Annotated in this window: 49 protein-coding genes, 1 rRNA gene and 3 riboswitches (1 of these 53 only partly in view); of the genes, 44 read left to right on the top strand and 6 right to left on the bottom strand. The window is 37.2% G+C overall.

Going from position 1 to position 57,404, the window contains the following annotated elements:
- The 28 genes from BM260_RS15755 to metH form a co-directional block, all read left to right on the top strand.
- On the top strand, nucleotides 1-346 hold the 3' end of the coding sequence (locus BM260_RS15755) for a sensor histidine kinase (RefSeq protein ID WP_093538304.1). 1,118 nt of this gene lie to the left of the window's left edge; 346 of the gene's 1,464 nt are visible here — the last part of the coding sequence; its start codon lies off the left edge, out of view; the stop codon is at nucleotides 344-346.
- Complete coding sequence (locus tag BM260_RS15760; protein WP_093538305.1) at nucleotides 321-1,868, top strand: response regulator; 1,548 nt, start codon at nucleotides 321-323, stop codon at nucleotides 1,866-1,868. Before BM260_RS15755 ends, BM260_RS15760 begins: the two co-directional genes overlap by 26 nt.
- A 12-nt stretch (nucleotides 1,869-1,880) precedes the next feature.
- Nucleotides 1,881-2,942, top strand: a complete 1,062-nt coding sequence (xylF, locus tag BM260_RS15765; protein ID WP_093538306.1) for a D-xylose ABC transporter substrate-binding protein — start codon at nucleotides 1,881-1,883, stop codon at nucleotides 2,940-2,942.
- Nucleotides 2,943-3,397: 455 nt separating this feature from the next.
- Entirely contained in the window at nucleotides 3,398-5,302 is a 1,905-nt protein-coding gene (locus tag BM260_RS15770; protein WP_093538307.1) for an endonuclease MutS2, read from the top strand.
- An 89-nt stretch (nucleotides 5,303-5,391) separates the two neighbouring features.
- Nucleotides 5,392-5,568, top strand: a complete 177-nt coding sequence (locus tag BM260_RS18515; RefSeq protein WP_175496323.1) for a hypothetical protein — start codon at nucleotides 5,392-5,394, stop codon at nucleotides 5,566-5,568.
- Between the two features lie 378 nt (nucleotides 5,569-5,946).
- Nucleotides 5,947-6,654, top strand: a complete 708-nt coding sequence (locus BM260_RS15775) for a nucleotidyltransferase domain-containing protein (protein ID WP_093538308.1) — start codon at nucleotides 5,947-5,949, stop codon at nucleotides 6,652-6,654.
- A 17-nt stretch (nucleotides 6,655-6,671) separates the two neighbouring features.
- Entirely contained in the window at nucleotides 6,672-6,989 is a 318-nt protein-coding gene (locus tag BM260_RS15780) for a hypothetical protein (protein WP_093538309.1), read from the top strand.
- Between the two features lie 148 nt (nucleotides 6,990-7,137).
- Nucleotides 7,138-7,764: a lysozyme inhibitor LprI family protein gene (locus BM260_RS15785; RefSeq protein ID WP_245762760.1), complete on the top strand. Its 627-nt coding sequence runs from the start codon at nucleotides 7,138-7,140 to the stop codon at nucleotides 7,762-7,764.
- A 123-nt stretch (nucleotides 7,765-7,887) separates the two neighbouring features.
- Nucleotides 7,888-8,391 carry a GNAT family N-acetyltransferase gene (locus BM260_RS15790; protein ID WP_093538310.1) on the top strand — a complete coding sequence of 168 codons (504 nt, stop codon included), beginning with the start codon at nucleotides 7,888-7,890 and terminating at the stop codon, nucleotides 8,389-8,391.
- A gap of 62 nt (nucleotides 8,392-8,453) precedes the next feature.
- Nucleotides 8,454-8,984 (top strand): D-glycero-alpha-D-manno-heptose-1,7-bisphosphate 7-phosphatase, encoded by a 531-nt coding sequence (locus BM260_RS15795; RefSeq protein WP_093538311.1) that lies wholly within the window; start codon nucleotides 8,454-8,456, stop codon nucleotides 8,982-8,984.
- Between the two features lie 234 nt (nucleotides 8,985-9,218).
- A complete protein-coding gene (locus BM260_RS15800) occupies nucleotides 9,219-9,497 on the top strand; it encodes a DUF1292 domain-containing protein (RefSeq protein WP_093538360.1) in 279 nt (92 codons plus the stop codon).
- Between the two features lie 76 nt (nucleotides 9,498-9,573).
- Nucleotides 9,574-9,873 (top strand): DUF1292 domain-containing protein, encoded by a 300-nt coding sequence (locus BM260_RS15805; RefSeq protein ID WP_093538312.1) that lies wholly within the window; start codon nucleotides 9,574-9,576, stop codon nucleotides 9,871-9,873.
- Between the two features lie 158 nt (nucleotides 9,874-10,031).
- A complete protein-coding gene (locus BM260_RS15810) occupies nucleotides 10,032-10,781 on the top strand; it encodes an EcsC family protein (RefSeq protein WP_093538313.1) in 750 nt (249 codons plus the stop codon).
- A gap of 80 nt (nucleotides 10,782-10,861) precedes the next feature.
- Entirely contained in the window at nucleotides 10,862-13,090 is a 2,229-nt protein-coding gene (locus BM260_RS15815; protein WP_093538314.1) for a YcdB/YcdC domain-containing protein, read from the top strand.
- A 257-nt stretch (nucleotides 13,091-13,347) separates the two neighbouring features.
- Nucleotides 13,348-13,830: a PTS sugar transporter subunit IIA gene (locus BM260_RS15820; RefSeq protein WP_093538315.1), complete on the top strand. Its 483-nt coding sequence runs from the start codon at nucleotides 13,348-13,350 to the stop codon at nucleotides 13,828-13,830.
- 37 nt (nucleotides 13,831-13,867) lie between these two features.
- Nucleotides 13,868-14,692 carry a PRD domain-containing protein gene (locus tag BM260_RS15825; protein WP_093538316.1) on the top strand — a complete coding sequence of 275 codons (825 nt, stop codon included), beginning with the start codon at nucleotides 13,868-13,870 and terminating at the stop codon, nucleotides 14,690-14,692.
- A 63-nt stretch (nucleotides 14,693-14,755) separates the two neighbouring features.
- The gene (gene nagE / locus BM260_RS15830; protein ID WP_093538317.1) at nucleotides 14,756-16,198 is read left to right on the top strand and encodes an N-acetylglucosamine-specific PTS transporter subunit IIBC; all 1,443 of its coding nucleotides are present in this window, start codon (nucleotides 14,756-14,758) and stop codon (nucleotides 16,196-16,198) included.
- A 132-nt stretch (nucleotides 16,199-16,330) separates the two neighbouring features.
- The gene (nagA, locus tag BM260_RS15835; protein WP_093538318.1) at nucleotides 16,331-17,485 is read left to right on the top strand and encodes an N-acetylglucosamine-6-phosphate deacetylase; all 1,155 of its coding nucleotides are present in this window, start codon (nucleotides 16,331-16,333) and stop codon (nucleotides 17,483-17,485) included.
- Nucleotides 17,475-18,224 (top strand): SIS domain-containing protein, encoded by a 750-nt coding sequence (locus tag BM260_RS15840; protein WP_322788100.1) that lies wholly within the window; start codon nucleotides 17,475-17,477, stop codon nucleotides 18,222-18,224. Before nagA ends, BM260_RS15840 begins: the two co-directional genes overlap by 11 nt.
- A gap of 128 nt (nucleotides 18,225-18,352) precedes the next feature.
- Entirely contained in the window at nucleotides 18,353-19,057 is a 705-nt protein-coding gene (locus tag BM260_RS15845; RefSeq protein WP_093538319.1) for a glucosamine-6-phosphate deaminase, read from the top strand.
- Between the two features lie 169 nt (nucleotides 19,058-19,226).
- Nucleotides 19,227-20,504, top strand: a complete 1,278-nt coding sequence (gene kynU / locus BM260_RS15850) for a kynureninase (protein ID WP_093538320.1) — start codon at nucleotides 19,227-19,229, stop codon at nucleotides 20,502-20,504.
- Between the two features lie 14 nt (nucleotides 20,505-20,518).
- Nucleotides 20,519-21,349: a tryptophan 2,3-dioxygenase gene (kynA, locus tag BM260_RS15855; RefSeq protein WP_093538321.1), complete on the top strand. Its 831-nt coding sequence runs from the start codon at nucleotides 20,519-20,521 to the stop codon at nucleotides 21,347-21,349.
- A 12-nt stretch (nucleotides 21,350-21,361) separates the two neighbouring features.
- A complete protein-coding gene (kynB, locus tag BM260_RS15860) occupies nucleotides 21,362-21,988 on the top strand; it encodes an arylformamidase (protein ID WP_093538322.1) in 627 nt (208 codons plus the stop codon).
- Nucleotides 21,989-22,064: 76 nt separating this feature from the next.
- On the top strand, nucleotides 22,065-22,502 hold the full coding sequence (locus BM260_RS15865) for a hypothetical protein (protein WP_093538323.1): 438 nt from the start codon (nucleotides 22,065-22,067) through the stop codon (nucleotides 22,500-22,502).
- Between the two features lie 185 nt (nucleotides 22,503-22,687).
- Complete coding sequence (locus tag BM260_RS15870; RefSeq protein WP_093538324.1) at nucleotides 22,688-24,079, top strand: protoporphyrinogen oxidase; 1,392 nt, start codon at nucleotides 22,688-22,690, stop codon at nucleotides 24,077-24,079.
- Between the two features lie 116 nt (nucleotides 24,080-24,195).
- Nucleotides 24,196-25,146 carry a nuclease-related domain-containing protein gene (locus BM260_RS15875; protein WP_093538325.1) on the top strand — a complete coding sequence of 317 codons (951 nt, stop codon included), beginning with the start codon at nucleotides 24,196-24,198 and terminating at the stop codon, nucleotides 25,144-25,146.
- A gap of 240 nt (nucleotides 25,147-25,386) precedes the next feature.
- Nucleotides 25,387-25,496, top strand: a riboswitch (SAM riboswitch).
- Between the two features lie 71 nt (nucleotides 25,497-25,567).
- Nucleotides 25,568-27,427, top strand: coding sequence for a bifunctional homocysteine S-methyltransferase/methylenetetrahydrofolate reductase (locus BM260_RS15880; protein WP_093538326.1), 1,860 nt, complete (start codon nucleotides 25,568-25,570; stop codon nucleotides 27,425-27,427).
- Nucleotides 27,408-30,845 (top strand): methionine synthase, encoded by a 3,438-nt coding sequence (metH, locus tag BM260_RS15885; RefSeq protein ID WP_093538327.1) that lies wholly within the window; start codon nucleotides 27,408-27,410, stop codon nucleotides 30,843-30,845. The genes BM260_RS15880 and metH overlap by 20 nt, the downstream gene beginning before the upstream one ends.
- Before the next feature lie 210 nt (nucleotides 30,846-31,055).
- On the opposite strand, the gene BM260_RS15890 is transcribed toward metH, so the two are convergent.
- On the bottom strand, nucleotides 31,056-31,811 hold the full coding sequence (locus tag BM260_RS15890; protein ID WP_245762761.1) for a DUF817 domain-containing protein: 756 nt from the start codon (nucleotides 31,809-31,811) through the stop codon (nucleotides 31,056-31,058).
- A gap of 117 nt (nucleotides 31,812-31,928) precedes the next feature.
- On the opposite strand from BM260_RS15890, the gene BM260_RS15895 reads away from it, so the two are divergent.
- Nucleotides 31,929-32,534 (top strand): TetR/AcrR family transcriptional regulator, encoded by a 606-nt coding sequence (locus BM260_RS15895; protein ID WP_093538329.1) that lies wholly within the window; start codon nucleotides 31,929-31,931, stop codon nucleotides 32,532-32,534.
- A 46-nt stretch (nucleotides 32,535-32,580) separates the two neighbouring features.
- Here BM260_RS15895 and tatA read toward each other — a convergent pair whose 3' ends face one another.
- The 4 genes from tatA to BM260_RS15915 all read right to left on the bottom strand — a co-directional run bounded on the left by tatA (nucleotide 32,581) and on the right by BM260_RS15915 (nucleotide 35,659).
- Nucleotides 32,581-32,787, bottom strand: coding sequence for a twin-arginine translocase TatA/TatE family subunit (gene tatA, locus BM260_RS15900; protein WP_093538330.1), 207 nt, complete (start codon nucleotides 32,785-32,787; stop codon nucleotides 32,581-32,583).
- A gap of 81 nt (nucleotides 32,788-32,868) precedes the next feature.
- The gene (locus tag BM260_RS15905) at nucleotides 32,869-34,593 is read right to left on the bottom strand and encodes a GMC family oxidoreductase (protein ID WP_093538331.1); all 1,725 of its coding nucleotides are present in this window, start codon (nucleotides 34,591-34,593) and stop codon (nucleotides 32,869-32,871) included.
- 26 nt (nucleotides 34,594-34,619) lie between these two features.
- A complete protein-coding gene (locus BM260_RS15910) occupies nucleotides 34,620-35,372 on the bottom strand; it encodes a gluconate 2-dehydrogenase subunit 3 family protein (protein WP_175496324.1) in 753 nt (250 codons plus the stop codon).
- Nucleotides 35,373-35,401: 29 nt separating this feature from the next.
- Nucleotides 35,402-35,659 (bottom strand): hypothetical protein, encoded by a 258-nt coding sequence (locus BM260_RS15915; protein WP_093538333.1) that lies wholly within the window; start codon nucleotides 35,657-35,659, stop codon nucleotides 35,402-35,404.
- Between the two features lie 383 nt (nucleotides 35,660-36,042).
- Between BM260_RS15915 and BM260_RS15920 the strand changes: the two genes are divergently transcribed.
- From BM260_RS15920 to BM260_RS15930, 3 genes are all read left to right on the top strand, one after another.
- Entirely contained in the window at nucleotides 36,043-36,639 is a 597-nt protein-coding gene (locus BM260_RS15920; RefSeq protein ID WP_093538334.1) for a hypothetical protein, read from the top strand.
- 77 nt (nucleotides 36,640-36,716) lie between these two features.
- Nucleotides 36,717-38,312: a catalase gene (locus tag BM260_RS15925; RefSeq protein WP_093538335.1), complete on the top strand. Its 1,596-nt coding sequence runs from the start codon at nucleotides 36,717-36,719 to the stop codon at nucleotides 38,310-38,312.
- Between the two features lie 420 nt (nucleotides 38,313-38,732).
- Nucleotides 38,733-39,674 carry an ATP-grasp domain-containing protein gene (locus BM260_RS15930; protein WP_093538336.1) on the top strand — a complete coding sequence of 314 codons (942 nt, stop codon included), beginning with the start codon at nucleotides 38,733-38,735 and terminating at the stop codon, nucleotides 39,672-39,674.
- 243 nt (nucleotides 39,675-39,917) lie between these two features.
- Here BM260_RS15930 and BM260_RS15935 read toward each other — a convergent pair whose 3' ends face one another.
- Nucleotides 39,918-40,784: a DUF1206 domain-containing protein gene (locus BM260_RS15935; protein ID WP_093538337.1), complete on the bottom strand. Its 867-nt coding sequence runs from the start codon at nucleotides 40,782-40,784 to the stop codon at nucleotides 39,918-39,920.
- Nucleotides 40,785-41,047: 263 nt separating this feature from the next.
- Here BM260_RS15935 and BM260_RS15940 point away from each other — a divergent pair, with 263 nt between their 5' ends.
- The 12 genes from BM260_RS15940 to BM260_RS15995 form a co-directional block, all read left to right on the top strand.
- Entirely contained in the window at nucleotides 41,048-41,803 is a 756-nt protein-coding gene (locus BM260_RS15940) for an exodeoxyribonuclease III (protein WP_093538338.1), read from the top strand.
- A 94-nt stretch (nucleotides 41,804-41,897) separates the two neighbouring features.
- Complete coding sequence (locus tag BM260_RS15945) at nucleotides 41,898-43,178, top strand: aminotransferase class I/II-fold pyridoxal phosphate-dependent enzyme (protein WP_093538339.1); 1,281 nt, start codon at nucleotides 41,898-41,900, stop codon at nucleotides 43,176-43,178.
- A gap of 170 nt (nucleotides 43,179-43,348) precedes the next feature.
- A complete protein-coding gene (locus BM260_RS15950) occupies nucleotides 43,349-45,544 on the top strand; it encodes an outer membrane protein assembly factor BamB family protein (RefSeq protein ID WP_093538340.1) in 2,196 nt (731 codons plus the stop codon).
- 239 nt (nucleotides 45,545-45,783) lie between these two features.
- Nucleotides 45,784-47,268, top strand: a complete 1,485-nt coding sequence (locus tag BM260_RS15955) for a nicotinate phosphoribosyltransferase (RefSeq protein ID WP_093538341.1) — start codon at nucleotides 45,784-45,786, stop codon at nucleotides 47,266-47,268.
- Entirely contained in the window at nucleotides 47,268-48,095 is an 828-nt protein-coding gene (gene nadE, locus BM260_RS15960; RefSeq protein ID WP_093538342.1) for an ammonia-dependent NAD(+) synthetase, read from the top strand. The genes BM260_RS15955 and nadE overlap by 1 nt, the downstream gene beginning before the upstream one ends.
- A 163-nt stretch (nucleotides 48,096-48,258) precedes the next feature.
- Nucleotides 48,259-49,209, top strand: coding sequence for an AAA family ATPase (locus BM260_RS15965; RefSeq protein ID WP_093538343.1), 951 nt, complete (start codon nucleotides 48,259-48,261; stop codon nucleotides 49,207-49,209).
- The gene (locus BM260_RS15970; protein WP_093538344.1) at nucleotides 49,206-50,411 is read left to right on the top strand and encodes a DUF58 domain-containing protein; all 1,206 of its coding nucleotides are present in this window, start codon (nucleotides 49,206-49,208) and stop codon (nucleotides 50,409-50,411) included. Before BM260_RS15965 ends, BM260_RS15970 begins: the two co-directional genes overlap by 4 nt.
- On the top strand, nucleotides 50,408-52,609 hold the full coding sequence (locus BM260_RS15975; protein WP_093538345.1) for a transglutaminase domain-containing protein: 2,202 nt from the start codon (nucleotides 50,408-50,410) through the stop codon (nucleotides 52,607-52,609). The genes BM260_RS15970 and BM260_RS15975 overlap by 4 nt, the downstream gene beginning before the upstream one ends.
- 34 nt (nucleotides 52,610-52,643) lie before the next feature.
- Nucleotides 52,644-52,745, top strand: a riboswitch (purine riboswitch).
- Between the two features lie 142 nt (nucleotides 52,746-52,887).
- The gene (gene guaA, locus BM260_RS15980; protein ID WP_093538346.1) at nucleotides 52,888-54,441 is read left to right on the top strand and encodes a glutamine-hydrolyzing GMP synthase; all 1,554 of its coding nucleotides are present in this window, start codon (nucleotides 52,888-52,890) and stop codon (nucleotides 54,439-54,441) included.
- A 339-nt stretch (nucleotides 54,442-54,780) separates the two neighbouring features.
- Complete coding sequence (locus tag BM260_RS18520; RefSeq protein WP_093538347.1) at nucleotides 54,781-54,930, top strand: hypothetical protein; 150 nt, start codon at nucleotides 54,781-54,783, stop codon at nucleotides 54,928-54,930.
- Nucleotides 54,931-55,226: 296 nt separating this feature from the next.
- Nucleotides 55,227-55,328, top strand: a riboswitch (purine riboswitch).
- A gap of 91 nt (nucleotides 55,329-55,419) precedes the next feature.
- Entirely contained in the window at nucleotides 55,420-56,751 is a 1,332-nt protein-coding gene (locus tag BM260_RS15990; RefSeq protein ID WP_093538348.1) for an NCS2 family permease, read from the top strand.
- A 560-nt stretch (nucleotides 56,752-57,311) separates the two neighbouring features.
- Nucleotides 57,312-57,404: ribosomal RNA gene (locus tag BM260_RS15995) — 16S ribosomal RNA — on the top strand; the annotation flags it as partial.

Below are 57,404 nucleotides of genomic sequence, written 5' to 3' on the forward strand. Positions count from 1 at the left end.
TATTATCGAAAATGCTGTTATACATGCAATCGAACCAGAAGAGGATGGAGGTACTATCTCGGTTAGAATTTCAAGAGATGGGTTCTGGATTATTATGGAGATAGAGGATAGTGGGAAAGGTATTTCTCAGGATAATATAGAATTGCTACTAAGTGGGCATCTGGATACAAATGTAGGACATTCCACTGGAATTGGGTTTCAGAATGTAGTGAAAAGGCTCCAACTATTTTACGGTGTAGAAAATTTAGTATCTATTGAAAGTGAAGAGGGTATTGGAACGAAAGTAATCATACAAATCCCAGAAACTAGGGAGGAGGTAAATGATGAGACTACTAATAGTGGATGATGAACCAATTGAGCGAGAGGGAATGGAGGCCATCATCCAAAAGGCATTTCCTGACCTTTTAATTGAACAGGCGAAAAACGGTAAAATGGCAATCGAATTAGCAAATACTTTTCAGCCTGACTTAGTCTTAATGGACATAATGATGCCGGGTATTAATGGATTAGAGGCCATTGAAGCAATGAAGGTTTCTCATCCGACTACAAAATTTGTTATGGTAACTGCTTTTGATATGTTCGATTATGCAAGACAGGCTATCAAACTTGGAGTAAAAGATTATTTATTAAAACCTAGTAAAGCTAGTGAAATTGTTATAACAGTAGGAAGAGTATTAGATGAGTGTCAGAAAGAGCTAGAGGCAGAGAATAATAGTAAAATGCAAATCGAGAAGTGGGAACAGGCACTGACTTTGGCGGAAACGGATATTGTCACCCAGTTATTATTTGACCATGTTCATGAGGTCCATATTGATATGCTTGTAGATATGCTTGAAACTCGTTCCACACTAGAAAAATTTGTTGTTGTACTTGTATTGCCAGAAGGTGCACATCATTATTATTTATCGATTAAAGAAAAGGTAAGAGCAACTGGAGATGCTTGGATAGGTGCTCTAAACGGGAGGCAGTTACCTCTAATTATTTTTCGAGATTCTAAGAGTAGCTTTCGATCGCAGGCGATAGCTTTAGCTAAATCCATTCTATCCTTGGGCAATGAGCAGCAAGGGACAGAGTGGTTCATGGGGATAGGTCAGGTATGTGAAAATCTAGATGAAATTCGCCTGTCTTACCAGGAGGCAGTTATTGCGACAATGGATACAACCTTAGCAGTTAAGTATAGATTTTATATGGACGTTCCAGCCCTTACTTTAGAAACCGATAATCATATTATTAAGCAGCAACAAAAAGAATTTTTTGATCATATCCGGCTTGGGGATTGGGCTGCTATTCGTACCCGTTTGTTGGAAGTAATTCAGCAATATGAAAATGTGGGCAATTCATTGATCTATACTCAGCAACGCATACTCGAGTTACTTTGGGTGGCAAACCGTGTAATGGATGAAATGGGAATGGAAACGAATGCATTGTTTTTCTCGTTCCAGGCAAATGATTATAGACAGTTACGAACAGAAACACTATTACTGTTGGAACAGATGAATGCTGTTTATAACGCCCATTACGATCAAAGAGAAGCTGATAAGATACATCAAATTCAACAGTATATTCGTGAACATTCACATGAGGATATTTCTTTGGATGCACTAGCATATCGAGTGAATTTGAGCCCAATTTATATTAGTAAAATGTTTAAGGAAAAGCTAGGCGTCAACTATATAGACTATTTAACAGAGTGCCGCATTGAAAAAGCAAAAAAATTATTGAATGACCCAGAGAAAAGTTTAAAAGAGATTACTTTTGAAATTGGTTATCATGAACCCAATTACTTTAGTAAAGTATTCAAGAAAATGTGTGGCGTGTCGCCGAAAGAATATAGAAAAACATTATGGACTAAAAAAGCGGAAGTCTAGAGGAGGAGACAGATGAAAAGTAAGTTTATGACCGTTTGTCTTTTCGGAATGACCATGTTTCTTTTTTCCTGCACGGATAATTCTGTACCTAAAACTCAAGAGCCGGAACATAGTCCAGTTGTTAATGAGGAAGGGCCTGTTAGAATTGGTTTTTCCATGGATACATTGTTAGAGGAGCGTTGGCTAAAAGACCGTGAATTGTTTAAAGAGGCTGTAGAAAATCTAGGAGCAGAAGTAGAGATTGTTGCTGCAAATGGTGACGATGCGTTACAGATTTCACAAGCAGAGACACTTATTCAAAGTGGTATCGATCTATTGGTAATCGTACCTCATAATGCGGCAGCTACAGCAGCAATCGTCCATAAAGCACATCTTGCGGGAATTCAAGTAATTGCTTATGATCGTCTAGTTAAAAATGCAGAGGTCGATATGTACATTTCGTTTGATAATGAACAAGTTGGTAAAATGCAAGCGGAGGCTATGACGGCACTTGTTCCAAAGGGGAATTATGTCTTTATAGGAGGAGCCATCACGGATAATAATGCACATCTTTTAAAAAAAGGTGTATTTAAGGTGTTGCAACCATTTATAGAAAGTGGAGATATTCACGTTGTCTATGACCAATGGACGAAAGATTGGACTCCCGCAAATGCCCAGGCCAATATGGAACAAGCTATTCGTAATTCGAATGGTCAAATTGATGCAGTGATTGCTGCAAACGATGCTACAGCTGGCGGTGCCATTCAAGCACTCCAGAATCATGGGCTAATTAGTCAAATACCAGTAGCGGGACAAGATGCAGATCTCGCTGGTGTTCAAAGAATTGTAGTTGGAACACAAACAATGACTGTTTATAAGCCTATTAAGATACTTACTCAAAAAGTAGCGGAAATAGCGGTAGCCATGGCAAAGGGAGAAAAAGTAACCGCCAACCAACAAGTCAATAATGGGAAGAAGGAAGTGCCATCCATATTACTATCCCCAATTGCAGTGAATATAGATAATATTGAAAGTACTGTAATTGAGGACGGTTTTCATGCCGCAGAAGAAGTATATGCAAGAGAATTAGAGTAAAATATTAGGATGTGAACTTATAATTCCAAGCATAATTCCCGATTGACTCTCTTTTTGAATGATGCTATAGTGTAAATATTCTAATAAAAGGTGTGGTGAAGTATGTCTGAAGTAGGTATGAGCTAATTTTCATTAGTTTAATAAGGTGTGTAAAAATCTGGTGATTAACCAGCTTGTTTAGTACGCCTTGTTCTACATTGTTTTTCAATGTGGATACCTACCTTAAGACTGCTTCCTTTCCATAGTTCGTTTAACATGATGTATGTTAGGACGAAGAGTGTGGTGGGATTTGTCCTGCTGCGCTCTTTTTGTTCTTCACTTTTTATGAACGATTTATATGCCTTGTCTAATATACTTGGCAGATGCCCGCAGAAGCTTTCTATCCATTTTTAAAAATGGAGTGGTAGGAAACTTTTTTGCGGGCATTTTTTATTATTCTTAATGGAGGTAAGTAAATGAATACGATGGCATATGAAAAATTACAATATAACGAACTAAAAGAGCTGGTGAAATCTTACTGTGTTAGCAGCTTGGGGAAGGAATTAATGGATAATCTTCTTCCGAGTCCAAACAGTAAAGTAGTACAAAATAGACTAAATGAGACAACTGAAGCGAGAAGACTGTTAGATGCAGAAAATCATCTTCCATTAAAGGGTATCTCCAATATTAATCACCTAATGGAGAAACTTGAAAAAGGGATTATTTTGGGTCCCTCTGAGTTAGTAGCAATATCTGACTTCTTAAGAGGATGTAGGATGATTAAGAAATTCATGTTAGGGAAGGAATTTTTTGCGCCTATTCTCCATTCTTATGCTTATTCCATGATGGAATTTACGATGATTGAAGAAATGATTAATGCTTCTATTAGAGGGAATATCGTAGATTCTGAAGCGAGCAGAGAGTTAAAACGTATACGAAATCAAATAGTAAAAACCGAAGAAAAGATTGAGGAGCGGCTTAATAAATTTCTCAAAAGTAGTGCCAACAAAGAATATATACAGGAATTTTTTATCAGTAAAAAAGATGATAGATTTACTATCCCGATTAAAGCGTCCTATAAAAACCAAGTACAGGGTACGATTATTGACTCGTCCTCTAAAGGATCTACGGTATTTATTGAACCAGCAACAATCACTAAATTTAACGGAGATCTTGCAATTCTTAAATCGGAAGAATCAATAGAAGAGTATCAAATTTTAGCTACTATTTCTGGAATGATTCAAGAGGAAAATAGACAAATTCTTATTAATATTGATTTGATTGCTCAGTATGACATGATTTTTGCAAAAGCGAAATTCAGTAAAAGCATTGATGGTATTGAACCTAAATTAAACAATTATGGTTATATCCATTTAAAAAATTGCAAGCATCCACTTTTATCAGGTAATATCGTACCTCTAGATTTTGAAATTGGGAAGAACTATCGTAGTTTGATAATTACTGGACCAAATGCGGGTGGAAAAACGGTAGTGCTGAAGACGATTGGTATTTTAACTCTTGCTGTCATGTCCGGATTTCATATAGCCGCTGATGTGGGGACGGAAATAGCGGTGGTCGATAACTTATTTGTTGATATCGGAGACAATCAGAGTATTGAAAATTCTCTCAGCACTTTTTCTTCTCATATGAAAAATATTTCGGAAATTATGAGCGTATCAACAAATAATACATTACTTCTCTTCGATGAAATAGGTAGTGGAACTGAACCAAATGAAGGAGCAGCACTAGCTATTGCAATCTTGGAGGAATTTTATCAAATGGGTTGTATAACAGTAGCAACAACCCACTATGGTGAGATAAAGCGCTATTCTGAAATCCATAGTGATTTTATGAATGCAGCGATGCAGTTTGATAGTGAAGTATTAGAGCCGATGTATAAGCTTCTCATTGGTAAGTCGGGAGAAAGTAATGCGCTATGGATTTCTAAAAAAATGAATATTCGGGAGAAAGTTTTACAAAAAGCGCAAAATTATATTGAAAGTAAAACATATGATTTAGGCCGTGTAAGAGAAAATAAGATTAAAAAACCAACTACTCTCATGGCTACACAAGTAGAAACGTACTGCTTCGAAAGAGGAGACAGGGTAAAATTACTTGAACATGACGATTTTGGTATCGTGTATGAGAAAAAGGATCACCAGAATAATGTGTCTGTTTTCTATAACAATGAAGTAATTAAGCAGAATATAAAAAGAATAGTGTTGGAGGGAAAAGCGGCGGACTTATACCCAGAAGGATATGATTTATCTACATTATTTGTAAGCTATACGGAAAGGAAATTCAACCATGACATAGAAAGAGGTTCCAAAAAAGCTTTAAGAAAAATAGCTAAGGAAATAAAAAACAAATCCAATAAGTAGGAAATGGCTAAGTAAGCATACTCTCTATTTACTCAATAAGAATAAAACTCTCCAGCTAGAGCAAATTAGACTCTAGGAGGTGAATAGTCATGAGTAAAAACAACAAAAAAACAATCAATGTCAGAACTCATAATAGTTACGAGCTGTATAAAAACCCAACGAATAATCCTGATGAGGAGTTTTCAGAAGAGTTTGTTGAGATATCCAAAAATAAGATAACGAATGAAATTAATAAAAACCCCTCTAACAAAAGAAAAAATAATTAATATATAAAAGGTGAGATTAATTGGAGCTCACCTTTTTCTTGTATTTATTTACCCTAGCAAGCATGTTGTGTTTCCCGCTATTAGTTATATAAACTTTATCTTAAATTATACAAGATGGTGTCATACTACCAAATTCTATGTGGATTTTCTCTACTATTGTTTCAAACTTTTCTAAAGCAACTAATGCATTATTAGCACTTCTTTTATTTTTTGCTTATAGTCCATAAATATACTAATGAGTAAACTAATTGGATGTCTATATCGCCTGAGATTTAGAGCAGCTATTAATAGCCTGAACATTCTCCAATATAAGGCAATTCTATGCAGGGATATATTTCTTTCTATCGAATTTAAATTAGAAAGGAAAGGGTGAAGGATATGAAAAAAAATAATCCATACGAGGCGGCGCAGAAATTTCTAGAAAAATATTTTCCGAATTGTAATGGGGCCTTGTTAGCAGGGAGTGTCGTTCGGGGAGAGGCGACAGAAACGTCTGATTTAGACATTGTAATTTTTGATGAAACGTTTCCTTCTTCTTATCGAGAGACATTTTTAGAATTCGAGTGGCCAATTGAAGTGTTTGTACATAATGGAAGCTCCTATAAGTCGTTTTTTGAGATTGATCGAGAGCGTGCACGACCTTCGCTGCCTAGAATGGTGTCAGAGGGAATAATTTTAAGAAACGACGGGATTATAGAGGCTATAAAAAAAGAAGCGGAGGAACTTTTAAAGGAAGGACCAGAAAAATGGACCGAGAAAACTATTCAAATCAAACGGTATTTTCTTACAGATACATTAGATGATTTTATAGGAAGCTCTAATAGGGCGGAAGGAATATTCATCGCAAACACATTAGCAGAACTTACAAGCGAATTTGTTCTTAGAAATAACCGACGTTGGATAGGAACTTCTAAATGGATTGTTCGCTCTTTAAAAGCATTTGATGAAGACTTCGCCAATCAATTTGTTGAAGCGTTTGATACATATTACACAACTGGTGATAAAAGCAGAGTAATTTGTTTAGTAGAGGCAGCGATGGAGCCTCATGGGGGACGGTTGCTAGGAGGTTTTTCATTAGGGAAATAGTGGAATAAGGAGGTCATATGAGAACTATAATTGGAATATTATCCATATTATTTGGAGCATTATTTATAAATATCACAATTAATCAATTCGAGAAAATAGGAAATATTATGCTGACCTTTTACGGGATAACGTTATGTGTACTCGGTGCTAATGTACTTAGCAATCGAAAAATAACAAATGGTAAAATTTACACAAGAGTTATAGGAATAGGTATTGCGATGATATTATTTGGAGTTGCGTTCGTATTGAAACCAGGTGAAGCAGGTAGCAGTTTTGGAATGACCATAATTATCCTTGGTTTGTTATTTTCATTAGTAGATTATTTAGAACTATAGGCTAATGAGCTGGAATGAAGTCGATGTCCAAAATAAATATAATGCCGACTAATAAAAGAATTTTGCAAACTTTTTACTCTTGTTCGACGTCTAATAAATACAAACTATAAAAAGTCCGGTTTAATAGGCATATAACAGGAGGAATAGCGTGAAGAATTTACTAGTTCTTTTAATGCCAATGATGCTATTGGTAGGATGCAATAATGAGGAGACAGAACCGGCTACAGAAACCGATAAGCTAGGAAGCGAGACGGTAATAGACGAGCCAAAAGAAGAGGTTGAAGAAAGTGATGTAGAAGAGACTACTATTGTTGAAGAAGATAAAGATAATAATGTAGTGGAGGAAAATAAGAATAAGCCAGTAGTCCAGGAAAAACCTGTAACTAAAGAAAAAACAGAAACTGTAAATCTCTCCGGAACAAAAGATAAATATTTAAAGCAGCTAAATGACATTGAAAATAGTCTAGGTGATTTAAACAATCAATATAATAATGGTACACAAACCGAGATGAACGAAGCAAAGTCAAAAATTTTAAATAAATGGGATGCAGCTTTAAACGAGATCTATGGTGTATTGAAAAAACAGCTGTCTGCAGATGAAATGAGTAGTCTAAAAGTGGAACAGCGAAATTGGATTAAACAAAGAGATCAAAAAGCTAAAGATGAGTCCTCTGTTTTTACAGGTGGAACAATGGAAGCTACTATATACGTATCTACACAGGCACAGCTGACGAAAGAACGCTGTTATGAATTAGTACAAAAATATATGAAATGAAAATAGAGTTGAAAGTCAGCGAATGTTGATTTTCAACTATTTTTGTACTTACTCAATATACCTGAAGGAATAATTACTCAATTGTTGAATTAAACAATAGGCTTAAATATGAGGTGAAAAACCATGTGGATCATTAAAAATATGGAGAATAAGGAACTGGAATTCTTGAAGGATATGCTATATGAATCGATTTATATGCCGGAGGATGTAAAAGATAAAGCAAAGCTATTAAACTCCCCTTCAATAAAAAAGTATTATGAAGATTGGGGAAGAAAAGGAGATATAGCATTAATAGCAACTGATGCCAATAATAGAGCAGTAGGAGCAGTTTGGTATAGACTTTTTGATGAATCTAACATGGGATATGGCTATGTAGACAATCAAACTCCGGAATTAGGAATCGCAGTTATGAAAGAAGCAAGAGGATTAGGAGTAGGCACTTTACTTATGAAAAAGATAATTGAACAGGCTGCAGTGGATGGATTTAAAACGCTCTCCTTAAGTGTTGACCCTGATAACAGAAGCGCAGTTCATATTTATCGGCAGCTAGGTTTTGTAGACTACGGCATATCAGGGACATCGATAACGATGATTTACCGAAAAAGAGCAAAGTTTAATATTAAATAATAAAGTCAGTTTGGGGAACAACTAAAGTGACTATTTAAATCTTAAACAAGGGTGTGTTTCACATGAAGACTGCAGTTTTCTTGGATCGGGATGGTGTAATCAATGAGGTGCTCACGGAGCGAGTTAAATTTGTGAACAAACCAGAGCAGCTATACTTTTTACAAGGGGTCCCTGAAGCTATTAAGAAATTGAACGCTTCCTTCGATCATATATTTGTCGTTACCAATCAAGGAGGAGTAGGATTGGGGTTTATGAAGGAATCCCAGCTGCAAAGAATCCATGACCATATGATTGCAGTTTTAAAAAAGGAAGGTGCTACTATTCATGAGGTAGTGTACTGTCCGCATAAGCCAAAGTCTGGTTGTGCATGTCGAAAGCCAAACAGTAAGTTAATAGTAGATCTGGGTAAAAAGTATAATGTGGATTTGTCCAAATCCTATATGGTAGGGGATACGGACACAGATATTATTGCTGGGAAAAAAGCCGGAACAAAAGGAGTTTTTCTAGGGAAAAGTGACCCTATCGCGGATGCTGTATTTCCGGATCTTATAAGCGCGGTAGAATGGATTTTACAGGATGCAAAAACAAGTTAAGGTATTTAATGTTACATCAAGCGTATAATTTGAAAAGGAGTAGGATTTTGCTAAAGACTCGTGAATATGAGATGATTTGAATATGCATGGATCCACGAATAATACCATATGTATGTGAAATACTATATGGATAAACAAATCATATGAGTTTTGTGTAAATGCAAGTTGTATTGGGTAGTGAATACTAGAAAGAATACGTGATATTAATAGGAGGAATTTGAAATGGAAGAAAAAATGGGTAGTATTGAAGTAGGAGAAATCCTAACGGTATTAGATGAAGAAGATCGCGAACAAGAGATCGAAGTAATCGGGCTTTTAACAATTGAAGAAAAAGAATATGCAGCAGTTGCATTTGCGGAGGATACGCAAGAAGAAACCGACGAAGACATGGATGTATTCTTTTTCCAAGTAGTTGAAGGTGAGGACTTAGCGGAAATCGAAACAGATGAAGAATTTGAAAAAGTATCTGCAGCATTTCTTGAAGCAGAAGAAGCAGTAGAAGACGAAGAATAGAAAAACTAGAAAAGAGAGGATAATCTCCTCTTTTTTTCAATTACTAGTAGGATAGCTTTGGTAGGAGGTAAATGGAATGTTACAAAATGAAGGTAAACTAGATATTGGCAGTACATTTAAAGTATTAGATGAAAATAACCAAGAACAAGAAATGAAAGTTGTAGGATATTTGACTGTAGAACAGATGGAATATGTTGCAGTCATTTTCCTTGAGGATATACAAGAAGATTCTGAAGAAGATATAGGTATTTTCTTTTTCCGGTTAGATGAAGACAAAAACTTTGTCATGATGGAAAGCGACGAAGAGTTCGAAAATGTATCGGCAGCATATATCAAGCTAGAGAAAAATAACTTTGCTAAAAAGAAAAAAAGATAAATACTTATAACTTTAAAGCATGATACCTAACACAATAGGTATCATGTTTTTTTATATACATCTTCAGGCGGAGATACAACCGTACTAGGGGCTAATTTTAATATAGTTATAATAAGATAAAATGAATAATAATAGTAAAAGATAAGGGGTTAAAACTGATGGATACGTATAGATGGAAAGTTGAAGAGGAACTATTTCTTTGGAAAAGGAAGATGAGGAAACGAACGGGATTAATAGGTCGTACGTCTAAGAATGTACAAACAAAGGTTAACGGACTTATTCCTGAAAAGGTCCATCAAGTGATAACGGAAAGTATTAAGAATATGGTAAAGGTGACGCTTGTTGGGTCAAATATAAAAATGAAAAAAAGGCTTCCACTGGAACTTAACCTTCAGGAGCGAGATGAACTTTTACAGGAAAAACTTACTACGTTCCGAAAAACTGCTGTAGTAGAAGGAGCAGGGACAGGAGCAGGAGGTATACTCCTTGGACTCGCTGACTTCCCGCTACTATTATCAATTAAGATGAAGTTTCTCTTTGAAGCAGCGACGGTTTATGGATTCGACACGGATGAATACGAGGAAAGGTTATATATACTGCATATATTCCTTTTAGCTTTTTCTAGTGAGGAAAAAAGAAAAGAAACGCTAGAAATTATGGAGCACTGGGAGCAACAAAAGAGCTTAGTTGGCGAGATGGATTGGCGAGATTTCCAACAGGAATATCGGGATTATATTGATCTAGTGAAAATGCTCCAATTACTCCCTGGAATAGGAGCGATGGTAGGAGCTGTTGCTAACTATAATTTGCTCGATCAACTTGGTGAAACAGCGATGAATTCATACCGACTTCGTTTATTGTCAAAAAATGGTCTTGAAATAACAAAGGGCATTGACTTTAATAATTAGATTCCATACCAAATTATTGGTATTTTCTCTATCTTGCAATCATAGACTTCAAAGACTGCAAAAGAAGGAGAGATTTTTTTATGAGTTTTAAATATGTTGGTATCATACTAGGCGCTTCTGCACTATCAATCGGACTTTTTTCAGCGAACGTCCATGCAACTACTACTCTGAAAGAACAACCCCCTGTACAAATTCAAGCAGCATCAACAGACAATGTTTTTACAAAAGAGGATTTGATCAAAAAGTTTCGAGGTCTATTTCCAAAGCAATTCGATTTCTTGAAGAGTTCCGATTTCCAGATGAACGGTGGTTATTATTTTCCTGGTGACGAGACAATGCGTTATGATCTATACTTCACAAAAACAATCGATGGAAAACAGTTATATGGTAATGTTTCGTTTGTAGGTAAAGATTTACAAATAGAAAACTTCTCTTATCAACCTGCAACTGTAACAGAAGCGCTTTTTCCAGCTAAAGTTTCTAAAGTGGAAGCGCAAAAGATAGCCGGAGATTTTATGAAAAAATATCTAGATGGCGGTGAATATCAATTAGAGACGGATTCTTATGGCTATTATCCAAATCAGATATTAACGGAACCAATACGATATTCATTTTCCTACACTCGTTTGAAAAACAAAGTTTCTGTTACTGACCAACGAATTGAAGTTTCCATTCTAGGAAACGGTGAAATTGTTGGCTTTTATAGAAATCCAGAAACTAACAAAGCGTCCACTTTTGATGACGTGAAAAAAGTAAAAGCAAAAGATGGCGTATTAAAAAAGGTAAAAGAAAATATATATGTGGAAAAGCAATATCAAGTAGAAACAGATTACCAAACTGGTGAACGACATGTACGACTCGTATATCAACCGTCACCAAATTTACTTGGTGTTCATGCTTCTTCTGGAAAATACTTAACTTCCAAAGGATACTCAGTAGATTTCCCTAAAAAATCTACGATTTCGCTGCTTTCTTCCAAGCAGCTCCCAGCCAACTATAAGAATGGGATCACTATAGAAGAAGCAAAGAAAATGTCCGAGAAATTACTGAAAATAGATTTGAAAAATGTTAAGTTGAACATCGACTCTATCAGAGAAATGACTAATTATAACGGACAGGAAGTTATTAGTGTTCAATATATGTATAATTTTCCAAATGGCGGTACTGGAGCAAGTATAGAGATAGACAAACAAACAGGTGAAGTAATCCAGTACTATAATATGAAGAGCGAGATTTTAGCACAGATGGGTGAGAAGCCAAGTGAAGCGAAGCCTCTTTCCGAAAAACAAGCGCTTGAAAAAGCAGTGGAACATATGAAAAAGTGGATTCCATCTTACCTTCATAACTATGCAAAACCTACAGAAGTAGCATATATGGATGAAATGCAGGGTAGCTTTATGTTTAATTTCCCGAGAGTTGTAAATGGAGTTGTGGTTTCGGGTGATTCTATTAATGTCGGAGTGGCAAAGGATGGTTCACTAAATAATCTTTATGTTAATTATCAAGAGGTGAAGAGCTGGCCATCACCAGAAAAAGCAATTTCAGAAAAAGAAGCGAAGGAAATAATAACTAAGGCATTGAGTTTAAGACTTAACTATATGAAATCCAATCAAAAAGAGGGAAATAACCACTATGACCTTGTCTACTCTCAATTATTTAATGAGAAATCTTTTAGCACTTTAGACGCTTTAACAGGTGAGTGGCAAGTGCTTAATGGAGAGAACAATTCAACTGTTGTTTCCCATCCTTGGGCGCAAGAGGAACTCAATTATTTTATAAATGCAAAAATCCTTGATGTCAAAGATCCAAAACAGTTTGACGGAGATGCTGCTATTTCCAAGGGAGAAGCGCTAAAAGTAATGATGAAATCACTTACTTATATGTATGACGGCTATTATTATCCTGAGCAGGATAATCAGAAACAATCATTTGACAATATCGATCCTAAGCATCCACTATACCAGTCGGTCGAGCGTGCTGTGGATATGGGAATCCTAAAAGCTGATACAAAGAGTTTTGCGATAGATGAGCCGGTAAGTAAAGAACAGCTAGCAGTTTGGTATATTCGTGCATTAGGTCTCGAACAGGCTGCCAAAAATTCGACTATTTATAAACTTCCTTTTACAGATGCTGATAAAGTACAAAAGGAATTATTAGGTTATGTCGCACTTGCTAATTCATTAGAATTATTGGAGACGGAAAAAGGAGTATTCAATCCTAAAAAAGAAGTAACCTATGCAGAACTAGTAGTTTCAACAATTCACCTTGCTCACAAGATTTCAGAAAAAGGAAGAACTTTTCTTTATTGATATTTAAGCAATTTAAACAGCTTTCAATTATTTAAATTTACGTTGCTTTTTGGATCTCTGGATGATATTATCGGATTATAAATACGCATATTGGTCACATGTTACTGAACTTTCAGGCATGGTGGTAAACTGTGAGGGAATAATACTATTATTCTTTTCCATTACCCCATGCCTTTTTATGTTCTTTTAGGTCTCATGGAGCAATATATTTTAATAAGACAATTTCCATAATATCTTTATACAAAGGAGTTCTACTAATGTTTGCTAAATTCATGAAAAAAAATAAAGTACAAGTATTCTCACCACTATCTGGTCAAGTGATTCCCCTAGAACAAGTTCCAGATCCAGTTTTCAGTCAAAAAATGATGGGTGAGGGAGTAGCAATTATGCCAACAGGAGGAGATGTAGTAGCGCCGATTGATGGGACAGTTGTATTAATCTCTAAAACAAAGCATGCGATCGGTATTCGGACAAAGGACGATACCGAAGTGCTAATTCACGTTGGTTTGGAAACAGTCACACTAAAGGGTGAAGGATTTACTGTATTTGTAAATGAAGGTGATGTAGTTTCTACGGGACAAAAACTAATGACAGTGGATTGGGATTTTATCAAAGATAAAGTGCCAAGCATTATTACACCAGTAGTAATTACGAATAGTGCAGAAAGAACTGTAGAATATACTGATGCGTCAGCAAGTGTAGCTGGTGACACATTGGTAATGTCTGTTTCTTCGAAGTAATTCAGGTTGGATAGTATGTGAAGGAGGCTGACTTTCCATTAAAATCACAAAGATACTTAATAATAACGCTGTGATTGTTCTACATGATGGACGCGAGAAAATAGCTATTGGCTCGGGTATAGCTTTTCAAAAGAAACGGAATGACATTATCATTGGGTCCAAAATTGAAAAGATTTTTGTTATGCAAGAAAATGATAAGCTAGTGCAGCTATTAAGTCGAATTCCAGAAGAACATTTTACTATTTCAGAAGAAATAATTACTTACGCCGAAGCGTATTTAAATACAAGATTAAATGAGCATATTCATATAGCTTTGACAGACCATATCTCATTTGCTATTGAAAGAGCAAAGGATGGCATTAATTTAAACAATAGACTGCTTCATGAGATTCGAGTTCTATATAGAGCAGAGTTTGAAATAGGTCTTTGGGCAATTCAGCATATAAATAAAACGTGTCAGGTAGAAATGCCTGTAGATGAAGCGGCTTACATAGCGCTTCATATTCACACGATGAAAATTCAAGGGGGGGATTTACATCAGACAATAAGACAAACCAATTTAATAAAGGGCATGGTTTTATCGATTAAAAAGTACTTGAATATTGAAATTGAGGAAGACGATATTTCCTATCATCGGTTAATCACCCATTTACGCTTTGCATTAACACGGTTAAATCAATCTGAGCTTCATATGATGGATGAAGAAATGTTAGTGATGATTCAAAAGAAATTCCCGGTTGGTTATAGTTGCGCTAGCCAAATAGCAAAAGAGCTTAAGGCGGACCATGGAATTGAGTTTCCCGAAGAAGAGTTAGGTTATATTGCACTGCATATTGAACGGTTAAGAAAGCAAGTTTCATAATTCGGCATTATTTTATACTATTATATTTTTATTAAAAATCAGTTAAAAGGAGATGAATAAATTATGATGAAGTTTTTACAAAATTTGGGGCGTTCGTTAATGCTTCCAGTAGCTGTTTTACCCGCAGCTGCAATATTAATGGGGATTGGATACTGGATTGACTCGGATGGTTGGGGATCTGGAAATGTATTTGCAGCCTTCATGATAAAAGCTGGTAGCTCGATTATTGATAATATTCCTATTCTGTTTGCAGTAGGAGTAGCGATAGGGATGTCCAAGGCAAAAGATGGGGCAGCCGCTTTAAGTGGATTAGTAGCTTTCTTAGTTGTAACTACGATGCTTTCAAGTGGGACTGTTGGTTTATTACAAGGAATCGATGTAGAGAGTGTTGATCCTGCATTTGGAAAGATTAATAATGCATTTATAGGTATTCTTTCTGGTATTGTTGCTGCAACAATGTATAATCGCTTCAGTCACGTGAAATTACCTGATTTCTTAGCATTCTTTAGTGGAAAACGTTTAGTACCTATTATGTCCGCTGTTGCAATGTTAGTTGCTTCTGCAGCACTATTTTATATTTGGCCAATCGTTTTTGGTGGACTAGTTAACTTTGGTGAAGCAATTAGTAGTCTAGGAGCAGTAGGCGCTGGGCTTTATGGCTTCTTTAACAGACTATTAATACCAACAGGATTGCATCACGCATTAAATGCCGTGTTTTGGTTTGACACTGTTGGTATAAATGATATCAATAAGTTTTGGAGCAGTGAAGGCGTTAAGGGTGTAACTGGTATGTACCAAGCCGGATTCTTCCCGATTATGATGTTCGGATTACCAGCAGCAGCTCTTGCAATGTATCACACGGCTAAAACAAAAAGAAAAAAACAAGCAGCTTCTCTTATGCTTGCAGCTGGTTTTGCGTCATTCTTCACAGGTGTAACTGAGCCACTTGAATTTTCATTCATGTTCTTAGCTCCAGCACTTTATGTAGTTCATGCAGCTTTAACAGGTTTATCTTTATTCATCGCAGCATCCTTTAACTGGACAGCAGGCTTTGGATTTAGTGCAGGGTTAGTCGATTATCTTTTAAGTCTTCGAATTCCAATCGCTAATTTCCCGCTTATGCTATTGCTACAAGGGCTAGTATTTGCAGTTATTTACTATTTCTTATTCCGTTTCTTAATCTTGAAGTTTAACTTAAAAACTCCAGGTAGAGAAGACGATACAGATGAAAGTGAAGAAACTGTTGTAGTTTCATCTGATGATAAGTTTTCAAATATGGCAGCTAGAATCTATGATGGGCTAGGTGGAGATGCCAATGTTGCATCTGTAGAACACTGTACAACTCGTTTACGTGTAGAAGTATTAGATATGGATAAAGTCGATCAAAAGAAAATTAAAGATACTGGTGTTCCAGGTATTAATATAGTAGGTCCGAAAAATATTCAAGTTATTGTTGGAACAAGCGTACAATTTGTTGCAGACGAAATTGAGAAAATACGTAAATAGTAGATAATTGAAAAGCTGTTTAATTTGGGTGTCCATATTAAACGGCTTTTTCTTTATGGTGAAGCAGATTCTATTTATCATTTTGGGATTATTAATCTATACTGTTATTAAGCAAACTGCGGAGGTGTAGTAATGAGTAAAACAATTCTAATATCGAACGTGACTATTGTAAATTATGATCGTGAAATTACAGGGGATCTATTTATCCGAGATGGTAAGGTAGAGAAAATTGGACAAGCTTTACAAGTGGAGGCAGATATCTTTTTAGATGGAACTGCAAAGAATTGGATAGTTATGCCAGGTTTTATCGATATGCATATTCATGGGTCAGCTGGTTTTGACATGATGGATGCTACAGAAGAAGCGCTTAGAGGAATGTCTCGTTCATTAGTAAAAGAAGGTACGACTAGCTATTTACCAACTACTATCACTCAACGGGTGGATGCGATTGAAGCAGCGCTTGAAAATGTAAATGGCTTTGTAAATAATGCAGATGAAGCAGAGGTTTTAGGGATTCATGTAGAGGGACCATATATTTCTACAAAATGGGCTGGAGCACAGCCAATTGAACATATTACCGAGCCATCTATTGAACAGTTTCTAAAGTGGCAACAACTTAGTGGAAATCGTATTAAACAAGTGACCGTTGCTCCAGAAGTAGTGGGTGGTTTTGAATTTGTACAGACCATGAGTGAGGAAGGCATTATCTCTTCAATAGGGCATTCAGATGCTAGTTCAGATGAAGTAGAAAAGGCAGTACGATTGGGAGCTAAGCAAGCTACCCATTTATATAACCAAATGCGTCCATTCCATCATCGTGATACAGGTGTAGTCGGTTCAGTTCTGCTAGAGGATCATATGAAAGTGGAAATCATTGTTGATTATATACATAGTCATATGAAGGCAGTGAATTTAGCATACCGTTTGAAGGGTGCTGAAGGAATTATTTTAATAACTGATGCAATGCGTGCTAAAGGATTAGAGTATGGGGAATACGATCTTGGAGGACAGACCGTTTATGTCACAGAAAAAGGTGCACATCTGTCTAGTGGCGCATTAGCGGGAAGTATACTGACAATGGACCAGGCTGTTCGTAATATGAAGCAAACGACGGGTTGTTCCTTGCAAGAACTGGTATCGATGTCCTCTACTAATGCAGCGAAACAATTGAAATTATCCCATAAAGGGTATATTGATGAAGGCTTTGACGCAGATTTGGTTATATTGGATTTGGAATTGAATGTACAAAAAACAATCTGTCGAGGAAATATAGTATTTGAAAGTTAATGAAAATAGAGGTGATCAAATGCAGTCCTATTGGAAGGAAATAAATAGTTTACTGGAGCAGGTTGCAGCACTGGAAAAAGAAAATATAGATAATATTTCTAAGCTAATTGGTGACCGTATTAAAAAGGGGGGAATAGTGCAATTATTTGGTTGTGGACATTCTCATCTTTTAGCTCAGGAAGCATATTACCGTGCAGGAGGGTTAGTACCTGTTGCTCCGATTACCATAGAGCCTTTAATGTTACACAAAGGTGCGTTGACTTCTTCACAGAACGAGAAAGATCCTACGTTCATCGAGCGTAATAATGACCACATAAGCTTTCAACCGAATGATATTCTAATTGTTATTTCTACTTCTGGTCGCAATCCAGCTCCAATAGATATGGCTTTCTTAGGGAAAAAGGCGGGTATTTTAGTTATCTCTCTTCAGTCTTTAAATTATAAGGACCAAGAAGGTCGACACGCGAGCGGGAAGCGCCTAGAAGATGTAGTGGATATCGTTTTAAATACACATATACCTGTTGGCGATGGACTTCTGAGTAACAAGGGATTGCAATATGGTCCATCTTCTACGGTTGTTGGGGCTGCTCTTCTTAATGCACTTATCTCGCAAATTATCGAGGAGATAAGTAAGGAATCTGATCAACTACCAGTGTTTAAAAGTGCAAATCTCTCAGATAGCCAATCGCATAATGAAGAGATGATGGAAAAATATAAAAATCGAATAGATTTTAACTAAAGTATTATTAGTGCTTGTTTGCTCTCGATTTGCATCAAATGACCAAATTGAATATAATGATAATTTTACTAACGTAAAAATTTAGCAATTAGTGAGTATGCGCAATTCAGAAAAAGGTGGTTTTCAGTATGGCATTAGATTTAGAAGTATGGGAAGACAATGATGCTCTATATAGTCGGGCACAAGAAATATTTTCAACACAGATAAAGAATGGTGCAACTACATTTGGATTAGCAACGGGCGGGACGATGATTCCACTTTATGAAAAGCTGCGAAGTAGTGCGTTGGATTTCTCTCACTGTAATAGTGTAAATCTAGACGAGTATGTGGGAGTTCCTCAAGGACATCCAGCAAGCTACCATACGTTTATGCAACAACATCTCTTTGAGGCAAAACCATTTAAAGCTACATATATTCCAAATGGAGTAGCTGAAGATGTACATGCAGAAGCATTAAAATATGAAAACGTGTTAAAATCACTAACTGTCGATATGCAATTATTAGGTGTCGGAGTGAATGGGCATATAGGTTTCAATGAACCAGGTACATCCTTTCAAAGTGAAACAGATGTGGTTGAGCTAACAGCTTCCACTAGATCTGCAAATGCTAGATTTTTTGACTCGCTTGATGAAGTTCCAAAGCAAGCCATTACGATGGGCATTGCTTCTATAATGAGAGCGAAATGCATTCTTTTAATTGCAGTAGGAGAAGAGAAAAGAACTGCGATTGAAGCGTTATTAAAAGGAGATGTAACGGAGGATATTCCGGTTACACGGCTTTGTAATCATCCCAATGTTATTGTGTTAACTGATTTGCAAATTAATAACGACTAAAAATAGCATAGTTACAAGTAGCGTTCGAAGAGTCCATTTTCGAACGCTTTTTTGTATGTACGAAGAAGCAGTGTTTATTGTAAGTACATAATGAGAAATAGAAAGAAGGAATTTTCGGATAATTGCAGAAGTAGGTATAGATGATTTTGTTTATAAGGAGGGAATTACTATGGAACGAAATACTTCACTAGACTATGCCCAAAAATTAGATGAGCAAGATACTTTAAGGATGTATCGACACGAATTCTATGTCCAACCAAATACCATTTATATGGATGGAAATTCCCTTGGGTTACTCTCTAAGCGAGCAGAAAATTCAGTATTAACCCTACTAGATTCTTGGAAAGAATATGGAATAGATGGCTGGACAAAAGGGCAGTATCCTTGGTTTTATTTCCCTGAGTTATTAAGTGAGATGTGTGCTCCACTAGTAGGAGCCTCAAAGGACGAAGTAATTATAACGGGCTCTACAACGGCAAACTTGCATCAGTTGGTTGCTAGTTTTTATAGACCCGAGGGAAAGCGTACGAAAATAGTTGTGGATGAACTAAATTTCCCATCTGATATATATGCTATTAGTAGTCAGCTGTCCTTGCACGGATTGGATGTTAAAGACCATATGATAATGGTGAAAAGTCGAGATGGCTATACGTTAGAGGAAGAAGATATTATTAACGCGTTGACCGATGATGTGGCTCTAATAGTACTACCTAGTGTGCTATATCGAAGTGGTCAAGTATTAGACATCCAATTGCTTACGGAAGCGGCACATAAGCACAATATTATTATTGGTTTTGATTTGTGTCATTCAATAGGATCTGTACCACATGAGTTAGATAAATGGGACGTAGATTTTGCTTTTTGGTGTAACTACAAGCATCTGAATGGTGGACCTGGTGCAACAGGTGGCTTATATGTGAACCGTAAGCATTTCGGAAGAAAGCCTGGATTAGCAGGGTGGTTTGGGTCAGATAAAGAGAAGCAATTTGATATGTCTACCCAAATGGTACCAGCAGCTGATGCTGGTGCGTATCAGATCGGGACTCCTCATATACTAAGCAGTGCACCATTATTAGGTTCGCTAGAGATGTTCCAAGAGGTTGGAATGGAAGCAATTCGTGAAAAATCATTAAGGCTTACCGATTATATGATGATGTTAATTGATTTGGAGTTGGGTGAGTATAATTTTGTCATTTCTAATCCGCGTGAATCAGAAAAGCGTGGGGGTCATATCTTTTTAGTGCATGAAGAGGCGGCACGTATATGTAAAGCGTTAAAAGAGCATCAAGTCATTCCCGATTTTCGTTCACCTAATGGTATTCGCCTGGCACCAGTTGCATTGTATAACTCGTTTGAAGACGTTTGGAATACTGTGCAGATTTTAAAAAGGATTATGGAGGAAGAGCTGTATAGAAAATATGAAAACAAACGTGATGTCGTTGCTTAATAAGGAGGGATGATATGCAAGATGAAAAGAAGGAAAGTGGCATTCATACAGATTTTAGCAATGATATGACGTATGGAGAATATTTGCAACTGGATAATTTATTGGCTAGTCAGAACAGATTATCTGGACATCATGATGAAATGCTTTTCATCATTATCCATCAAGTTAGTGAACTTTGGATGAAGCTTATCCTACATGAATTGACTAGTGCCATCCATGCTATTCAGGCAGATAAGATGCAATCTGCCTTTAAAATGCTAGCAAGAGTGACGAAAATTCAAACACAAATTATTCAAGCTTGGGATGTTCTTTCTACATTAACACCGGCAGAGTATCTAGAGTTTCGAGATAAGTTAGGTAAGGCTTCTGGATTTCAATCTTTTCAATACCGACAAATCGAATTTGCTCTTGGCCATAAGTTCAAACATATATTAAAGATTTACGAGCAGGATGAAGAATTGCATAGAGAATTAGAAACTGCTTTTTTTGCACCGAGTATTTATGATGTTTCGATTCAAGCATTAGCTAGAGCGGGGTTTCCGATAGCTCCTTCATTATTGAATCGAGATTATTCCATTTCGTATGTGGGAGATGAATCAGTAGCCAATGCATGGAAGGAAGTTTATCAAAACGTCGATCAACACTGGAATTTATATCAACTAGCAGAAAAGCTAGTAGACGTGGAAGACTGGCTTCAACAGTGGCGCTTTCGTCATATGAAAACGGTTGAAAGAATAATAGGATTTAAGAAAGGCACTGGGGGATCTTCCGGTGTGAATTATTTACGACATGTATTAGATCATCGTTTTTTCCCGGAACTTTGGGATTTACGCACTAATTTATAGGGGGTCACGGATATGAATAAGGAATGGATCGATATTACACAAACTATCTCTACTAGAATAGCTACATGGCCAGGAGATACACTCTTTGAATATGAACTAACCGCTACAAAGGATGATGGTGGTGCTGCAAATGTTGGGACGATTACAGCAAGTTTGCATACTGGAACACATGCAGATGCCCCATTTCACTATGTAAGTGAAGGGAAAACGTTAGATATGCTAGACGTTAATATGTATATTGGTCGTGCCAAAGTGGTGAGTGTCGTTGGGGCTACGGAAATTGGTAGGGAGGAGTTAGAAGGGTTTGATCTAACAGGTGTAGAACGTTTGCTTTTAAAAACGACGAATACTGCATCTCCTGAAAAATTTCCAGACAGGATTAATACGTTGAAGGAAAATATTGGCCCTTTTTTAAAGGAAAAGGGTATCTATCTCATTGGTACCGACCAACCTTCCGTGGACGGTATCGAAAGTAAGGAACTATTAGCTCACCATTCGCTGTTTAACAACGATGTATTTATAATTGAAAATCTTTTGCTCGAAAAGGTAGAACCAGGTGATTATGATTTAATCGCTCTGCCCTTGAAAATTGAAGGGGCAGATGGAAGTCCCATACGAGCTGTGTTAAGAAAAGTATAATACCAAGGGTAGATATAGCACTTAGAAATGCTAGTCTATCCATTTTTTCTTTTGGTTCTATTAAGGAGGAGCTTGAATGAAAAGATTTTTATTTATTTTCCTTTCAACGGTAATAGTTGGAGGTGTTTTTTATATGGGCATGGATTATCAAATGCGATTAAGAGAAAGGTCAGCGATAGTATTTGATATTAAACCTTTTATAATATTTACAAGTATTTTCTCTATTTTTATGGGAATGTTGTTACGATTACCTAAATTGATCATAGAAATTAAAGATAAAAAGAGATGGTCGATTGATTGGGTAAAGGTCCTTGTAATTGGAATCCCATCTATTTATATCGCTATGATTCGGCTTCTGGCTATTGTTTATGGAAAGAATTTGTTATTTTTCAATGAAGTAACGCTATTAGGTGATTTTACATTCACGTATATAGCAGGAGTTATATTTGGCTATGTTTTGTTAGACAGTCTGAAAAGCAATGATTCATCAAATGATAAGGGTAAATTAGCATAATAGTGAATTCAGTCGATAAAAAAGCCTTGTTATTATACAAGGCTTTTACTAATGGAGATTGTTTCTTTAGAATTAGTTTTTCTCTATTTGTTCATAATTTACCTTCTCGTAGTGAGGTAAATCATATCCGATAATTTTAAAAACGCTTATACTAGTTATATGAAGTGAAATAAGGAGTGGTTATGTTGAAAAGAATAGTAGTTATAGGCGGAGGCATTACAGGCCTTTCAACGATGCATTATTTGCAGAAACTCAAAAAAGAAAAGTCATTAGATATAGAGTTAGTGTTAGTTGAAGCAAATGAGTATTTAGGTGGTAAAATCCATACCGTACTGGAGAATGACTTTATCATGGAGGTTGGGGCAGATTCAATCGTTGCAAGAAATGAATCCATCTTTCAGCTAATTGAAGAGCTTCAACTAGAAGATGAAAAAGTGTACAACTCAACAGGCATTTCATATATTTACACAAATAATGAGCTCCATGCGATTCCTGCAGATAGTGTTTTCGGTATCCCTGCAAGTATCGAGTCGTTAAATAGCAGTACGCTAGTATCCGAATTAGGGAAAAAAGAAGCGTTAAAGGATTTAGAAATACCAAATGAAACTTTCACAAAAGAAAGTTCTGTCGGATCATTTTTAGAATATTTCTTAGGGAAAGAATTAGTGGAAAAACAAATTGTTCCTGTGTTATCTGGCGTATACTCGGGGGATCTAAATAAGCTTTCTATCGCTTCAACATTGCCATACTTAATCGATTATAAAAACAAATACGGCAGTATAATGAAAGGGTTAGAAGAAAACAAAGCGCAATTCCAGGCCTCAGCAAATAAGAAGTTTATTTCCTTTCAAAATGGACTTTCTACACTTATCGATCGCTTAGAGGAAGTGCTAAGCCAATCAACAATTATTAAAGGTGTGGCAACGAAGAAAGTAGAGAAGAAAGATGATTATTACTCGGTTTTACTGACTAATGGAGAAACGATTGAAGCGGACAGTGTAGTGCTAGCAACTCCTCATAACGTGGCGCAAGTAATTCTTCAGGACGAAGAGTTGGATACGGACTTTAACAAACTAAAAAATTCCTCCCTTATTAGTGTGTATCTTGGTTTTGATATTCCAGACGAGCAGCTCCCAGCGGAGGGAACTGGTTTTATCGTTTCGGAAAATAGTGATGTGAGATGTAATGCATGTACGTGGACAAGTCGGAAATGGACGCACACATCAAAAAATAATCAGTTATTAGTTCGTATGTTTTATAAGAGTTCGAACTCGGCTTTTGAGAGCATGAAGAACATGAGTGAAGACGAGCTAGTGGAAGTGGTGCTTCAAGATATTGAAATGAGCTTGAAATTAACGGGCAAGCCTGAAGTCATAGAAGTAACAAAATGGAACGAGCAAATGCCGAACTATCATTTAGCACATGGAGATGCGATTCAATCATTAACAGCTAAAATGGCAAATGACATGCCAAACGTCTTGTTAGCTGGCTGTTCTTATTACGGAGTTGGGATTGCGGCTTGTATTAAGAATGGCAGAGAAACGGCAGAAAAAATCATAAATTCAATAGTACAGTAAATTACGGGACCAAAATTCACTTTTGGTCTTTTTTTATGGGGAAAACAGAATAGTTGCGTATTTAGTGGAATTTACAATTTCTTTTATTGTGCTACGATTCGGGTGGAGGTGGTTGGTTGATAGTAAAAACACGTACGGAGGAATATAGCTATATAGGTCTTCAGTTATTGAATCGACGATTACATGAGTCACATGAAATGAAGGAATTGATTCATTCCAAAATGCATAAGGCATTGGCTGGTATTCATGGAGAAGTTAGAGTAGACGGAGTGTTTAGTAAATATTCATTTCCTTTTGAATATGTGGTATTGCACGATGTGAGTTTAGAATCATATGGAAAGTTCCAGATTGATACAGTCTTTTTCACGCAGTATTTTGGAGTGGTTTTGGAGAGTAAGAATATAGGTGGAAAGTTGAGCTTTAAGCAAAACCCCTCTCAATTAGAAAGAGAAAATGAAGAAGGTAAAGTGGATGTATTTGAAAGTCCAGAGGTTCAGATTGAAAGGAATATTTTTTTACTCGACGAATGGTTAAAACAACATGGTGTGACGATTCCTGTTTTTGGAGTAATTGTATTAACCAATTCCAAAGTTCGAGTTATTGAGCCCCCCACAAAATACAACGCTATTCTCCATCAAACAATTCCTATCTATCTAAGAAATATTCCTCGAGAAAGAAGGTATATATCTAGGAAAGAGCTGCATAAATTGAGTACAGAAATTTTAAATAGTCACAAAACATACTTCCCATACCCGATGTGTAATCGCTGGGGTATTAACCCAAATGATTTACAAACTGGAGTGTGCTTTGAAAAATGTGAAATGTTTGGGATGGTAAAAAGGAAGAATGGCTGGAACTGTATACGTTGTGGTCATGTAGATAGGCTTGTTCATGAGAAAGCCATTCGAGAGTGGTTTGTTTTGATCGGGGATACGATTAATAATCGGCAGTGTCGAAAATTCCTTCATATAAACTCTCATCATGTAGCATCTAGACTTCTCCAATCTATGGATTTAATTCGAACTGGAACATCCCAGAGTAAAATAGAGTATAAATGGAAGTGGTGAAGCGTATTATTGGAGAATCGATCGATCGAGAGGAATAATCGATCGATACACATCGAAAATCGATCGACCACCACAAAAAATCGCTCCATCGTCGTCCATAATCGATCAATCATCACGATCAATCGATCGATGAGGACGATCCAACTTAAAAAGCGGAGTATATCGAAAATTAAAAATATAACTTGACGCTTTAGTTGAATAAAGGTACGATATGTCTAATTAGAAAACTGAATAGTGAAATTCTTATCAAGAGAAGCCGAGGGACTGGCCCTACGACGCTTCAGCAACCAGCCATTTATTTGGTCAGGTGCTAAATCCAGCAGACTTTGCAAAAGTTTGAAAGATGAGAAGGTGGTATCTTGCATACTAGTAAAGCCTTCTTTTCATAGAAGGCTTTTTTATATGGGAGGATGAAGGCACTATGAGTTTATTGGAGAAATTACAGACATCTATGCTGACAGCAGACGGGGCAATGGGGACACTACTGTACTCTTATGGAATTGACTATTGTAATGAAGAGTTAAATATTCAAAAACCGGAAATTATAGAGAAAATCCATCAGGATTATATTGCGGCCGGAGCAGATATTATTCAAACGAATACATACGGAGCAAATGCTATTAAGCTTGCTCGCTATGGACTAGAAAATCATGTGAAAGAAATAAATGAAGCTGCCATTCAAATTGCGAAAAGAGCTGCCGCATCTGGAAACCAATTCGTCCTCGGGACTATTGGGGGGATTCGAGGAATCCGAAAAAGTGATGCTACACTCCAAGAAATTATTCATTCACTCGACCAACAAGCAATCCAATTGTTAGCGGGAGATCCAGATGGTCTATTACTTGAAACCTATTATGATTTCGAAGAGCTAAAGACTACTGTGACTTATCTTCGTACACTAACGGATATTCCGATAATAGCTCAAGTGTCTATGCATGATCCGGGTATTTTACAAAATGGCTTACCTCTAAATGATGCGTTGCATGAGCTTGAAACAATTGGAGCCAACATTGTGGGAGTCAACTGTCGACTAGGTCCACATCATACAATTCAAGCATTTGAAGGAGTAAAGCTGCCAGAAAAGGCATTCTTATCTGCTTATCCAAATGCGAGCTTACTGGATATAGATGAAGGACGTATAGTTTACGAATCCGATGCTGAGTACTTTGGTAAAGCTGCATTATATTTGAGAGATGCAGGAGTGCGCTTAATAGGTGGTTGCTGTGGAACGACACCAAAGCATATTGAAGCAGTGAAAAGACATATTGGGCATTTAACCCCTATTACCAATAAAGTAGTAGAGACAAGAAAGCCTATTATTATTCAAGATGCTAAGCCAACTAATACCCAAGCTCTACATGAAAAAGCGAAAACAGAACGGACCATAATTGTTGAATTAGACACTCCCCGTCATCTCGATACGACTATATTCATGGAAGGTGCAGAAAAGCTATATGCAACTGGAATTGACGCGGTGACAATGGCGGATAATTCATTGGCTTCTCCACGAGTTAGTAATATGGCGATGGGTTCGATGTTAAAACACCAAAAAAATATTAGACCACTTGCTCATATTACGTGCCGTGATCGTAATTTAATTGGTCTTCAATCTCATTTGATGGGATTGGATGCGCTTGGAATCCATGACATTCTTGCAGTTACTGGAGACCCAACTAAAATTGGGGATTTCCCTGGGGCGACAAGTGTTTATGATGTATCAAGCTTAGAACTGATTCAACTGATCAAACAATTAAACGAAGGTATTTCTTTCTCAGGAAAGTCGCTACGGAAAAAGGCTAACTTCTCTGTAGCAGCTGCTTTTAATCCGAATGTTCGTGTGCTGGACCGTGCAGTGAAGCGACTAGAGAAGAAAATTGAGTGTGGGGCGGATTATTTCATCACACAGCCTGTCTATTCGAAAGAAAAAATCCATGAGATTTACGAAGCGACCAAGCATTTATCAACCCCTATTTTCATCGGAATTATGCCACTAACCAATAGTCGAAATTCTGAATTCCTTCACAATGAAGTCCCAGGCATAAAGTTGTCTGAAGAGGTGCTAGAGCGTATGCGCTTATGTGGAGAAGATAGAGAGCGAGCTACTGCAGAAGGTATTCAAATATCGAAGGAATTAATCGATACCGCAGCGGAATTATTTAACGGAATTTATATTATTACACCATTTTTCCGTTACGATATGTCTCTAGAATTAATTCATTATATTCAAGAGGCTGACCGGGAGAAAGAGAGAGGATTCAGCTATGTCCAAACATCTAATTGAGCAGCAGCTTCAACAAAGAATACTAATTATTGATGGTGCAATGGGAACGATGATACAAAATGCAGATCTTAGCCCTGAAGACTTCGGAGGGGAAGAATACGACGGTTGTAATGAGTATTTAAATATCGTCAAACCAGATGTTATTGAACATGTTCATCGGGAATATTTAGCTGCTGGGGCTGATATTATTTGTACGAATACATTTGGTGGAACCCCAGTCGTGTTAAATGAATATGATCTTGGCGCTCAGGCACATGATATAAACTTTCGAGCAGCCCAGCTTGCTAAAATATGTGCAGATGAATTTTCTACATCTGACTGGCCACGATTTGTAGCTGGGGCAATAGGGCCAACGACTAAAACACTATCGGTTACTGGTGGTATTACCTTTGACGAACTTACAAACGACTTTTATGTACAGGCAAAAGCTTTAGTAGAAGGTGGAGTAGACGTTATTTTACTAGAAACGAGCCAGGATATGCTGAATGTGAAGGCTGCGACAATTGGAATCAAACAAGCATTTGAGGAATTAAAGATAGAGCTACCAATTATGATTTCAGGAACAATTGAACCAATGGGAACGACACTTGCAGGGCAGAGTATTGAGGCATTCTATATTTCCATCGAACATATAAAGCCACTTTCTGTTGGATTGAATTGTGCTACCGGACCAGAATTTATGACCGATCATATCCGTTCGTTATCTGAGCTATCAGATGGATATGTTAGCTGCTATCCTAATGCTGGCTTACCAGATGAGGAAGGGCATTATCACGAATCTCCTGAATCACTTTCAAAAAAACTGAGAGGCTTTGCGGAAAAAGGGTGGTTGAATGTTGTTGGTGGATGCTGTGGAACGACTCCAGCTCATATTCGAGCAGTACGAGAAGCGGTAAAGGATCTTTCACCACGTAAACCCGTAGAAGCAGGTCATGGGCATGTAGTATCAGGGATTGAGCCTCTTCAATACGACGAAACGATGCGGCCACTCTTTATAGGGGAACGAACAAATGTAATTGGCTCTCGAAAATTTAAACGTTTAATCGTAGATGAAAAATTTGAGGAAGCCTCTGAAATTGCTCGGGCACAGGTAAAAGGTGGAGCTCATGTTATCGATATTTGCCTAGCAAATCCGGACCGTGATGAACTAGAGGACATGACTAACTTTATGAAAGAGGTAGTGAAAAAAGTTAAAGTGCCACTTGTTATTGATTCGACTGATGAAAAGGTAATTGAAGTTGCACTGAAATATTCCCAAGGAAAAACAATTATCAACTCAATTAATTTAGAAGATGGAGAAGAGCGGTTTGAAGCTGTAATGCCTTTAGTGAAGAAATACGGTGCTGCAGTTGTAGTTGGCACAATTGATGAGATAGGAATGGCGGTTACAAGACAGCGAAAGTTAGAAATCGCAGAACGTTCTTATGATTTATTAGTTAATAAATGGGGGCTTGCGCCAGAGGATATTATCTTTGATCCACTCGTATTCCCAGTCGGAACAGGTGACCAACAATACATTGGATCAGCAGTAGAAACGATTGAAGGGATTCGCCTCATTAAAGAAAAACTGCCAAGAGTACTAACTATTTTAGGAGTAAGTAATGTCTCATTTGGTCTTCCACCCGTTGGTCGAGAAGTATTGAATGCAGTCTATTTATATCATTGCACGCAGGCTGGTTTGGACTACGCGATTGTAAATACCGAGAAACTGGAGAGATATGCGTCTATTCCTAAACAAGAAATCGACATGGCCAATGAGCTTTTGTTTACGACGACTGACAAAACACTTGCTGATTTCACCGATTTTTACCGAGATAAAAAGAAAGAAAAGACCGAAGATGATATACCCAAAACTGTACCAGAACGTCTTGCCTATTATGTTATTGAAGGTACGAAGGAAGGACTTATCCCGGATTTAGAAGCGGCACTTCAAATGTATGATGCACCACTAGATGTTATTAATGGTCCATTGATGAAGGGCATGGCTGAGGTAGGGCGACTGTTTAATGACAATCAATTAATAGTTGCAGAGGTTCTTCAAAGTGCGGGAGTGATGAAGGCTTCTGTTGCATATTTGGAGCAGTTCATGGAGAAAAAAGAGGATGACTCTGGTAAAGGGAAAATCGTCCTTGCGACTGTAAAAGGCGATGTGCATGATATAGGTAAAAACTTAGTTGATATTATATTGAGTAATAACGGATATAAAGTAATCGATGTTGGGATTAAAGTAACTCCAGCCACTTTAATAGAGGTAATCCGGAAAGAAAAGCCTGATATGATCGGACTTTCAGGGCTACTTGTAAAATCTGCGCAGCAAATGGTCATCACTGCTCAAGACTTTAAAGAAGCAGGTATTGATGTGCCAATATTAGTAGGTGGAGCAGCACTTTCTCGTCGTTTTACTGAGACAAAAATTTCCGCTCAATATGATGGTCCTGTTCTATATGCGAAAGATGCCATGCAGGGTCTGGACCTAGCCAATCGATTACAAAATAAAGAAGATAAAGAGACTCTATTAGTCGAACTTAGTGTTCAACAGGAAAAACGAAAAATTGCGGAAGCTAATCGCTCGGTTAAACAAGCGGTAGCTGTTTTAGAAAAACCAGTTAAGACAGTAAGTGAGGATGTTCAGGTATACATTCCAAAGGATGTTCGTAAACATGTATTAAAGGATTATTCTGTCGCACATTTGCACCCATATGTGAATATGCGCACATTAATAGGTCATCATTTAGGATTAAAAGGGTATAGTGAAAAACTGTTAGCAGAGAATGACGGGCGTGCAACGGAATTACATGAATTAGTCACAGGATATTTAAAATCTGATATATTGAAGCCACAAGGGGTATATCAATTTTTCCCTGCTCAGGCGGATGGCAATGATGTCATTATTTATGACCCGACCGATGGTAAAACAGAAATCGAGCGCTTTACATTCCCACGTCAATCCGTCGTGCCATTCCTGTGTTTAGCAGATTATTTAAAATCTGTAGACAGTGGAGAAATGGATTATGTAGCACTAATGTTAGTAACGGCAGGGCATGGAGTTCGTGGGGAAGCCGCTAAACTGAAAAACCAAGGCAAGTTTTTAGAAAGCCATGCATTACAAGCAACAGCCTTAGAACTTGCAGAAGGATTTGCCGAACGCATTCACCAAGAAATCCGAGACCAATGGGGATTCCCAGATGCAACGGACTTCACCATGCGTGACCGTTTTGCAGCAAAATACCAAGGGCAGCGATTCTCTTTCGGCTATCCAGCTTGTCCCAATTTAGATGACCAAGCAAAACTGTTTAGCTTGATAAAACCTGAAGTCATTGGAGTAGAACTTACTGAAGAGTTTATGATGGAACCGGAAGCATCTGTTTCTGCCATCGTATTTGCTCATCCGGATGCAAGATATTTTGTAGTAGATTAAAGATTAACCACTGCCAACTGACTTGGCAGTGGTTTTTATATATAGAAAATGGATAATCGGTCAAAAAACACTTAATATCTGTCGAATCGATCGATGATCCACTAAAATCAATCGATGATGCTCCATAATCGATCCACCGAGTAAGAACATCGATCGATAGCGACCGATAATCGATTGATCACAAACAATAATCGATCTATCCTCACATATTTATAATGAACGGCTCTTCACTCGCTTCAATTGTGCAACGATAATAACGCTTATAATCACAAGTAAAAACCACGAGCTAATTTTGCCGATATGCACGAGCGACCAGGTCTCCGCTTGGTTAGGATACTGCCACGCACCTAAGAAGGTAACGATATTCTCAGCGATCCAAATAAAAAAGCCAATTAGTAAAAATGCAAGAATCATAGGCATTTTAAACCCTTTTTCTCTTAACTCAAAAGTCACTACTGTGCGGAAAAAGATGATTAACAATAAGCATTTAAGAATCCAACGAATATCATAGGTGAAATGGTGGGTAAAGAAATTGAAGTAGATAAGAACACTAATTCCTACCGCCCAAAAGGGTTTCGGCCAATTGTACAGATGGAGATTCATCCTACGCCAGCTTTGACAAATATAGCTCGCAACACTCGCATACATAAATCCGCTATACAAAGGTACGCCACCTACCTTACTAAAGGCGTCCTCGGGGTACGACCAAGAACCCATATGTACTTTATATAATTCTAAACCGAGACCAATAATATGAAACAAACAAATTACCTTAAATTCATCCCAAGTCTCTAATTTGGAAATGAGCATAAATACTTGCCCCGCTATACAAAGGAGTAGGATCAGATCATATCTAGGGATAAGTGGGATACTGACAAATTTAGAAAGAGCTAAGGCTGAAAAGATGATTATAGGAAATATACAAGAAAGTGCCTGTAAATAAGTAAATAGTAGAAGATTTCGCATTCCCATACTCCTTTTAAATGGCTATAGGAATATGGACGAACTTAAAACAGATTGGTTCAAGGATGATTATTCATGTATAATTTTGTCTATATTTAAAAAGACAAGGGGGAATTGCTCATGAATTCGGAAAGTTATTCGATGGGGGATAGAAGAATTCGGAGAACAAAAAATCTCTTGAAGATGCATTTTATCCAGCTAGTGAAGAGCAAAGGATACAAAAACGTTACGGTCACAGATATAGTGGAAAAGGCAGACTATAATAGAAGCACCTTTTATTTACACTTTAAAGATAAAGAGGACTTAGCAGAAGAATTGCTAGCAGAAGTATTAGGAGAATTAAAATTAGCATTTCATAAGCCATTTCTAGAAACAAAGGTTGTTGATTATAATCATATATTACCTTCATCCAATGCTTTTTTTAAACACTTTTATGATAATAGAGATTTTTATAGTTTATTAACATTAGAAGATTCCATTCCTAGGATGAATGATAAATTCTTTTTGAAATTTAAGGAGGTATTTGAGGGAATCGTATATTTAGATGCAGCGAATGAAAGTATTGAGCTAGAGCATTATAATACATATAAAATGTATGGTTCTTATGGGGTAATTCTTGAATGGATACATGGTGGGTGTAAACAAACACCAGAGCAAATTGCAGATAATTTATTAGAAATATTTAAAACCAATAATAGCTCATTTCATTTCAAAAAGAAAAGCTAATTCTAATAAAAAAGCTGGTCTTGACAGATGTCAGGACCAACCAAAATTATAATTTTTTATCTAAATTTACTTCAGATGCTTCGACTTTCTTATCATCTTTTTCTTCATCATTTATAATATCTCGAGTCGAGGTTTTGAATTCTTTTAACGTTTGTCCAACAGCTTTGCCTAGTTGAGGTAATTTAGATGGACCAAAGATGATCAAAGCAATAATTAGTACAAGTATTAAACCGGGTATCCCTATGTTTGGCATAGAATCTCCTCCTTCTATAAAGAATCGTTATTAATATAACACATTTTGAAAGAAAATGATGGTTCTACACTTGCTACTGTATTATTTTTTAGGAACTAATGGTCCGCCGCCGTTTTTTAAGTACTCAATCATACCTTCAGTTGCTCGGTAAGCCAATGCACCTACAGTTGGAGTTGGATTCGTTGGACCAAAGTGAGGGAATGCCGAAGCTCCACAAACGAATAAATTATCTACATCCCACATTTGCATGTAATTATTTACTGCAGAGTTTTCAGGGCTATCACCCATGATTACACCGCCACCATCATGTTGGAAAGTGAATCTTCCACCAAAATGCTCAGCCATTGGAATTATATCGATAATGTCTGCTCCCATTTCTTTTACTACTTCATTAATTTTTTCAACTAAAAATTCATTACGTTTATGGTCCATCTCAGTATAATCGAATGTTACACGAATTAACGGATCACCGTAATCATCTGTATACGTTGGATCTAAGTCTAGATAATGATCTTTATGAGGCAATATAGCTCTTTGTGATACTACACTTAGGTTACGGTAGAAATAGTGTAAAGAGTTTTTCTTAAATTCTTTACCCCAAGTCGGCGTACCAAATGGTGCAGGATTATTAGAAATAGGTTCATTACCAAATAAATGCAATTCAATCTGCCCACCATGGATGAAATCCAGATTTGCATGGTCAAAGTTATCCGCATTAAAGTCATTGAAAGCCGATCCTAAAGAACCTGTTCCGATGTAACTATTGAATTTTTTCTCTTCAAAATAACCAATAGCTCCAGTAATCGTATGATGATCTGTGTAGTTTTTACCGATAATTCCTTCACCAGTTTTAGGATTATACGGTTTTCCAATACCAGATAACAATAGTAAGCGAACATTATTAAAGATATAGCTTGTTAAAACAACAAGATCGGCAGGTTGTTCGAACTCCTCACCAGTTCTTGTATCTTTATATAAAACACCAGTTGCTTTTGTTCCATCATATAATACACGCGTTACGATAGAATTTGTTCGAAGTTCAAAATTACCTGTTTTCTTAGCAGTTGGTATTACTGTTACGATTGGGTCTGCTTTTGCTCCGTACTCACAGCCATAGTTCCCACAAAATGCACAGTACTGACATGCATTTAATGTTTCTCCATCTGGATTCGTATATGTTTCTGACACATTTGCAGTTGGAACTACGAATGGATGATATCCAAGTTTCTCTGATGCTTCATGGAACATTTTCATTTGTGGTAATTTTTTTAGTGGTGGTGTTGGGTAATCGATCGAACGATGTCCTGCTAAAGGATCGGGTTCCCCTGATATACCAGCCATTTGTTCAAACTTGGAGTAATATGGTTCGATTTCATCGTACGTAATACCCCAGTCTTGAATAGTAACATCAGCTGGAATTTTACCTTCACCATACTTTTCAATCGTTTTACTGCGAATTTCAAAATCATATGGGAAATAGCGATACGTTTGGCCACCCCAGTGAGCACCGCCGCCACCAGTCCCAGTTCCTACTACTAATGCACCTTCATCACGTACTGGTTTGGCAGTATCGTTTAATGTATTACGGAATGTAATAGTATCTTTTGTTAGCTTTTGCATTAATTCTTTATGAATATTATATTTTAATTCATCATGACCATGTAAATAATCTTCGATGGATCTTTCTACTCCACGTTCTAATCCAACAACATGATAGCCAGCTTTTGTCAGTTCAGCAGCAACAATACCGCCTGTCCAGCCCATACCAGTTGTTACAACATCAACTTTTGGTAATTTTGTAACCATAATAATCCTCCTCTTGTTGTTTTACCTTATGAATGTTTGTGTCCGCCTAAACTAATAGGATCTATTAATACAAATTCTTCTTCATCTAAATAGGAAGCATACGACATTTGAGCTCCAGGGAATTCTTTCATTTTCCAGCCAGCCATGTTTTTATTGCCACCATAAAGTGGGTCTGAGAAACAACCTTGTAATGTAAGTGTTCTTAGTAAACCAAAAAATGCTGCAGAATTTACTAAATCCATTTTTACTTCTCCAGCTTCAAAAGTACTAAGGATAGTAATTTGTTGCTCTTCCGATAAATCTTTGAAGACCTTTCCATCATGCTCTTTCTCTGCAACTTCATTTATTTTACGAACACCTTGCAGCATAATTTCTGCTTTATCTAGAGGGACTTCGCCTGGTTGGAAAGGACCTTTTCTATAATCATCCGTATTAATTCCCCAAGGGCTAGCTAATTGTTTGTCTATAAAGTAAGGAGCCCCGAGTGTAATAGCGCCTGGACCATGCTCATCTTCTGGATAAATTAGTTCCGCTGCTGTACTAAGTGCATCAAAATCTTTTTGTCTTACGAAAAACTGACGAGTATCACTGTAATCGATAGCCGTATGAGTACTTCCGCCAGTAGCTGTATGAGTAGTTGTTTCAGTTTTGCCACCAACTAGGCTACCGATTGCTCCACCTAAAACAAGTCCACCAACTGTTAAACCAGAATTTTTGATGAATGTACGTCTAGATGAACGCTTATCTAAAATAGGACTCTTTTTTTCTTGTTCTGACATATTCAAACCCTCCATTTATGAAAAATGTATTAATGTACAATAGTTTGCCAATTATAAACGATTGAAAATAAGGCAGTGCTTACTAATAATGCGGCGATGAAAAGTGTGTATTTTTTTCCGGTCCAACAAGCAACAATAATGGACATTCCAATAGCTGCGCCAATTAATGAGAACCAGGGAAAAATATTATTAGTGAAATGAAGAAAAAGTGCAAAATCAGCAACGATAAAAAGGGCAAACAAAAACTGATTTAATAGTTTCAACTCTTCTAAATTATATTGAGTCACATTATCTCTCCTTTAAATTCTATCTTTTTGGAATAATATTTTTTTATAGTTATAACAAGCAATGAAATTGTAACAAGTTTGTAATATGGGCACAATCACTAATACATGGCTATATGACTAACAACTAGACATATGTATATAGAGTGTTTAATAGAAAAGTGTATTGTGAATATTCAACGTATAATAATTGTAGAAAAAATGTATGCATTCAATATTGCTTTTTATTCTTTATATTCGGGCTGTAAAACTAAATTATATCAACCATCTACGGCTTAGGGCTTAGTCACTTTCCACCTTAAGTACGTTTGGAATTATTAAAAAATAGAGGATGATTAGGATAATAGATTAGAGGAAAAATACCTCTTCTGAACGAGGTGGAAAAAATGGGGAAAAAGGTTTATATCATTCTTAGTAATACTGGGACACTTTTTTCAAAAGCGATTGGCATGTATACAAAAAAAGAGTTGAACCATGCCTCTATTGCTTTTGATGAGGAACTAAATGAGATGTATAGCTTTGGTAGAAAAAGTCATCATAACCCTTTTAATGGAGGGTTTATAAAAGAAAACCCGATTGAGGGAATGCTTCAAAGAGCTACTTGTGCCATTTATGAGTGTGGGGTGACGGATTCTGAATATTTACGGATGAAAAGTATAATTACTCAAATGGAACAACAACAGCAATTATACAAATATAATTTAATCGGCTTAGTGTACGTTGCGATAAATATTGAAAAAGAACGTGAGAATGCATTCTTTTGTTCTCAGTTTGTCGCTACAATCATGAAAGAATGTCCGTCCTCGCAGTTCCGGGTTGCACCTCCTTTAACGCAGCCATATCATTTCGAACAACTTTCAGCATTATCCTTAACATTTAAAGGAGATTTACAAACGTATGTAAGTGGAAAAAGGAAAGTAGAGAAACCGATTCTTGTATCGGTTTGGAGAAAGTATGCACTTTCTATAGCAAGCTTTATGTAATACTGGAATATTTACTCATTGTTCTGGACAGTATAGAGAGGAATGTAAATTCTATCTTGTGTTTAGGAGGATGAACAGTGAAGGAAGAACAAACTAATAACACTACAAATGTGGAAAATGAAGATACTCTTACGAATAGGCAGGGGCATCCGGTAACGAATAATCAGAATATGAGGACCGTTGGAAACAGAGGACCAGCAACGTTAGAAAACTATGATTTCATTGAGAAAATAAGTCACTTTGACAGGGAACGTATACCAGAGCGGGTAGTTCATGCAAGAGGTGCCGGAGCGCATGGTTATTTCGAAGCTTATGGTGCTGTGGGAGACGAGGCAGTTTCTAAATATACTCGTGCTAAAGTATTTCAGGGAAAAGGAAAGAAAACTCCTGTTTTTGTTCGATTTTCATCCGTTATTCATGGAGGGCATTCTCCTGAAACGCTACGTGATCCACGTGGGTTTGCAGTGAAGTTTTATACAGAGGATGGAAACTGGGATTTAGTAGGGAATAACTTGAAAATATTCTTTATCCGTGATGCGATAAAGTTCCCGGACATGATTCATGCGTTTAAGCCAGATCCGGTAACTAATATTCAAGATTCGGAACGTTTTTTTGATTTTTGTGCGAGTTCCCCTGAGTCATTTCATATGGTGACTTTCATCTATTCTCCATGGGGCATTCCGGCAAATTACCGAATGATGCAAGGGTCAGGTGTAAATACGTATAAATGGGTAAACAACGAAGGTAAAGCAGTCCTTGTAAAATATCACTGGGAGCCGAAGCAAGGCATTCGTAACTTAACTCAAAAGGAAGCAGAGGAAATACAGGCAAAAAACTTTAATCATGCAACGCAGGATTTATATGATGCAATTGAAAAAGGTGATTTCCCTGAATGGGAGTTACTAGTCCAAACGATGAGTGATGATGATCATCCAGAGTTAGACTTTGATCCGTTAGATGATACAAAGCTGTGGCCTGAAGACTTATTCCCCTGGAAGGCTGTTGGAAAAATGGTGTTAGATCGAAACCCAGTGGATTATTTTACAGAGGTGGAACAGGCAGCGTTTGGTACCGGTGTACTCGTAGATGGATTGGACTTTTCGGACGATAAAATGCTACAAGGCCGTACATTTTCATATTCCGATACACAACGTCACCGTGTTGGAGCAAACTATTTACAGCTTCCGATTAATGCACCCAAAAAACGTGTTGCAACCAATCAAAGCGGTGGCCAAATGGCGTACAAGTTAGATAGAGGTCCGTTCCAAAATCCACATATCAACTATGAACCTTCCATACTAGATGGCTTAAAGGAAGCAACACAAATTGGTAAAGAGTACACTCCAATGATTAAAGGAAACTTAGTGCGCGAGTCCATTGACCGTCAAAATAACACAAAGCAAGCAGGAGAAACCTATCGACAATTTGAGCAATGGGAAAAAACGGAGCTCATCTCGAATTTAGTAAATGACCTGTCTGCCTGTGACCCACGAATTCAAGAAAAGATGATTGCTTTAGCGGAGGAAGCAGATGAAGACTATGGGCGTCATTTAAGAGAAGGACTTGCTCAAGCTAAAAGTAATGGTTCCTCTCAAAAACCGTTGGGAAATAAAGACGGAGATAAAGCACCAGAACAAGCAATTGATAAAAGTCATGAAGCGGATCCATATTAACTGGAAAACCCTGCTCACCAAGAGCAGGGTTTTCCAGTTTGACGACAAAGGTATTTTATAAATGGTTATGAATAGTAATAAATATCCATAAGGGTTTTATTTATCCTATTAAAAGTAAGATATTACATACTCTATTGGAACTGTTTATAAGGCAAGGTACCACCACGAAGACTCCTGTGGGATTAGCTTGAGCTGAAGACCCCGCAGGAACGTAGTGACGAGGAGGCTGAAGCCAAGCCCACGGAAAGCGAAGTGGTGGGCATTGCCGAGTTTAATATTCAACTCCATCTAAAATTAAGTTTGTCTACAGTCTGAACCCTGCTCTCCAAGAGCAGGGTTTTCTGCTGTTGTCTCCAACTTTATTGGTATATACTAATACATAGTAGTTTGATAGGAATAGAAGTAGAGGAGTGGATGATTATGTCTAAAATATATATAATTCATGAAAATGATGAGTGGACGGTTCATTTAACAAAACGATTAGAAGAATTAAATTTACCGTATGAATTATGGCATCTAAACCAGGGAATTGTAGATTTAACAACAGCACCTCCAGAAGGGGTGTTTTATAACCGAATGAGTGCTTCTTCCCATACTAGGGGACATAGATATGCACCTGAATTAGCTGGTGGAGTGCTGTCTTGGCTTGAGCTTCATGGAAGAACAGTATTTAATGGAACGAAAGCGTTAAGTTTAGAACTAAGTAAGATCAATCAGTATACTGCTTTGCAAGCAAGTGGCATCAACACGCCAAAAACGATTGCGGCTGTTGGTAGTGAGCAAATTATTTTAGCTGCTAAAAAGCTAGGGAAGACGCCATTTATCACAAAGCATAATCGTGCTGGTAAAGGATTAGGAGTACAATTATTTCAAACAATAGAGGCATTGGAAACTTATGTGAATGGCCCTGCATTTGAAGATCCTGTAGATGGTATTACGCTCATCCAACAATACATCCAATCACCCGATGCTTATATTACGAGAGCGGAGTTCATCGGTGGTAAGTATTTATATGCAGTAAGAGTAGATACTTCAGAAGGATTCGAGCTTTGTCCGGCAGATTCTTGTCAAATTGGAGATGCATTCTGTCCAGTGGGAGAAGAGCCAGCTATGAAGTTTGAAGTTAAAGAAGATATTGATGTATCTTGGGTCGAGCGATATGAAGCATTCTTGCAAGCAAACAAAATTGATGTAGCCGGTATTGAATTTATTCGTGATGCAAACGGGGAAGTGTACACGTATGACGTAAACACAAATACGAACTACAATGCGGATGCAGAGGCTAAGGCAGAGAAATATGGGATGCTGGAGCTTGCTAAGTTTTTAGGGACTGCCCTAGAAAAGTCTAAAGTCCATGCTTAATAGAGTTAGCACCAAAGGAGGGTTTTTATGAGCTTAGTATTGTTTGGGGCTATCTCATTAGTTATTTTGTTTGGGCTATTTGCATTAGCTATCGCCATATTTGTGTTACTGAAGATGACTAAAAAGTAAAGAGTAAGTCAGTCTTTATTGAAAGAGAACGATGTAATCTAAAATGACTATCAGATTATATATCAATCTGATAGTCATTTATAAGGGATGAGAGATAGCGTACTTCGAAAATGTTTAACGTTTTTTAAAGTTAGATTTCTCATAACCAAAGTTCATGCGCTGATAGCGTCCGAGTATGATTTGGTGGAGGCCATATAAGATTAGTCCAATTGCTACCATAGCTAGCAAAAACTTTCCGAAGGGCTGGTTTGCTAATTCTGTCAAAGCACCCCCAAACCCTTTAGATTCTTCGGAGTTATTTGTATATGCTGTGCGAATAAAGAAAAATCCGATCATACTTATAACAGTCCCTCTTGAAATAAGACCAATTTTCCCTGTTATTCTAGCAACATTTCGTTCCATACCATTCATTTCATAGGTTTTGAATTCAGACATGAATTTCTCTTTAACACCACTATAAAGTTCGAAAACGCCACATCCAATAATTATTGCACCAACTATTCCAACTAACCATATACCAAATGGTTGTTCCAGTAACTTAATGGAAACGTTTTTCTCAGATTCACTATTACCAGCATTTCCTGTATGGCTTGCTAGTTTTATAGCTCCATATGATAAATTTGCATAAATGACTCCACTAATGAAATAACTCGCTCTTTTTATTAGACCTTGTACATCAGTTCCTACATTATTAGGATCTTTAATTGCTAATATAAAAACCCATAGGATATAACCGAATAAACCTATTCCAATAATCCATAAGGCAATTTCCCCGAATGGTATTTCAGAGATTGATTGCAGTACACCAGACGTTCCGGTCATCTCTCCTCGGGGTCCGAATGCTGCTAAAGCTGCGAGAATGCCGATCATTCCATACACAATACCTATAGTCATATAACCAAAACGACCAAAGCGACGAACCCAAGGTTTCGCTTCGCTCATTTTATGTTTTGCCCCGGATGATTTTAATGATACATCCATGTATTCGACACTTCCTCTACTATTCTCTTATTTATAAAGTACCCTTTTTCTCACTAAATAGAAACCCAATCTAACGACCAATATATGCTAGAATGACAGAATTCTTAACCAAAAGAGGATTGATCTATATTAATCAGCATAACTCTGGAATTATAAAAATTCCCATTACTTGTCTTGCCTACTCATTGTTTTTAAAAGAGACAACACTTTGTTATGATTAACATAAAACTAGTTACATAAGTTTCTATCTTGGAGGATATAAAATGAAGTTGGTTTCATGGAATGTGAATGGCATAAGAGCCTGCGCGAAAAAAGGATTTCTCGAATATTTTAATGAAGTAAACGCTGATATTTTTTGTTTGCAAGAAACAAAGCTACAAGCTGGCCAAATTGAGCTACCCTTACACGGCTATGAACAGTATTGGAACTATGCCTTGAAAAAGGGCTATTCTGGTACAGCAATTTTTACGAAGGTAAAACCGATTTCTGTTAAATATGGTGTTGGTGATAATGTTTCAGAGGATGAAGGTAGAATTATTACACTGGAGTATGATCGATTTTACTTGGTGAATGTATACACTCCGAATGCTAAACGAGATCTAACGAGACTTCCATATCGACTGGAATGGGAAGATGAAATGCGTACTTACTTAATAACACTTAATGCTATAAAGCCTGTAATTATGTGTGGGGACTTAAACGTGGCTCATAGCGAAATAGATTTGAAAAACGCTAAATCTAATAGAGGTAACTCAGGGTTTACGGAACAAGAGCGTGGCAAAATGACCGATTTACTTGCAGCAGGATTTGTAGATACATTTCGTTACTTTTATCCAGAAAAAGAAGATGCCTATAGTTGGTGGTCCTATATGAGTCAGGTGCGAGAGCGAAATATTGGATGGAGAATAGATTATTTTATAGCTTCTGAAAAACTAGTCCCTTTTTTGAAGGATGCTTCTATAGATTCACAGGTACTCGGAAGTGATCATTGTCCTGTTATTTTAGAATTAGTGCAGTGACAAGGTTAGAATGATATATTTCACGTAAGGGTATAATACTTTAGTTAAATAGAGTACAATATTTGTAAATCAGATATTATGGAGGTACCAATAGATGAATGCTTTAGCAACGCAATTAAATGAAAAAATGCAAAAAGAAAACCCAGCAGTCTATAATATGTTGTCCGATTTAGGTAAAAACTTGTACTATCCAAAAGGTATTTTAAGTCAAAGTGCAGAAGCAGGGAAAAAAGCACATCGTTTTAATGCTACTATTGGAATCGCAACGGAAAATGGGGAACCGATGCATTTCAACCATATACAAAAGAAATTAGATTATAAACCAAATGATATCTATCCATATGCTCCTCCTCAGGGGAAGGAAGCTTTACGTTTAGTATGGAAGGAAAAGCTGTTAGTAGACAACCCATCGATGAATGGTAAATCAATTGGTACACCGATAGTAACTAGTGCACTAACACATGGCTTAAGTATTGCAGCAGACTTGTTCATGGATGCTGGAGACGTATTAGTAACACCGCAACAATATTGGGGGAACTATAACACAGTGTTCCAAGTAAGAAGAGGTGGACGGGTAGAGACTTTCCCTCTTTTCAATGAGGCTGGTAGTTTCCATGTGGAAGCGTTCCGTGACACACTTGCTAAACAAACGGAAAAAGCAATCGTCTTGTTAAACTTCCCTAACAATCCTACGGGCTTTACGCCTTCTGTTAAAGAGGCAGAAGCAATCGTTCAAGTATTGAAGGATGCTGCTGAAGGTGGTTTGAAATTAGTAGTTTTACTAGATGATGCATACTTCGGGTTATTTTATGAGGATTCTATTAAAGAATCGTTGTTCGGTTTATTAGCGGACAGTCATGAAAACATTTTGCCAGTCAAAATTGATGGTGCGACAAAAGAAAATTACGTTTGGGGATTCCGTGTTGGATTTATCACATATGCGGCGAGTCCTGATACATTAGATGCTCTAGAACAGAAGACGAAGGGAATAATTCGCGGTACGGTTTCAAGTGGATCTCATATTTCTCAGACAATTCTGTTGGAATCTCTTCAATCTGAAGAGTTTTTACAAGAAAAAGAAGAAAAGTTCCAAATTATGCAGGGTAGAGCAGTAAAAACAAAGCAAGTCCTAGCGGATGAAAAATTCGCTCCATATTGGACCTATTATCCATTCAACTCGGGTTACTTCATGTGCTTGAAGTTAAACGCAGTGGATGCAGAAACTTTAAGACTACATTTACTTGATCATTATGGTGTAGGAGTAATCGCAAGCAACAAAACAGACATCCGCGTTGCATTCTCCTGTGTAGAAGAGAATGACATTCAAGAGTTGTTTGATCTAATCTATGAAGGTTGTAAAGACTTAACTAAATAAGAAGGTAATGTAACTGTCTTGGATAATGTCCAAGGCAGTTTTTTTATTTCTAAAAGTGGAAGCGCTAACATATATTTTAAAGGTAAGATAATTTCTATTGATTAAGAAAATAGTAGGAGTATAATAGTAATGTAATATATGTCTAAATTGTGAACGAAGGGGTGAAAAGTATGAGAAATGAAAGTTCAGTATGGAAACAAATTTTTGTTGGGTCAATTATTACTCTTGTAATAATCTTTGGTCTGTACTTTTTAGCTCGTGAGGACGTAGTTGAAGAAGTAGCGGACTCAGATGTTTCAAATGTAGAAGAGGTAGTCCAAGGAGATAAGGGTGATACAAAAGCTCATTCGAAGGTGGCTCCAAGTCCATCTCAATCAGATATTAAGGTAGAATATTCTTCTAAGGATTGGGTTACAAATGGTGGAGATTACTACAACAGACGTTATTCGATGCTAAACCAAATCACTACTGAAAATATTGGTGATTTAAAACCAACTTGGGTTAGTAGCTTAGGAGGGTCAGGAGCAGAAGGTAAATATTCTGGAGAAGCAACTCCTATTGTAGTTGATGGTATTATGTATATCGCTACTGGAGCAAATGATGTTTTCGCTATAGATGCTAAAACTGGAGAACAATTATGGGTATACAATCCGGATATACCGCAAGAAATGGATACAGTATGCTGTGGTTGGACGACTCGTGGAGTTGCGGTCGGTGACGGAAAAGTATTTGTAGGATTACTGGACGCACGTTTAATCGCACTCGACCAAAAGACAGGAGAAGTATTATGGGAAACTAAAGTAGCTGAGTGGGAAGAAGGTTACACGATCACTAGTGCACCACTATTCTATAATGGGAAAGTCTATACGGGGGTAGCTGGAGGGGAATATGGTATTCGTGGACGTGTAATGGCCTATGATGCAGATTTAGGTTTTGAAGTTTGGCGTTTCTACACAATACCTGGTCCGGGTGATATAAACGGAGATACATGGCCAGCAGATAGTGACGCTTGGTTAACAGGTGGAGGACCGGTATGGAATACTCCATCCGTTGATCCTGAACTGGGGTACATTTACTTTGCAACTGGAAATACTGCTCCAGATTTAGATGGAAGTAACCGTGAAGGGGATAATTTATATGCCAATTCGGTCGTCGCGGTGAATGCTGAAAACGGCCAATATGTATGGCATTTCCAAGAAGTGCATCATGATATTTGGGACATGGATCCAGCAAACCCAGTCGTTCTTTATGATGTAGAAATGGATGGGAAAATGAGAAAAGGGCTTGGGCAGGCCGGTAAAACTGGTTGGGTTTATCTATTAGACCGTGCCGATGGAACGCCGCTTGTTGGTATAGAAGAAAAACCTGTACCGCAGGATGAACGTCAAAAAACGGCAGCAACGCAACCGTTTCCTGTTGGAGATGCCTTTGTTCCTCAGGTTGTGACAGAGGAAGATGTGAAGAATGATCTATCATCTGATTTCACAGGTGAAATTGGAGGTATCTTTACACCATTTTGGGATGTTCCAATTACACTTAAGCCAGGACCAACTGGTGGAGCAAACTGGCCACCTTCAGCTTATAATCCGGATACCGAGTACTTTTATGTATTAGGTAATGACACATATATGTCCTTTGAAAGAAGTGAGTTGGAAGAATTTAAAGAGGGAGATCAATACTTTGGAAGTATTTTTGGACCAATTTTAGATGCTCCAGTTCGGGGGACTGTCACTGCGATCGACGTAAAAACTAACAAAATTGCTTGGCAGCAAAAGTGGGATACTCAAGCGTATAGTGGAGTGTTAACTACTAAAGGAAATCTTGTTTTTGTTGGACATAATGACGGCCGTTTGATTGCATACGATGCAAAAACGGGCGATCAAGTTTGGGAATACATGATGGATGCAGGAGCAAATGCACCTTCCGTTACGTATGAAATTGATGGTGAGCAATACATCAGTATATATGCTGCGGGTAATGCACTTGCAGGTAGTAAGCATGGAGATAAGATCTACACATTTAAATTAGGTGGAGATTTACCAGAAGGGCAAGTAATTAAGTTCCCAGCGAAAAGTACAAAAACGGCAGAAAAGCCGACTGAAGGGGACACAGTGAGTGCAAATCCTGATAAAGGGATTACTGTATATGATGCAAACTGTTTAGCTTGCCATGGTAACCAAGGCGCAAACGGCCATAATGGACCTAATTTACAAAATAGTGAAGTTGCTGTAAGCAGAGATGATGTTATAGCACGTATTGAAGAGGGTGGTACTTCCATGCCTTCGTTTAAAGATACGCTGACCGCTGAAGAAATCGAAGCAGTTGCAGCCTATGTTGTAGATGTAATTTCTCCAATGGGAGAATAATAAAACCAAAAAATACTAGCTATTCATTAAGTTGTTATTCAAACTTATTGAGTAGCTTTTTCTGTTTTTAAAACAACTAATATTAATTAGATTAGATATCATTCTCTCTAGGATAATAAGTCACACCTAAACGTCAGGTTTTTTCCGAAATTGTAAGCGTTATTGGGATAGGATTATTTGCAAAGAAAAAGGGTAAATAGTGTATACTTATTTCAATAGTTATGAAAAAGGGGATTTTTATGAAGAAAAATTATCCAGATGACGGTTTAGCCTTACATACTGATTTATACCAAATAAATATGGTGGAAACCTATTGGGCAGATAATATGCATGAACGGAAAGCAGTATTTGAATTGTTTTTCCGCAAACTCCCATTTGGTAATGGATATGGCATTTTTGCAGGACTAGAAAGATGTCTAGATTATTTGCGTGATTTTCACTTCACCGACAGTGATTTAGAGTATTTGCAAGAAGAGCTTGGATACAGAGAGGACTTTATAGCCTATTTACGTACTATTCGTTTTACCGGAAATGTATATTCAATGGTTGAAGGGGAGCTAGTATTTCCGAATGAACCGATTATTCGCATTGAATCTACGCTTGCGGAAGCGCAGCTAGTAGAAACGGCCCTGCTTAATATCGTCAATTATCAAACGTTAATAGCGACAAAAGGTTCTCGTATTAAACAAGTGCTTAAAGATGAAATAGCTATGGAGTTTGGTTCAAGACGAGCGCAAGAAATGGATGCAGCCATCTGGGGTACTCGAGCTGCATACATAGGAGGAATAGATGGAACTAGTAATGTCCGTGCTGGGAAAAAGTTTGGAATTCCTGTGACTGGAACGCATGCTCATTCACTAGTGCAAGCATATAAAAATGAATATGAAGCATTTCATTCGTATGCGCAGCGCCATAAAGATTGCGTATTTTTGGTGGATACATATAATACATTAAAAACGGGGGTTCCTACAGCTATAAGAGTAGCGAAAGAACTGGGAGATAAGATTAACTTTATCGGTATTCGTTTAGATTCAGGTGATATTTCATTTTTATCGAAGGAAGCTAGAAAAATGTTAGATGAAGCTGGCTTCCCTAATGCTAAAATTGTTGTTTCCAATGATTTAGATGAATATACTATTTTGAACTTAAAAGCACAAGGTGCCAAAGTCGATAGTTGGGGAATCGGAACGAAGTTAATCACTGCATACGATCAACCAGCACTTGGAGCAGTTTATAAAATTGTCTCTATTGCAAACGAGGCAGGAGTGATGGAAGACACGATTAAGATTTCTTCCACTACTGAAAAGGTGACAACGCCTGGCCAGAAAAAACTATATCGAATTATTGATAAAGAAAATGGTAAAGCAGAAGGTGACTATATTACAATGCACGATGAAGATCCAACACATGAGGAACGCTTAAAGATGTTCCATCCAGTGCATACATTTGTCTCTAAATTTGTAACCAATTTTGAAGCAAGGGATCTACATGAAAAAGTGATTGAAAATGGGGAAGTTATTTATCGAATCCCTGAGTTATCGGAAGTTCGGAAATATGCGCATGACAACCTGGATCTATTGTGGGAAGAGTATAAACGCTCTCTAAATCCGGAGGAGTATCCAGTGGACTTGAGCCAAAGATGTTGGGACAATAAAATGCGTAATATTCAAGAGATTAAGGACATGGAACATAATATTATTGACCAAAATGGAGGTAGGTATTAATGTCAGCTAAACAACAAGAAATTATAGCAGCGTTAAAAGTGAAACCAACCATTGATGTACAACAAGAAATACGTATTAGTATTGATTTTATGAAGGACTATTTAAAAAAACACCCCTTTTTAACAAGTATGGTTTTAGGTATTTCTGGAGGTCAAGATTCTACATTAGTAGGGAAACTTGCTCAGCTCACAGTCGATGAATTAAATCAAGAGCTTGGTGAGGATAAATATTCATTTATAGCAGTAAGTTTACCGTATGGTATTCAATTTGATGAGACGGATCGTCAAGATGCATTGGATTTTATCAAGCCAAGTAAACGTATTACGATCAATATAAAAGAAGCTGTGGATGCTAGTGATAAGGCTTTAGTGGAGGGTGGAGTGAGCCTATCTGATTTTGCTAAAGGGAATGAAAAGGCTCGAGAGCGTATGAAAGCTCAATATTCTATAGCAGCTATGCACAATGGCGTGGTCCTTGGTACGGATCATGCAGCAGAAGCCGTAACAGGATTTTATACAAAATACGGAGATGGTGGAGTAGATATTACGCCAATCTTCCGCTTAAACAAGCGTCAAGGTAAGCTAATTTTGAAAGAATTACGTTGTCCTGAACATCTCTATAAGAAAATTCCGACTGCAGATTTGGAAGAAGACAGACCGGCTTTACCGGATGAAGTAGCGCTTGGCGTAACATATGATGAAATTGATGATTATTTAGAAGGTAAAACGGTATCGAAGGAATCGGAAGAAAAAATTGAAGGTTTCTATATTCGGTCCATGCATAAACGTAATATGCCAGTCACCATTTTTGATGATTTTTGGAAATAATAACAAAGTCTCATGTATAAATAGAAAGTCGAACTGTCGAGTAAAAAGGCAGCTCGACTTTTTTGTTTTCTATTTGTACTTAAGGCAAATTTTGGGTATGCTTATAGCGTATTGTAAAAATTTTCACGCAAGTCAATTTATACGTAATTTTAGGGGGAGAATGATGAGAGAACGAGCACAGATAGAAACGATTATTCGAAATATAGAAAAAGTAATGATTGGAAAAAAAGATATTGCGGAACTTGCAGTAGTTGCATTATTAGCGCAAGGACATGTGTTATTAGAAGACGTACCCGGTGTAGGTAAAACGATGATGGTGCGGGCGCTTGCCAAATCTATTGGAGCAGATTTTAAAAGAATTCAATTCACACCGGATTTATTGCCTTCGGACGTATTAGGGGTTTCTATTTACAATCCAAAGGAAATGGAGTTCGAGTTTAGACCTGGACCTATTATGGGGAATATAGTGCTTGCGGATGAAATCAATCGTACATCCCCAAAAACGCAATCTGCGCTACTAGAAGGGATGGAAGAAGCTTCCGTTACCATTGATGGAGTGACTATGCCGATTCCAAGACCATTTTTTGTAATGGCGACACAAAATCCGATTGAACATGAAGGGACCTACCCGTTACCAGAGGCCCAATTAGATCGTTTTTTACTTAAGTTAAAGATGGGTTATCCGCATCCAAGCGAAGAAATTGAAGTATTAAATAGATTAGAACATGCGTCACCGATTGATACATTGGTGCCTGTCATTTCTCTAGAAGAGTTAATCGAACTTCAGAAAAAGGTGAAGCAAGTAACAGTAGATGAAACAATAAAGAGCTATATCGTTGAACTATCTAATCGTACAAGACAGGATACATATATTTATCTAGGAGTAAGTCCACGTGCATCTATTGCATTAATGCGCGCGTCGCAGGGTCTTGCGTTGCTTCATGGTAGAGACTATGTAAACCCAGATGATATTCAATATTTGATGCCTTATGTTTTTGGACATCGTGTCATCTTACGCCCTGAGGCACGTTATGATGGAATTTCCTCTGAAGAGGTGCTTGCACGAATTGTGAAGAGGACTCCGGTTCCTATTAAGAGGAAAATAAGTCAATGAAGCATTTGCTCAATCGATGGCACAAGATTCGAGGGGTAGTAGGCGTTCTATTCCTCATAGTAGTAGCTTTTGTGTATGCAATGTTTCAGGGAGGGTTTGTTAGCTGGTTTTTGTTTTATTTGATCGTCCCTATTTCTTTATATTCGTTGTTATTATATATGAATTCACTGAACGATATCGTTGTGGAACGAATAATTGAAACAGGTAAAGTTCAAAGTGGTGGAAGGTTTTCAGCAACTATTCAGGTGACGAGAAAAAGTCGTTTTCCACTAATGTACGTTCAAATGGAGGAAAAAGTAAGCTCTTCTCTTGCTACAGAAGCTTCATGGAAACAGCTTACCTTTTGGGGCATGAAAAAAGAATTTAGATGGACTTATGAAATAGAGCATATTCCACGTGGTGAGCATGTTTTAGAAGGGACAAGCATTGTAGTAAGCGATTTATTTGGTTGGGTGAAAAAAGAAGTATTTGTAACAAATTCTAAGACAATTCTCGTATTTCCAAACTTGACTGAGATGGTCTACATTCCAATTGAAACGAGATATGACCAAGGAGCAGCTGCTTCTAGAATTCAAGCTATGAAAGATACATCAATGGCAACTGGCGTTAGATCATACCAATCGGGTGATCGTGTATCATGGATTCATTGGAAGTCTTTCGCCAGAACACAAACACTAAAAACAAAAGAATTCGAAGATCGTCAATCCCAGGATATGTTCGTGGTGATGGACCGAACGCCTTCTCCTCTGTTTGAGGAAGTGGTCGACTTAACAGCCTCAATGATGCAAGCAATTGTAAAGCATCAGGCATCCTCTGCATTTCTCTCGGTTGGAGAGGAACGATTGTTCTTGCCTGAAGTTCAAACTGACCAGCATCTTCAACGAGTGCTATATCATTTAACAAAGGTAAAAGACGATTTAACGAAGCCACTAGAGCAAGTAATTTTGCATGACCGATCATTATCCAATGCGACAACTCTTTTATATGTGACTAGTAGTCTAACTTATGAATGGATGGATAATGTACAAAAAAATGCAACAAACTTACGAGCGTGTACTTGTTTTGTCATAAAATCCAAAAATGAAAAAAATACGAGTGAAGAGAATGCTATGTACAAGTATGCAGCAAGTAGAGGTTTTCAAGTACAGTCGATTACGAAAGATCGCTTTGCCCAAGCCTTTTTGGAGGTGAAACGTTCATGAGTAACAAAGTGCAGCAAACAATAATATCTATACTTATTTATTCTTTTGTTTTTATCTTAATGATGGAATGGTTAAAACCAGTTATCGAGTTAACGAGTACAGGTTTTTTAAGCTTATTTGGTTGGTATTTAGTAATCTCCTTTTTGTTTTATCTTATAAAATTGAAATGGGTATATGCATTTCCTGTTAAGTTAGTATTTATTTGTTGGGTAATTATACATATCTATACAGATCTATCTTTCTTATCAATAGAGGCATTGAAGTTTATTTGGGGGATGTTCGTAGGAAATATCGCTTCTCTTATAAGTCAAGATTGGGTACAGGCGACAGACCCCTTCCGAACATTTTTATTTTTCATTTTATTATGGATGACTACGTATCTATTAAACTATTGGATACGAGTACGTAAAAACTTAATGTTATTCTTTTTGTTTACCGTTTTATTTATAACAATCTTAGATACATTTAGTCCATATAGTGGAGAGAAAAGTATTGTTACCGTGTTAATATCTGGCTTCCTCATTTTGGGCTTATTATATGCTCAAAAAATGTTATCGGGGCATGAGAAAATACATGGTGCATTTATAGTAGCAAGTATTGGAAGTTTGTTAAGTATTATAGTTATTAGTAGTGCCCTCGCTTACGTTTTGCCAAAAGCAGGTCCTAGTTGGCCAGATCCAGTGCCTTTTCTATTATCGACCAGTCCAAATGCAGATAATAGGGAAGATGGAAAAGGTGTTGGTGGAGGAATACAAAAAGTCGGCTATGGAGAAAATGATGAGCGCTTGGGAGGAGCCTTTGCGAGCGATGATACTCCCGTATTTTATGCGACTAGTCCAACGAAGCAATATTGGAAGATTGAAACGAAGGACATGTATACTTCTAAAGGCTGGGTAAATTCAGCAACAGAGCCTCCAAGCCTTTCGAACTACGGGTTGGGAGAACCGATTCAATCTGATATTGCACCTGGGACAGAAGGTGAGTCGTTAATAGCTAGAATCTATATGTCTCAACCGTATCCTTTTATCATGCAGCCTTATGGAATCGAGCGGGTTGACTCAATGGAGCCTATTTCTTTAAAAATGAATGAAAGAAATCAAAAACTATATACATTTAATGGAGACAATGAAGTACCTGTTGGAACCTATGAAGTAACCTATAACGAGCCAATCTATAGCTTAAAAGCACTTAGGGATACGGCGCCTGCAAACTTAGAAGGATTGTCTAGTGAATTCGATCGCTATTTGCAGCTTCCAGAAACATTACCTTCAAGGGTAAAGGATTTGGCAACTTCTATTACTGCAGATACCGATAATTTATATGATAAGGCAAAAGCAATTGAACGCTATTTCCGATTAAATGGTTTTAGCTACAATCAGGATTTGGCGGCAGTTCCAGAAGGTGATACCGATTATGTCGATCAGTTTTTATTTGATACGAAGGTCGGCTATTGTGATAACTTCTCCACTTCGATGGTTGTATTGTTGCGTTCGGAAGGAATTCCTGCACGTTGGGTGAAGGGGTTTGCACCGGGAGACGTAGTTGAACGTGATAATGGAGTTCCAGTTTATGAAGTGACAAACAATAATGCACACTCATGGGTAGAAGCTTATTTTCCAGGTACTGGATGGATGACATTCGAGCCTACAATTGGATTTACGAATGCTGTCAATTTAAATTATGATATAGACAATGAAAAAGATGAGTTGGAAACACCGGAAAATACACCTAAGGAGACTCCAGAAAAGCCTCAAGCTGAAAAAGATAAGAAGGAAGTTTCCAAAGGTTTTACAGAAATCATGAGTAGCTTTGCTAAATGGATTTCTAATAACAAAGCACCTATATTATGGACACTACTCGGTTTAGTATTGCTTTCTATGCTAGCCTATCGTTATCGAAGAAAGTGGTTATCCAAAGTGTTAATACCGGTGAGCCGAATGCGGAAAAACGACTGGGATACATTTGAAAAAATGTATCATCAGCTATTGAAACAATTAGATGCATATGGAATGAAGAGAGAGCAAGGACAGACGCTATCTGCTTATGCAAAATATGTAGATTCTGGCTTTGGAGAAACACATATGCGTAAATTAACAGATGCATATGAAAAAGGCTTATATGGTAATAATCGAGAGGGCATAAATTATGAGTCGATGAGAGAAAGTTGGGAATATTTAATCAATCAGCTTAGCGGTTGATTTTGAGGGCAACTACCTGTAAACTAAAGTCAAATTAAATGACCAATGTTGCCCTCGTATATGTCCGATAATATGGTTCGGATGTTTCTACCAAGTTGCCATTAACAACTTGACTATGAAGGTGAATGCAGTCATGTCTTTTTTAGGCATATGCATTCACCTTTTTGATGTAGAGAACATAAACGCGTAGAAAGAGGAGGTATGCTTTCTTACGCGTTTTTTTATCATTCTATTAGATTGAGGGTACGTTTGGATTATTATCAGAAGAGGTGGAACTAATGACTTTAACACCATTATTAAAGGAACAAGAAAAGATAGTTGTTTTGGATTTCGGTAGTCAATATAACCAACTAATTACACGTCGTATTCGTGAATTTGGTGTTTACAGTGAACTACTGCCACATACAGTTACAGCAGAAGAATTGAAAAAAGTAAATGCAACAGGGATCATCTTCTCAGGCGGACCTAATTCAGTTTACGATGAAAATGCATTCCATATCGATTCTGCAATCTATGACTTAGGTGTTCCAATTTTAGGTATTTGCTACGGTATGCAGCTAATGTCTCAGCATTTTGGTGGGAAAGTAGAAAAAGCTTCTCATCGCGAGTATGGGAAAGCGGAGATCAATGTGAAAAACGCAACTCCTTTATTTGGACAACTTCCAGAAAACCAAGTCGTTTGGATGAGTCACGGAGACCATGTAACAGTTGCTCCTGAGGGTTTTGAAGTTATTGCAACAAGTCCATCTTGTGAAGTAGCTGCAATGGCAAACGAAGCAAAAAATTTCTATGCTGTACAATTCCATCCTGAAGTTAGACATTCTATTTATGGGATTGAGTTAATACGTCAATTCGTATTTGATATTTGTCATGCTAAAGGTGACTGGTCCATGGAAAGCTTTGTAGAGATGCAAATCCAAAACATTCGCCAAGAAGTTGGGGATAAAAAAGTTCTTTGTGCACTAAGTGGTGGAGTCGATTCTTCAGTAGTTGCGGTACTAATCCATAAAGCAATTGGAGACCAACTAACATGTATGTTTGTGGACCATAACTTAAACCGTAAAGGTGAAGTAGAGCAAGTAATGAAGACTTTCACAGAAGGTTTTAATATGAATGTTATTAAAATTGATGCTCGCGAACGTTTCATGAACAAATTAGCTGGGGTTTCAGATCCAGAGAAAAAACGCAAAATTATTGGGAATGAATTTATATACGTATTTGACGAGGAAGCTTCTAAGTTAGACGGTATGGATTTCCTAGCACAAGGTACGCTATATACAGATATTATTGAGTCTGGAACTGCAACAGCTCAAACGATTAAATCTCATCATAATGTTGGTGGATTGCCAGAAGATATGCAGTTCAAACTAATTGAGCCACTTAAAACATTGTTTAAAGACGAAGTGCGTGCATTAGGATTAGAACTTGGTATTGATGAAAAAATCGTTTGGCGTCAACCTTTCCCAGGACCTGGTTTAGGAATTCGGGTATTAGGTGAAATTACTGAAGAAAAGTTAGAAATCGTTCGTGAATCTGATTTCATCCTTCGCGAAGAAATCGCCAAAGCCGGACTTGATCGTGATATTTGGCAGTACTTCACAGTTCTTCCAGACATCCGCAGCGTTGGTGTAATGGGTGATGCACGTACATATGATTACGCAATCGGTATCCGTGCAGTAACCTCTATTGATGGAATGACTTCTGACTGGGCACGTATCCCATGGGACGTTCTAGAGAAAGTATCTGTTCGTTTAGTCAATGAAGTGTCTCACATCAACCGCGTACTGTATGACATTACGAGTAAACCACCAGCTACGATTGAGTGGGAATAGGACCAAACACTAAAATCTTATATCAAGGATTTAAAGGTTATGAGTGATCGTTTCAAAATAGGACTTTCCTTTATTCATGTAATTCATGATTAAAGGGAGGTCTTATTTTATGTTCTGAATCATTGAACCGAAGGAAGGTTTCAAAATGAATCAGGAAACTGTATTATGTAGAGATGTGTATTAAAGCATTGGAGTTGATTCATATGAAGAAGTACATTCAGTACCGTAAATCTAATCTTTAGATTAGTGTTAAGCTAATAGGGTTTAATTCCGTAAAATAAGGTATATTATATTTGTTGAATAGATTCTCTTTACAGACAAGAAAAGTGGGTGAACAAAGTGGGAAAATATCTTTTGGATAATAAAGGTCAGGCAGCTGTGGCAAGTTATCATGAAAAAAACAAGCCTGCCAAATTTGATAAAAAGCAGCAGCTAGAAAAAATACGGGCAGAGTATTTGAAAAAGAAACAAAACCAAACGGAAAAATAATATAAATGAAAACACAGGAGGGTAAACCTTTTCCTGTGTTTTTCTTATTCCAGTTATTGGAGATAGAGTTATTTGAATTTATAAATGGATAATAGTCTTTCAGTTTTTAATATAATACATACTCCTTCTATTTAAAATGGAAATTACTAATTAGCTCTTGATTACAGTAGTAAGTATGAGGAGTATTTGAATTAGTAAGAAATACTAGAAATGTCATAATGACGAACTATATTAAGTTTTTATATAAAAACGTTCGGATTTAGTATTGATTTTCTAAAATAATGATGTTATATTACATATATAATTTAATATGTCGTCGTATAACGTTGGGAATAAGGCCCAAAAGTCTCTACCGAATCACCGTAAATGATTCGACTACGATTAAGAGGAAGAAGGATAATTCTTCCCTTACTTGAGATACTAAAGCATACGACTGATTTACTAGTCGTATGCTTTTTTCTGTTATACAGACAATAACTGGAGGAAATCATGAAAAAGTATTTTCAGTTTGAAGAATTAGGGACTAATTACCGCAGTGAAATTATTGGAGGGTTAACAACTTTCCTAGCTATGGCGTATATTCTTATAGTAAACCCGATGATCCTTTCGCTTGATGGGATAGAGGGATTACCAGATTCCATGCATATGGATAAAGGTGCAGTATTTACAGCTACTGCTCTTGCAGCAGGTCTTGGTTCTATATTAATGGGAGTACTGGCGAAATACCCAATTGCACTAGCACCAGGTATGGGATTAAACGCATTTTTTGCTTTTACAGTAGTACTAGATTTTGGAATCTCATGGCAAATTGCTTTAACTGGCGTTTTTGTAGCAGGAGTAATCTTTATACTTCTATCGTTAACTGGCATTCGTGAAACAATTATAAACGCAATTCCAACCGAACTAAAGTATGCAGTGGGTGCTGGCATTGGTTTGTTTATCACTTTTGTAGGTTTGCAAAACTCTAAGATTATCGTAAGTGATCCTTCTGTAATTGTTGGTTTAGGAGATTTAGCAGACCCTAACATATTATTAACGATTTTTGGGCTTGTTATTACAGTAATTATGATGGTGAAAGGCGTTAAAGGTGGAATATTCTACGGAATGCTGATTACGGCAATCGTTGGTATGATTTTCAGTCTAGTGCCACTACCATCCGGAATCGTAAGTAGTATTCCAGATGTAAGCCCAACATTTGGAGCTGCACTTGATCCAATTTTTAATGATCCAACTTCTTTATTAACTACACAATTCTTAGTTGTAGTGCTTACTTTCTTATTTGTAAACTTCTTTGATACAGCTGGAACATTGATATCTGTTGCTAACCAAGCGGGATTAATGAAAGGCAATAAATTACCACGTGCTGGTAAAGCGTTACTAGCAGATGCAATAGCTACTACAGCTGGAGCAGTAGCGGGTACTTCCACTACTACTAGTTATGTAGAATCAACAGCTGGTGTTGCAGCTGGGGCGCGTTCAGGTTTCGCGGCAGTAGTAACGGGAGTGCTGATGTTATTAGCATTATTCTTCTATCCAATATTAAGTGTAGTTACTTCTTATGTAACGGCGCCGGCGTTAATAATAGTTGGGGTATTGATGGTTTCTGCTTTAGGAAATATAGAGTGGAAAAAATTCGAAGTTGCAGTGCCTACGTTTTTCGTAATCATTGCAATGCCATTAACTTATTCTATTGCAACTGGTATCGCCATTGGATTTTTATTCTACCCAATTACAATGATCGTAGCAGGGCGTATTAAAGAAATCCATCCGATTATGTATGGTTTATGGGTTATATTCCTTTGTTACTTTATCTTCTTATAAAAATAGTAAAACAAGAGAGAAGCATTGTGCTTCTCTTTTTTGTTTCTTCTATATAGATGCACCTTATGATAAATTCATCTAACTTTACTAAACTTTGAAAACTAAAGAGGGTATTATCTCTTTGTTCTAACTTATTTTAATTAGAATCTTAAATATTATAATTAGGAATCTAGATAGATTTGAGTTTAAAGGAAGTGTCGTTATTTTCATAGAAACCTAGCGTTTAAAAGGGTTCCTATTAACTCTATTTAATTGTTGCATTTATCAGAAAAAAGTGTTATTATATTTTACACAACAACTTTACAAAAAGCTGTTGACGAAGGTAGCAAAAGGGTGTTAAGATACAAAGGTCGCTGAAACAAGACGACAACTTAAACAACATGAACATTGAAAACTGAACATGCAAAACGTTAAGAAACATAGCTTTCAACTAACTTGTTAGGATGAGAGCAAAACAATTTTTGACATCATTTAATGATGATGCCAGCAAAACAAAATGAGCTTTTAAACTAGTTCTAATTTGTTCGCTTTCGATGTGCTCTGCATACCGGAAGCGAACTATTATGGAGAGTTTGATCCTGGCTCAGGACGAACGCTGGCGGCATGCCTAATACATGCAAGTCGAGCGAATGACGAAGAAGCTTGCTTCTTCT

This window comes from Psychrobacillus psychrotolerans (genome assembly GCF_900115805.1).
Classification (GTDB): domain Bacteria; phylum Bacillota; class Bacilli; order Bacillales_A; family Planococcaceae; genus Psychrobacillus; species Psychrobacillus psychrotolerans.

Bases quoted from the DNA above. Each gene is read 5' to 3' on its own strand.
- BM260_RS15760 (WP_093538305.1), top strand. From the start codon at position 321: ATGATGAGACTACTAATAGTGGATGATGAACCAATTGAGCGAGAGGGA.
- xylF (WP_093538306.1), top strand. From the start codon at position 1,881: ATGAAAAGTAAGTTTATGACCGTTTGTCTTTTCGGAATGACCATGTTT.
- BM260_RS15770 (WP_093538307.1), top strand. From the start codon at position 3,398: ATGAATACGATGGCATATGAAAAATTACAATATAACGAACTAAAAGAG.
- BM260_RS18515 (WP_175496323.1), top strand. From the start codon at position 5,392: ATGAGTAAAAACAACAAAAAAACAATCAATGTCAGAACTCATAATAGT.
- BM260_RS15775 (WP_093538308.1), top strand. From the start codon at position 5,947: ATGAAAAAAAATAATCCATACGAGGCGGCGCAGAAATTTCTAGAAAAA.
- BM260_RS15780 (WP_093538309.1), top strand. From the start codon at position 6,672: ATGAGAACTATAATTGGAATATTATCCATATTATTTGGAGCATTATTT.
- BM260_RS15790 (WP_093538310.1), top strand. From the start codon at position 7,888: ATGTGGATCATTAAAAATATGGAGAATAAGGAACTGGAATTCTTGAAG.
- BM260_RS15795 (WP_093538311.1), top strand. From the start codon at position 8,454: ATGAAGACTGCAGTTTTCTTGGATCGGGATGGTGTAATCAATGAGGTG.
- BM260_RS15800 (WP_093538360.1), top strand. From the start codon at position 9,219: ATGGGTAGTATTGAAGTAGGAGAAATCCTAACGGTATTAGATGAAGAA.
- BM260_RS15805 (WP_093538312.1), top strand. From the start codon at position 9,574: ATGTTACAAAATGAAGGTAAACTAGATATTGGCAGTACATTTAAAGTA.
- BM260_RS15810 (WP_093538313.1), top strand. From the start codon at position 10,032: ATGGATACGTATAGATGGAAAGTTGAAGAGGAACTATTTCTTTGGAAA.
- BM260_RS15815 (WP_093538314.1), top strand. From the start codon at position 10,862: ATGAGTTTTAAATATGTTGGTATCATACTAGGCGCTTCTGCACTATCA.
- BM260_RS15820 (WP_093538315.1), top strand. From the start codon at position 13,348: ATGTTTGCTAAATTCATGAAAAAAAATAAAGTACAAGTATTCTCACCA.
- nagE (WP_093538317.1), top strand. From the start codon at position 14,756: ATGATGAAGTTTTTACAAAATTTGGGGCGTTCGTTAATGCTTCCAGTA.
- nagA (WP_093538318.1), top strand. From the start codon at position 16,331: ATGAGTAAAACAATTCTAATATCGAACGTGACTATTGTAAATTATGAT.
- BM260_RS15845 (WP_093538319.1), top strand. From the start codon at position 18,353: ATGGCATTAGATTTAGAAGTATGGGAAGACAATGATGCTCTATATAGT.
- kynU (WP_093538320.1), top strand. From the start codon at position 19,227: ATGGAACGAAATACTTCACTAGACTATGCCCAAAAATTAGATGAGCAA.
- kynA (WP_093538321.1), top strand. From the start codon at position 20,519: ATGCAAGATGAAAAGAAGGAAAGTGGCATTCATACAGATTTTAGCAAT.
- kynB (WP_093538322.1), top strand. From the start codon at position 21,362: ATGAATAAGGAATGGATCGATATTACACAAACTATCTCTACTAGAATA.
- BM260_RS15865 (WP_093538323.1), top strand. From the start codon at position 22,065: ATGAAAAGATTTTTATTTATTTTCCTTTCAACGGTAATAGTTGGAGGT.
- BM260_RS15880 (WP_093538326.1), top strand. From the start codon at position 25,568: ATGAGTTTATTGGAGAAATTACAGACATCTATGCTGACAGCAGACGGG.
- metH (WP_093538327.1), top strand. From the start codon at position 27,408: ATGTCCAAACATCTAATTGAGCAGCAGCTTCAACAAAGAATACTAATT.
- BM260_RS15890 (WP_245762761.1), bottom strand. From the start codon at position 31,811: ATGCGAAATCTTCTACTATTTACTTATTTACAGGCACTTTCTTGTATA.
- BM260_RS15895 (WP_093538329.1), top strand. From the start codon at position 31,929: ATGAATTCGGAAAGTTATTCGATGGGGGATAGAAGAATTCGGAGAACA.
- tatA (WP_093538330.1), bottom strand. From the start codon at position 32,787: ATGCCAAACATAGGGATACCCGGTTTAATACTTGTACTAATTATTGCT.
- BM260_RS15905 (WP_093538331.1), bottom strand. From the start codon at position 34,593: ATGGTTACAAAATTACCAAAAGTTGATGTTGTAACAACTGGTATGGGC.
- BM260_RS15910 (WP_175496324.1), bottom strand. From the start codon at position 35,372: ATGTCAGAACAAGAAAAAAAGAGTCCTATTTTAGATAAGCGTTCATCT.
- BM260_RS15920 (WP_093538334.1), top strand. From the start codon at position 36,043: ATGGGGAAAAAGGTTTATATCATTCTTAGTAATACTGGGACACTTTTT.
- BM260_RS15930 (WP_093538336.1), top strand. From the start codon at position 38,733: ATGTCTAAAATATATATAATTCATGAAAATGATGAGTGGACGGTTCAT.
- BM260_RS15935 (WP_093538337.1), bottom strand. From the start codon at position 40,784: ATGGATGTATCATTAAAATCATCCGGGGCAAAACATAAAATGAGCGAA.
- BM260_RS15940 (WP_093538338.1), top strand. From the start codon at position 41,048: ATGAAGTTGGTTTCATGGAATGTGAATGGCATAAGAGCCTGCGCGAAA.
- BM260_RS15945 (WP_093538339.1), top strand. From the start codon at position 41,898: ATGAATGCTTTAGCAACGCAATTAAATGAAAAAATGCAAAAAGAAAAC.
- BM260_RS15950 (WP_093538340.1), top strand. From the start codon at position 43,349: ATGAGAAATGAAAGTTCAGTATGGAAACAAATTTTTGTTGGGTCAATT.
- BM260_RS15955 (WP_093538341.1), top strand. From the start codon at position 45,784: ATGAAGAAAAATTATCCAGATGACGGTTTAGCCTTACATACTGATTTA.
- nadE (WP_093538342.1), top strand. From the start codon at position 47,268: ATGTCAGCTAAACAACAAGAAATTATAGCAGCGTTAAAAGTGAAACCA.
- BM260_RS15965 (WP_093538343.1), top strand. From the start codon at position 48,259: ATGAGAGAACGAGCACAGATAGAAACGATTATTCGAAATATAGAAAAA.
- BM260_RS15970 (WP_093538344.1), top strand. From the start codon at position 49,206: ATGAAGCATTTGCTCAATCGATGGCACAAGATTCGAGGGGTAGTAGGC.
- BM260_RS15975 (WP_093538345.1), top strand. From the start codon at position 50,408: ATGAGTAACAAAGTGCAGCAAACAATAATATCTATACTTATTTATTCT.
- guaA (WP_093538346.1), top strand. From the start codon at position 52,888: ATGACTTTAACACCATTATTAAAGGAACAAGAAAAGATAGTTGTTTTG.
- BM260_RS15990 (WP_093538348.1), top strand. From the start codon at position 55,420: ATGAAAAAGTATTTTCAGTTTGAAGAATTAGGGACTAATTACCGCAGT.